The sequence below is a fragment of the Stenotrophomonas maltophilia group sp. Smal17 genome, from assembly GCF_030237045.1.
In the GTDB taxonomy this organism is placed as follows: Bacteria; Pseudomonadota; Gammaproteobacteria; order Xanthomonadales; family Xanthomonadaceae; genus Stenotrophomonas; species Stenotrophomonas forensis.
In genome coordinates this window covers 1-48,564 of sequence record NZ_JASJSU010000031.1, presented here as the reverse complement: position 1 = coordinate 48,564, position 48,564 = coordinate 1, and the positions used below count along the sequence as shown (strand labels likewise).

39 protein-coding genes and 11 tRNA genes are annotated in these 48,564 nt (G+C 66.4%); 14 read left to right on the top strand and 36 right to left on the bottom strand.

Annotated features, from left to right (window positions below; genetic code table 11):
- Positions 1-41 precede the first annotated feature (41 nt).
- From dnaQ to QRO93_RS10515, 3 genes are read right to left on the bottom strand one after another with little or no spacing between them, the layout of a single operon-like run.
- Positions 42-773 carry a DNA polymerase III subunit epsilon gene (dnaQ, locus tag QRO93_RS10525; RefSeq protein WP_053448923.1) on the bottom strand — a complete coding sequence of 244 codons (732 nt, stop codon included), beginning with the start codon at positions 771-773 and terminating at the stop codon, positions 42-44.
- Positions 774-777: 4 nt separating this feature from the next.
- On the bottom strand, positions 778-1,230 hold the full coding sequence (gene rnhA, locus QRO93_RS10520) for a ribonuclease HI (RefSeq protein WP_014036151.1): 453 nt from the start codon (positions 1,228-1,230) through the stop codon (positions 778-780).
- A 12-nt stretch (positions 1,231-1,242) separates the two neighbouring features.
- Positions 1,243-1,887, bottom strand: a complete 645-nt coding sequence (locus QRO93_RS10515; RefSeq protein ID WP_180880821.1) for a hypothetical protein — start codon at positions 1,885-1,887, stop codon at positions 1,243-1,245.
- Between the two features lie 11 nt (positions 1,888-1,898).
- Between QRO93_RS10515 and gloB the strand changes: the two genes are divergently transcribed.
- Positions 1,899-2,663 (top strand): hydroxyacylglutathione hydrolase, encoded by a 765-nt coding sequence (gene gloB, locus QRO93_RS10510; protein WP_180880822.1) that lies wholly within the window; start codon positions 1,899-1,901, stop codon positions 2,661-2,663.
- On the top strand, positions 2,660-3,859 hold the full coding sequence (locus QRO93_RS10505) for a lytic transglycosylase domain-containing protein (RefSeq protein WP_180880823.1): 1,200 nt from the start codon (positions 2,660-2,662) through the stop codon (positions 3,857-3,859). The genes gloB and QRO93_RS10505 overlap by 4 nt, the downstream gene beginning before the upstream one ends.
- A 244-nt stretch (positions 3,860-4,103) precedes the next feature.
- Here the strand turns inward: QRO93_RS10505 and QRO93_RS10500 are convergent, their stop codons facing one another.
- The 18 genes from QRO93_RS10500 to QRO93_RS10415 form a co-directional block, all read right to left on the bottom strand.
- Entirely contained in the window at positions 4,104-6,059 is a 1,956-nt protein-coding gene (locus tag QRO93_RS10500; RefSeq protein ID WP_180880824.1) for a peptidyl-prolyl cis-trans isomerase, read from the bottom strand.
- Positions 6,060-6,206: 147 nt separating this feature from the next.
- Positions 6,207-6,283: transfer RNA gene (locus tag QRO93_RS10495), tRNA-Asp, on the bottom strand.
- A gap of 106 nt (positions 6,284-6,389) precedes the next feature.
- A tRNA-Asp gene (locus tag QRO93_RS10490) sits at positions 6,390-6,466 on the bottom strand.
- Positions 6,467-6,553: 87 nt separating this feature from the next.
- Positions 6,554-6,630, bottom strand: a tRNA-Asp gene (locus QRO93_RS10485).
- A gap of 84 nt (positions 6,631-6,714) precedes the next feature.
- Positions 6,715-6,791: transfer RNA gene (locus QRO93_RS10480), tRNA-Asp, on the bottom strand.
- Positions 6,792-6,817: 26 nt separating this feature from the next.
- Positions 6,818-6,892 (bottom strand) — tRNA-Val (locus tag QRO93_RS10475).
- 11 nt (positions 6,893-6,903) lie between these two features.
- Complete coding sequence (locus QRO93_RS10470; RefSeq protein WP_004146343.1) at positions 6,904-7,176, bottom strand: HU family DNA-binding protein; 273 nt, start codon at positions 7,174-7,176, stop codon at positions 6,904-6,906.
- A gap of 217 nt (positions 7,177-7,393) precedes the next feature.
- Entirely contained in the window at positions 7,394-9,841 is a 2,448-nt protein-coding gene (gene lon / locus QRO93_RS10465) for an endopeptidase La (protein ID WP_053512047.1), read from the bottom strand.
- A 142-nt stretch (positions 9,842-9,983) separates the two neighbouring features.
- On the bottom strand, positions 9,984-11,273 hold the full coding sequence (gene clpX, locus QRO93_RS10460) for an ATP-dependent Clp protease ATP-binding subunit ClpX (protein WP_004154600.1): 1,290 nt from the start codon (positions 11,271-11,273) through the stop codon (positions 9,984-9,986).
- Between the two features lie 126 nt (positions 11,274-11,399).
- Entirely contained in the window at positions 11,400-12,026 is a 627-nt protein-coding gene (gene clpP, locus QRO93_RS10455; RefSeq protein ID WP_004146318.1) for an ATP-dependent Clp endopeptidase proteolytic subunit ClpP, read from the bottom strand.
- 76 nt (positions 12,027-12,102) lie between these two features.
- Positions 12,103-13,398 (bottom strand): trigger factor, encoded by a 1,296-nt coding sequence (tig, locus tag QRO93_RS10450; RefSeq protein WP_008268226.1) that lies wholly within the window; start codon positions 13,396-13,398, stop codon positions 12,103-12,105.
- Positions 13,399-13,587: 189 nt separating this feature from the next.
- A tRNA-Leu gene (locus tag QRO93_RS10445) sits at positions 13,588-13,672 on the bottom strand.
- 110 nt (positions 13,673-13,782) lie between these two features.
- Positions 13,783-14,070: a hypothetical protein gene (locus QRO93_RS10440; protein ID WP_180878958.1), complete on the bottom strand. Its 288-nt coding sequence runs from the start codon at positions 14,068-14,070 to the stop codon at positions 13,783-13,785.
- Positions 14,071-14,290: 220 nt separating this feature from the next.
- A tRNA-Lys gene (locus tag QRO93_RS10435) sits at positions 14,291-14,366 on the bottom strand.
- A 196-nt stretch (positions 14,367-14,562) separates the two neighbouring features.
- Positions 14,563-14,638: transfer RNA gene (locus tag QRO93_RS10430), tRNA-Lys, on the bottom strand.
- A gap of 79 nt (positions 14,639-14,717) precedes the next feature.
- A tRNA-His gene (locus tag QRO93_RS10425) sits at positions 14,718-14,794 on the bottom strand.
- Between the two features lie 173 nt (positions 14,795-14,967).
- A tRNA-Arg gene (locus QRO93_RS10420) sits at positions 14,968-15,044 on the bottom strand.
- Positions 15,045-15,083: 39 nt separating this feature from the next.
- Positions 15,084-15,160: transfer RNA gene (locus QRO93_RS10415), tRNA-Pro, on the bottom strand.
- Positions 15,161-15,341: 181 nt separating this feature from the next.
- On the opposite strand from QRO93_RS10415, the gene QRO93_RS10410 reads away from it, so the two are divergent.
- Entirely contained in the window at positions 15,342-16,100 is a 759-nt protein-coding gene (locus QRO93_RS10410) for a Bax inhibitor-1/YccA family protein (protein ID WP_053448912.1), read from the top strand.
- Positions 16,101-16,159: 59 nt separating this feature from the next.
- Here the strand turns inward: QRO93_RS10410 and QRO93_RS10405 are convergent, their stop codons facing one another.
- From QRO93_RS10405 to grxC, 6 genes are all read right to left on the bottom strand, one after another.
- Positions 16,160-16,909, bottom strand: a complete 750-nt coding sequence (locus tag QRO93_RS10405; protein WP_180878956.1) for a sulfite exporter TauE/SafE family protein — start codon at positions 16,907-16,909, stop codon at positions 16,160-16,162.
- 25 nt (positions 16,910-16,934) lie between these two features.
- Positions 16,935-17,843, bottom strand: coding sequence for a LysR family transcriptional regulator (locus QRO93_RS10400; RefSeq protein WP_180878954.1), 909 nt, complete (start codon positions 17,841-17,843; stop codon positions 16,935-16,937).
- 53 nt (positions 17,844-17,896) lie between these two features.
- On the bottom strand, positions 17,897-18,640 hold the full coding sequence (locus tag QRO93_RS10395) for a cysteine hydrolase family protein (protein WP_053448910.1): 744 nt from the start codon (positions 18,638-18,640) through the stop codon (positions 17,897-17,899).
- A 258-nt stretch (positions 18,641-18,898) separates the two neighbouring features.
- Positions 18,899-19,903, bottom strand: a complete 1,005-nt coding sequence (locus QRO93_RS10390) for an isocitrate dehydrogenase (RefSeq protein WP_014036138.1) — start codon at positions 19,901-19,903, stop codon at positions 18,899-18,901.
- Positions 19,904-20,223: 320 nt separating this feature from the next.
- Positions 20,224-20,616 (bottom strand): carboxymuconolactone decarboxylase family protein, encoded by a 393-nt coding sequence (locus tag QRO93_RS10385; protein WP_180878952.1) that lies wholly within the window; start codon positions 20,614-20,616, stop codon positions 20,224-20,226.
- Positions 20,613-20,903, bottom strand: a complete 291-nt coding sequence (grxC, locus tag QRO93_RS10380) for a glutaredoxin 3 (RefSeq protein WP_180878950.1) — start codon at positions 20,901-20,903, stop codon at positions 20,613-20,615. The genes QRO93_RS10385 and grxC overlap by 4 nt, the downstream gene beginning before the upstream one ends.
- 88 nt (positions 20,904-20,991) lie before the next feature.
- On the opposite strand from grxC, the gene QRO93_RS10375 reads away from it, so the two are divergent.
- From QRO93_RS10375 to lpxH, 9 genes are all read left to right on the top strand, one after another.
- Positions 20,992-22,692, top strand: a complete 1,701-nt coding sequence (locus tag QRO93_RS10375) for a M48 family metalloprotease (protein ID WP_180878948.1) — start codon at positions 20,992-20,994, stop codon at positions 22,690-22,692.
- A gap of 116 nt (positions 22,693-22,808) precedes the next feature.
- The gene (gene phoB / locus QRO93_RS10370) at positions 22,809-23,498 is read left to right on the top strand and encodes a phosphate regulon transcriptional regulator PhoB (RefSeq protein ID WP_005408258.1); all 690 of its coding nucleotides are present in this window, start codon (positions 22,809-22,811) and stop codon (positions 23,496-23,498) included.
- 106 nt (positions 23,499-23,604) lie between these two features.
- On the top strand, positions 23,605-24,936 hold the full coding sequence (gene phoR, locus QRO93_RS10365; RefSeq protein ID WP_008267063.1) for a phosphate regulon sensor histidine kinase PhoR: 1,332 nt from the start codon (positions 23,605-23,607) through the stop codon (positions 24,934-24,936).
- 4 nt (positions 24,937-24,940) lie between these two features.
- Positions 24,941-27,028 (top strand): polyphosphate kinase 1, encoded by a 2,088-nt coding sequence (gene ppk1, locus QRO93_RS10360; RefSeq protein WP_053448907.1) that lies wholly within the window; start codon positions 24,941-24,943, stop codon positions 27,026-27,028.
- 277 nt (positions 27,029-27,305) lie between these two features.
- Positions 27,306-28,832 carry an exopolyphosphatase gene (ppx, locus tag QRO93_RS10355; protein WP_180878946.1) on the top strand — a complete coding sequence of 509 codons (1,527 nt, stop codon included), beginning with the start codon at positions 27,306-27,308 and terminating at the stop codon, positions 28,830-28,832.
- Positions 28,833-29,098: 266 nt separating this feature from the next.
- Complete coding sequence (locus tag QRO93_RS10350) at positions 29,099-32,065, top strand: TonB-dependent receptor domain-containing protein (RefSeq protein ID WP_180878944.1); 2,967 nt, start codon at positions 29,099-29,101, stop codon at positions 32,063-32,065.
- Between the two features lie 157 nt (positions 32,066-32,222).
- Positions 32,223-33,368, top strand: coding sequence for a glycosyltransferase family 1 protein (locus QRO93_RS10345; RefSeq protein WP_180878942.1), 1,146 nt, complete (start codon positions 32,223-32,225; stop codon positions 33,366-33,368).
- A complete protein-coding gene (locus QRO93_RS10340; protein ID WP_004154533.1) occupies positions 33,349-33,888 on the top strand; it encodes a phosphatase PAP2 family protein in 540 nt (179 codons plus the stop codon). Before QRO93_RS10345 ends, QRO93_RS10340 begins: the two co-directional genes overlap by 20 nt.
- Positions 33,889-33,944: 56 nt before the next feature.
- Positions 33,945-34,691, top strand: coding sequence for a UDP-2,3-diacylglucosamine diphosphatase (gene lpxH / locus QRO93_RS10335; protein WP_053448904.1), 747 nt, complete (start codon positions 33,945-33,947; stop codon positions 34,689-34,691).
- Between the two features lie 87 nt (positions 34,692-34,778).
- On the opposite strand, the gene QRO93_RS10330 is transcribed toward lpxH, so the two are convergent.
- On the bottom strand, positions 34,779-36,032 hold the full coding sequence (locus QRO93_RS10330) for a M12 family metallo-peptidase (protein ID WP_053448903.1): 1,254 nt from the start codon (positions 36,030-36,032) through the stop codon (positions 34,779-34,781).
- A gap of 225 nt (positions 36,033-36,257) precedes the next feature.
- Between QRO93_RS10330 and QRO93_RS10325 the strand changes: the two genes are divergently transcribed.
- Positions 36,258-37,715 carry a DUF2235 domain-containing protein gene (locus tag QRO93_RS10325; protein WP_180878940.1) on the top strand — a complete coding sequence of 486 codons (1,458 nt, stop codon included), beginning with the start codon at positions 36,258-36,260 and terminating at the stop codon, positions 37,713-37,715.
- A 67-nt stretch (positions 37,716-37,782) separates the two neighbouring features.
- Here the strand turns inward: QRO93_RS10325 and QRO93_RS10320 are convergent, their stop codons facing one another.
- The 7 genes from QRO93_RS10320 to QRO93_RS10290 form a co-directional block, all read right to left on the bottom strand.
- The gene (locus tag QRO93_RS10320) at positions 37,783-38,604 is read right to left on the bottom strand and encodes a ferritin-like domain-containing protein (RefSeq protein WP_180878960.1); all 822 of its coding nucleotides are present in this window, start codon (positions 38,602-38,604) and stop codon (positions 37,783-37,785) included.
- Positions 38,605-38,616: 12 nt separating this feature from the next.
- Complete coding sequence (gene purF / locus QRO93_RS10315) at positions 38,617-40,083, bottom strand: amidophosphoribosyltransferase (RefSeq protein WP_008265108.1); 1,467 nt, start codon at positions 40,081-40,083, stop codon at positions 38,617-38,619.
- Positions 40,084-40,113: 30 nt separating this feature from the next.
- The gene (locus tag QRO93_RS10310; protein ID WP_053448900.1) at positions 40,114-40,875 is read right to left on the bottom strand and encodes a CvpA family protein; all 762 of its coding nucleotides are present in this window, start codon (positions 40,873-40,875) and stop codon (positions 40,114-40,116) included.
- A gap of 43 nt (positions 40,876-40,918) precedes the next feature.
- Complete coding sequence (locus tag QRO93_RS10305) at positions 40,919-41,974, bottom strand: SPOR domain-containing protein (protein ID WP_180878936.1); 1,056 nt, start codon at positions 41,972-41,974, stop codon at positions 40,919-40,921.
- 81 nt (positions 41,975-42,055) lie between these two features.
- On the bottom strand, positions 42,056-43,327 hold the full coding sequence (gene folC / locus QRO93_RS10300) for a bifunctional tetrahydrofolate synthase/dihydrofolate synthase (protein ID WP_180878934.1): 1,272 nt from the start codon (positions 43,325-43,327) through the stop codon (positions 42,056-42,058).
- A gap of 41 nt (positions 43,328-43,368) precedes the next feature.
- Complete coding sequence (locus QRO93_RS10295; protein WP_008268389.1) at positions 43,369-44,013, bottom strand: histidine phosphatase family protein; 645 nt, start codon at positions 44,011-44,013, stop codon at positions 43,369-43,371.
- Between the two features lie 179 nt (positions 44,014-44,192).
- Positions 44,193-46,358 (bottom strand): S46 family peptidase, encoded by a 2,166-nt coding sequence (locus tag QRO93_RS10290; protein ID WP_053448897.1) that lies wholly within the window; start codon positions 46,356-46,358, stop codon positions 44,193-44,195.
- A 292-nt stretch (positions 46,359-46,650) separates the two neighbouring features.
- Here QRO93_RS10290 and tdh point away from each other — a divergent pair, with 292 nt between their 5' ends.
- Complete coding sequence (gene tdh / locus QRO93_RS10285; protein WP_008267065.1) at positions 46,651-47,673, top strand: L-threonine 3-dehydrogenase; 1,023 nt, start codon at positions 46,651-46,653, stop codon at positions 47,671-47,673.
- A gap of 199 nt (positions 47,674-47,872) precedes the next feature.
- On the opposite strand, the gene QRO93_RS10280 is transcribed toward tdh, so the two are convergent.
- A partial coding sequence (locus QRO93_RS10280; protein ID WP_285304151.1) for a TorF family putative porin occupies positions 47,873-48,564 on the bottom strand: 692 nt, incomplete at its 5' end.

Here is a 48,564-nt window from a genome sequence, read left to right as displayed (position 1 = left end):
TCACGCAGATGCCGGCCAGCGGCCGGCACTACCCAAGTGCATTACGCGCTGGCGGGTTCTTCCAGCTTCGGGCCATCCCACAGCGCGTGGCCGGCCTTCTTGCGCAGCCGCTCCAGCCGCGCAGCGTGCGCCTCCAGTTCCGATGGCGTCGCCATCACCCGCGGCCGCGGCAGCAGTTTGCTGGTATCGAACGCCTGCAGCGCTGCACCTGCGCCACCGCCGTCCTCATCGCCCAGGCCGAAGCCGATCTCTTCCTGGCCCGAGGTCAGCGCAATGTAGACATCGCCCAGGATCTGCGCATCGAGCAGGCCGCCGTGCAATGCACGGTGCGAGTTGTCCACGCCCAGCCGCTTGCACAGTGCATCCAGCGAGTTGCGCTGGCCGGGGAAGCGCTCGCGCGCCATCACCAGGGTATCGATCACCGTGCAGCGGTCGGTGATCTTCCCGTACTGCGGCCCCAGCAGCGACAGCTCGTTGTCGAGGAAGCCCAGGTCGAATGCCGCGTTGTGGATGATCAGCTCGGCGCCATCGATGAAGGCCAGGAACTCGTCGGCGATCTGCGCGAAACCGGGCTTGTCGTCGAGGAACTCCAGGGTCAGCCCGGTGACTTCCTGCGCGCCCTGTTCGAACTCGCAGTCCGGCTTGATGTACTGGTGATAGTTGTTGCCGGTCGGGCGGCGCTTGAACAGCTCCACGCAGCCGATTTCGACGATGCGGTTGCCCTTCTTCCACTCCAGGCCGGTGGTTTCGGTATCGAGGATGATCTGACGCATGGGCTCAGTTTACCGGGCTGGAGTCGCGGATCTGGATGGCCGCGTTGCGCGCCAGGGTATCCACCCGCTCATTGTCCGGATCGCCGGAGTGGCCTTTCACCCAGCGCCAGTCGATCTGGTGCCGCAGCGTGGCCGCATGCAGTCGCTCCCACAGCTCGCGGTTCTTCACCGGGTCGCCGCCAGCGGTCTTCCAGTTCTTGCGGATCCAGCCCGGCATCCACTGGGTCAGGCCCTGCCGCACGTACTGCGAGTCGGTGTAGAGCACGATGTTGCAGGGCTCGGTCAGCGTCTCCAGCCCGGAAATGGCCGCCATCAGCTCCATCCGGTTGTTGGTGGTATGCGCTTCGCCGCCACTCAGTTCGCGCTCATGGCCCTTGTAGCGCAGCAGCGCGGCCCAGCCGCCAGGACCTGGATTGCCGAGGCAGGATCCGTCGGTGTGGATTTCGATGGTTTTCAATACAACTCCAGATCAGGTAGCAACGGTGCCGTGCCAACGCACCGGCAACGGTTTCGGCCCGAGCAGGGCCAGCGTGCGTTTTTCCGCATGGAACAGGCAGGCCGCGCGCAGCGGCGCCCAACCGCCCGGGCGGCGGCTGCCGGCGCCGCGCCAGAGCGGGCCGAGGTAACGCATATCGTCGCATTCCAGCCCATGCCGGCCGAGCAGCAGGCGGATCCGCTGCGGCGTACGCACCACCAGCCCATGCTGGCGCCAGCGCGTGCGGTACGGGCTGAACGGATTGAGGCTGCTCAGCCACAGGTGGCCGCCCGGCATCAGCACGCGCTCGCACTCGTCGAGCAGCAGGTCGGCATCGGCGGCGGTGACATGCTGCAGCACGATCGCATTGACGCTCTCGTTGGCCAGCGGCAGCGGCAACGCGCAGCGGGTATCGCCGGCATAGCCGTGGCCGTGCCGGTGCAGTCGCAGGCCGCGCCCCCCCAGCTGTGCGTCGTCCAGCCAGGCCGCACTCGGCGCGATCCACAACCAGGGCTGGGACGGCAACACCGACAGCTGCGGCAGCAGCAATTGCCGCTCCAGCACGCGCAACGCCGCCGCCGGTTCACTGTCGAACCACGGGGTCTGGCTCGCTTGACGGGTGCTCTGCAGCGCGGGCATGGTCCAATTCTATGCGACTGACTGCCCTGCCCGCATTTGCGGATAACTACATCTGGACGCTGATCGACGACGATGGCGCCGCCGTGGTCGTCGACCCCGGCGATGCTGCGCCGGTACTCGCGCTGGCCGATCAGGGCCTGCGCGTGGACACGATCCTGCTCACCCACCACCACGATGACCACATTGGTGGCGTGCCCGCGCTGCAGGCCCGTTTTCCCGGCGTGCGGGTGATCGCCCCCGTCGAGGAGCGCATCCCCACGGCCACCGAACGGGTCGGCGAAGGTGAACGCGTTCAGGCACTGGGCCGGATGTTCCACGTACTATCCGTGCCCGGGCATACCCGCAGCCACATCGCGTTTCACACTGCTGAACATCTTTTCAGCGGAGATTCGTTGTTCAGCCTGGGCTGTGGACGTCTGTTCGAAGGTACGCCGTCCCAGCTTCTGGCATCGATGCGCAAGCTGGGTGCCTTGCCCGCGCAACTGCTGCTTTGTTGCGCTCATGAGTACACCGTGTCAAATGCCGTCTTCGCGCGGCATGTCGACCCCGCCAACGCTGCCCTGTGGCAGCGCCAAGAGGAGGCTTTGGCCATGCGCCGCGATGACCGTTCCACCCTGCCGGTAACCCTGGCCAACGAATTCGACTGCAATCCTTTCCTGCGTGTGCACACGGCGCCGATTCGTGCGTCGGTATCGGCACACCTGGGCCGTGACGTCGTGGACGACGTCGACGTGATGGCCGGTCTCCGGCATTGGAAAGACGGCTTCCGCGCATGATGCGCCGAAGTCTGCCGCTGGCCCTGGGCCTTGCCCTGGGGCTGGCCGGAACCGCGGGCGCGCAGTCGCTGGGCGCCGGCATCAGCCAGAACCTGACCGCTGCCGCTGCGCTGCCGCTGGATCCGTCCACGCTGCCGGCCGCCTCGGTACGCAATGGCCAGGAGATCTTCACCAGCTTCCGCGACGGCCTGGCCGAACCCAGCTGTGACGCCGAGGCCACCAGCCCGCGCTGGCAGAAGCAGTTCGCCCACGCCCCCTCGCGCCTGGCCAACCAGGATGACGATGCGCTGGTGTTGTTCGGCTACGTGGTCGAAGAGCTGCGCAAGGCCAACCTGCCTACCGAATTCGCGCTGATTCCCTTCGTCGAAAGCGGCTACCGGCCCAATGCCCGCAATGGCAGTGGCCCGACCGGCCTGTGGCAGTTCATCGCCACCACCGCGCGCAACCATCGCGTGCCGATGGCCAACGGCTATGACGGCCGCCTGTCGGCCGTCGATTCGACCCAGGCCGCGGTGCGCTACCTGAAGACCCTGCACGGCATGTTCGGCGGCGACTGGCGCCTGGCCACCATGGCCTACAACGCCGGCGAGTACCGCGTGCTGCAGTCCATGCGCAAGGCCGGCATGAATGCGCAGAACGCCAAGCCCTCGGCATTGCCGGGCCTGTCCCCGGTCACCCATGCCTACGTCGAGAAGCTGCATGCCCTGGCCTGCGTGCTGGAAGACGTGGAAGACCAGCCCGGCGTGATGGCCTCGCTGGACCGCACCGTGCCGGTGCTGAAGGACCACACCCTGCCGGCCGGCACCAGCGTCCAGCAGTGGGCCGCACAGCGCGCCCTGGACCCGGCGAAGATCGCCCGGCTCAACCCCGCGCTGGCATCGGGCGGCCGCGCTTCCGGCACGACCCGCGTGCTGGCTCCTGTCTCGGCCGCCAATGCGACGGCCACGGAGGCGGCGACCGCGCTGGTCGCCAGCGCGGTCCCGGCGGCCACTGCTGTGCCCACGCCGACGGTCGCCAAGACCGTTGCCGCAATCGCCGACCGCCCGCGCAGCCGTCGCCACACCGTGCGTGATGGCGAGTCGGCCTGGACCATCGCCCGCCGCTACGGCATGCCGGTGAAGGCCCTGCTCTCGCTCAACGGCCTGAGCGGCAGCAGCGTGCTGAAGCCCGGTGCGGTGCTGCGCGTCGAAGACTGACGCGCCAGCCAGGCACTGCCCTTGGAGCCGGGCCCATGCTCGGCTTTTTTCTTGCCCTCGAAACATCGCCCGTAGAGTCGAGCTTGCTCGACTGAGCTCCCCGTCGAGCTTGCTCGACTGTTTTTGTGTATCCAGTCGAGCAAGCTCGACTCTACAAAAGGCGGTCGAGCAAGTTCGGCGCCAACCGGCTCCACAAAAAAGGCCCGGCAATGCCGGGCCTTTTCGTTCCTGCTCGCCGCGGGGCTTACAGGTTGGCTTCGGTGGTCTGGACCACGAACTTCTTGCGCATGGCCTCGACGTAGGCCTTGGCTGCCGCCATGCCATCGATCTGGCTCAGCTGGTCCTTCAGCTGCTTCTGCTGCTCGGCGGTCACTTCCTTGATGTCGCCCGGGTTGATCTTGTTCACCGCGAACAGCAGCGCGTGGCCGTTCACGTCAACCTTGCCGTAGCTCGGCTTGCCATTGACCGGCGCCGGCGCACTGAAGATCGCGCGGTGGATGTCCGGGGTCGGCACCGGCTGGCTGCGCGGCAGGCCCGGCATCGGGCTCAGCTGCAGCTTCTCGCTGGCTGCCAGCGACTGCAGGGTGGCGCCGCCCTTCAGCTTGGCCAGCACGGCGTCAGCAGCCTTGTCGCTGGCCTGGCGCTGGCGATCGGCGCGGATCGCGGCGATCACCTGCTCGCGGGCCTTGTCCAGCGGCATCGCCTGCTCCGGCGTATGCGCGGAGACGCGGATGACCACACTGTGGTTGCTGGCGCCGCCCAGGGCGATCGGGTCGCTGGCGGTGCCATCCTGTACCAGCACGTCGGAGAAGGCGGCGCGCAGCACCGCCGGATCAGCGGCGATGCCGCTGGCGGTGGTGCGGGTGATCGGGCCCAGGGTCTGCAGCGGCAGGTTCACTTCCTTGGCTGCAGCCGCCAGATCGCTCGGGCTCTTGTTGATGGCGTCGACCAGGCGGCCAGCCAGCTCGTTGAAGCCGCGCTCACCATCGGCCTTCAGCTGCTCGGCGGCCAGCGTGTCACGCACTTCCTCGAACGACTTGCCCTGGCCACCGCGCACAGCGGCCACCTTGATGATGTGGTAGCCGAAGTCGGTCTTGACCGGGCCGATCACGTCGCCGGCCTTGGCGGCGAACAGGGCGTCTTCGAACGGCTTGACCATCGCACCACGCTCGACCCAACCCAGGTCACCGCCCTGCGCCTTCGAGCCCGGATCTTCCGAGTTGGCCTTGGCCAGCGCCGCGAAGTCGGCGCCGGCGGCCTTGGCTTCGGCGGCAATCTTGTTGGCCTTGGCTTCGGCACCGTCGCCGGTGATCAGGATGTGCGCGGCCTGGCGCTGCTCCGGCGAGGTGAACTTCGCCTTCTCGTCCTCATAGCGCTTGCGCAGGGTCGCTTCGTCGGCCGCGGCCGGTGCCGGCAGGTTGCCGCCGTTGATCTCGACATACTCCAGCGACACGCTCTCGGCCTGGCGGAAATCCTTGCCGTGGCTGTCATACCACTGCTTGATCTGCGCATCGGTGACCGGCGCGGTATCGGCCGGCACTTCCGGCAGCGCGGCCAGCTCGACGTCACGGGTCTCGCCCAGCAGCTTCAGCAGGCGCTCGGTCTCGGACTGGGTGACGAAACCGGAGTTCTGCAGGCCCGACGGAATCACCGACTGCTGCAGGCTCTCACGCACCAGTTCCTGGAACTGGGTCGGGGTACGCGGCGGATTGCCACCGGCCAGCGCCAGGCGATAGTTGTTCTCGTTGAACTTGCCGTTCGAATCGAGGAAGGCCGGGATGGTGGCGATGTACTCGCGCACGGCACCATCGCCGATCACGACACCGGCCTGCTCACCCACCAGGCGCACGACCTGCTCGTCGATCAGCTGGTCGAGCACGGCCAGCTTGTTTTCGGTGCTTTCGAACGCGCGCGGGTCGAAGTTCTCGCCCTGCTGCTGGCGCTCGCGCATGCGTTCCTGCTCGAAACGGGTGCGGAAATCCTGCGCGCTGATCTCGTGGTGCTGCCACAGCATGCGCACCGGCCACCACGACGGCGCCGAACGCCACCAGGTCGGAGGTGCGGAAACCTTGGCCACGTTCTGAGCGCCAACGCCACCAAGGTAGCTGTTGTCGATCACGAACAGGAACGGAATCATCAGCAGCCCCAGGATCACGGTGACGATCCAGCCTGAGGTCTTGTCGCGGAGTTTCTGCAGCATGGTGAGGAATCACAAGGCCTGATTGGCGAGCCCGGCAGTGTAACCCGCTTCGCCGCAGGGACCAAAAGCAGCACCGGCGCGGCCTGCGCGCCCCTTCGCGAGTACACAAAGAAAAAGCCCCCGGCGTGTGCCGAGGGCTTTTAGAGTTGGCGGAGCGGACGGGACTCGAACCCGCGACCTCCGGCGTGACAGGCCAGCATTCTAACCAGCTGAACTACCGCTCCGCGCTGAAACTTTGCAGGTGCCCAGTATATCCGAAGACTCCCTGGAAACCCAGCCCGATGAACACTTTTTTCAAAGTTTTTTCACAGGGACTTAAGAATTCCGCAATGGCGGAGCGGACGGGACTCGAACCCGCGACCTCCGGCGTGACAGGCCAGCATTCTAACCAGCTGAACTACCGCTCCGTTCTTGCAAAAACCTTTTCGCCTTCTTCCCGAACCTTCCGGGGAGAAGACAAGGCCCCCGGCTTCAGACCGGGGGCCTCGATGTAATGGCGGAGCGGACGGGACTCGAACCCGCGACCTCCGGCGTGACAGGCCAGCATTCTAACCAGCTGAACTACCGCTCCGCGTTGTTACCGTTTTTTGTTTTCCGCCGGCCTGGGCCGGGAAGAAAACAAAGCCTCCAGCTTTTGGCCGGAGGCCTCGTTGAATGGCGGAGCGGACGGGACTCGAACCCGCGACCTCCGGCGTGACAGGCCAGCATTCTAACCAGCTGAACTACCGCTCCACACTCAAACTTTTACCGCGGTGCTGTGGTGGGTGCTGAGGGTTTCGAACCCCCGACCCTCTCCGTGTAAAGGAGACGCTCTACCGCTGAGCTAAGCACCCCAGCGAGCCGCTTAGTTTACAGCATCCTTCAGGGCCTTGCCAGCCTTGAACGACGGATTCTTCGAAGCAGCGATCTTGATGGTGTCGCCGGTCTTCGGGTTGCGGCCGGTGCGGGCAGCACGGTCGCGGACCTGGAAGGTACCGAAGCCAACCAGGGTGACCGCATCGCCGTCCTTCAGCGCCTTGGTGACGGCAGCAACGACGGCATCGACAGCGCGGCTGGACTCGGCCTTGGTCAGGTCCGCAGCTTCAGCAACGGCATCGATCAATTCGGTCTTGTTCATTCTCTACAACTCCTTTGGCGGTGGGTTCCGCGGATTCGACAGGGAAGCAACCGCACGCCTTCTGCATGCGGCCGCCATGTGGAAACGGTTCGCCGATTCAGTGATCGCTGACAGCGATCACTCATTCGCGAGTGCTGCTTTTATACCAGCGGCCCTACCCCCACGCAAGCTGGAAAGCCAGTAACGACGCGGGTTTCGGGCCATTGGACAGCGCGCGTCAATGCTTGACGCGCGCGTTTCCACTCGGTTTGGCCTTGCTCCGCACCGTGACACGTTGCGCACTCTTGCGCGCCTTCTTCGGTGCCAACGGACGCTCCAGTGCCAGGTCCAGCACTTCTTCGATGTACTTCACCGGCACGATCTTCAGATCGCGGGTGACGTTGGCCGGGATGTCAGCAAGGTCCTTGCGGTTCTCTTCCGGAATGATGACCGTGCGGATGCCGCCGCGCAGCGCAGCCAGCAGCTTCTCCTTCAGGCCACCAATGGCGGTGACGCGACCGCGCAGGGTGATCTCGCCGGTCATCGCCACGTCGGCACGCACCGGCACCTTGGTCAGCATCGACACCAGCGAGGTGACCATCGCCGCACCGGCACTGGGGCCGTCCTTCGGCGTGGCACCGTCCGGCACGTGCAGGTGCACGTCGTGCTTCTGCAGGAAGTCGCTGTCGATGCCGAAGCCGACCGCGCGCGAGCGCACCACCGACAACGCCGCCGACGCCGATTCCTTCATCACGTTGCCGAGCTGGCCGGTCAGGATCAGCTGGCCCTTGCCCGGCACCAGCGTCGATTCGATCTGCAGCAGATCGCCACCGACTTCGGTCCAGGCCAGGCCGGTGACCAGGCCGATCTCGTTCTCTTCCTCGGCACGGCCGAAGTCGAAGCGACGCACGCCCAGGTACTTGTCCAGGTTCTTGCTGGATACGCTCACCAGCGCCTTCTTCTTGGCACCCTTCTTTGCCTTCACCGGCTGCGGGCCGGCCAGCGCGATCTCCTTCACCACCTTGCGGCAGATCTTGGCGATCTCGCGTTCCAGGTTGCGCACGCCCGATTCGCGCGTGTAGTAGCGCACGATGTCTTGGATGGCATCGCTGCCGATCTCCAGTTCTTCCGGCTGCAGGCCGTTGGCCTTGATCTGCTTAGGCACCAGGTAGCGGGTGGCGATGTTGAGCTTCTCATCCTCGGTATAGCCGGGGATGCGGATCACTTCCATGCGGTCCAGCAGCGGGCCCGGGATGTTCAGCGAGTTCGAGGTGGCCACGAACATCACTTCGGACAGGTCCAGGTCCACTTCCAGGTAGTGGTCGTTGAACGCGTTGTTCTGCTCCGGGTCGAGCACTTCCAGCAGCGCCGAAGACGGGTCGCCGCGGAAATCCATCGACATCTTGTCGATCTCGTCGAGCACGAACAGCGGGTTCTTGCTGCCGACCTTGTTGAGGTTCTGCACGATGCGGCCCGGCATCGAACCCACATAGGTACGGCGATGGCCACGGATCTCGGCTTCGTCGCGGACGCCGCCCAGCGACATGCGCACGAACTTGCGGTTGGTGGCCTTGGCGATGGACTGGCCCAGCGAGGTCTTGCCCACGCCCGGCGGCCCGACCAGGCACAGGATCGGGCCCTTCATCTGCTTCACGCGCGACTGCACCGCCAGGTACTCAAGGATGCGTTCCTTGACCTTCTCCAGGCCGTAGTGATCGGCGTCGAGGGTGTCCTGCGCGGCCTTCAGGTCCTTGCGCACCTTGCTGCGCTTCTTCCACGGCACGCCCAGCAGCCACTCCAGGTAGTTGCGCACGACCGCCGCTTCGGCCGACATCGGCGACATCTGCTTGAGCTTGTTCAGTTCGTTGCGCGCCTTGGCTTCAACGGCCTTCGGCATGCCGGCTTCGGCGATCTTGCGGGCCAGCTCTTCCAGCTCGCCCGGCGCGTCGTCCAGGTCACCCAGTTCCTTCTGGATGGCCTTCATCTGTTCGTTGAGGTAGTACTCGCGCTGGCTCTTCTCCATCTGCGACTTCACACGGCCGCGGATGCGCTTCTCCATCTGCTGCACGTCGATCTCGCCATCGACCAGGCCGACCAGCATCTCCAGGCGATCACCCACGGCCAGCGTTTCCAGCAGGCGCTGCTTGTCGGCCAGGCGCACGCTGATGTGCGCGGCGATGGTGTCGGCCAGGCGCGCCGGCTCATCGATGCCCGACAGCGTCTGCAGCAGTTCCGGCGGTAGCTTGCGGTTGGTCTTCACGTACTGCTCGAACAGCGACATCAGCGAGCGGGCGATCGCCTCGACCTCGCGGGCTTCGCGCTCGTCGGTGGCATCGATCTCCACGGCCTGGCCGTGCAGCGAGCCGTTGCGCTCGTCGACGTGGGTCACCTGCACGCGCGACAGGCCTTCGACCAGCACCTTGATGGTGCCGTCGGGCAGCTTCAGCAGCTGCAGCACCTGCGCCAGCGTGCCGACCTGGTAGAGGTCGGCCGCATGCGGGTCGTCGGTCTCGGCCGACTTCTGCGCCAGCAGCAGGATGCGCTTGTCCGATTCCATTGCCTGTTCAAGCGCGTGCATGGACTTGTCACGGCCGACGAACAGCGGGATGACCATGTGCGGGAACACCACTACGTCGCGCAGCGGCAGGACCGGCAGGTCGAGGGTTTCACTTGGGGAACGGGCCATGGGGGCTCCAGGGAAGGGGAAAACCGCCTCCGGGAGGGCATCTTCCGGAGACAAAAAAAGCCGATGGTCCCGTTATGGGGCCATCGGCTTTCAGATGCAAGGCATTCCTTGAAAATCCTTTCCAATCAACAACCTGGAAGGATCACTCGGCGCCTGCGGCCTTCTGTTCAGGGGCCGCGGGGGTCTGGTAGATCAGGTACGGCTCGGACTTGTGCTCGATCACCGACTCGTCCACCACCACCTTGCTGACGTTTTCCTGCGACGGCAGGTCGTACATGGTGTCCAGCAGGACCGATTCGACGATGGTGCGCAGGCCACGGGCGCCGGTCTTGCGCTTGAGCGCCTTCCTGGCGATGGCCGACAACGCGTCCGGACGGAACTCCAGCTCGACGTTCTCCATCTCGAACAGCTTCTTGAACTGCTTGGTGATGGCGTTCTTCGGCTCGGTCAGGATCTTGATCAGGGCCGGCTCGTCCAGCTCTTCCAGGGTCGCCACCACCGGCAGGCGGCCGACGAACTCGGGAATCAGGCCGAACTTGATCAGGTCTTCCGGCTCGACCTCGGCCAGCACCTTGCCCACTTCCTGCTTGCGCTCGCTGCTCTTGACCTTGGCGCCGAAACCGATGCTGCCGACGTCGGTGGAGCGGGCCTGGATCACCTTGTCCAGCCCGGCGAACGCGCCGCCGCAGATGAACAGGATGTTCTTGGTGTCCACCTGCAGGAATTCCTGCTGCGGATGCTTGCGGCCGCCCTGCGGCGGAACGCTGGCCACGGTGCCTTCGATCAGCTTCAGCAGGGCCTGCTGCACGCCTTCGCCGGACACATCGCGGGTGATCGACGGGTTCTCGCTCTTGCGCGAGATCTTGTCGATCTCATCGATGTAGACGATGCCCTGCTGCGCCTTCTCGACGTCGTAGTCGCACTTCTGCAGCAGCTTCTGGATGATGTTCTCCACGTCCTCGCCCACGTAACCGGCTTCGGTCAGCGTGGTGGCGTCGGCCATGGTGAACGGCACGTTGAGCAGGCGGGCCAGGGTCTCGGCCAGCAGCGTCTTGCCCGAACCGGTCGGGCCGACCAGCAGGATGTTCGACTTCGCCAGTTCGACGTCGTCGTTCTTCTGCCGGCTCTCGATGCGCTTGTAGTGGTTGTACACGGCCACGGCCAGGGTGCGCTTGGCACGGTTCTGGCCGATCACGTACTGGTCGAGAACCTCGAGGATCTCGCGCGGCTTGGGCAGCGAACTGCGCGCCGACTGCGCCTTTTCCTCGAGTTCCTCACGGATGATGTCGTTGCACAGCTCCACGCACTCATCGCAGATGAATACGCTCGGACCCGCAATCAGCTTGCGCACTTCATGCTGGCTCTTGCCGCAGAAAGAGCAGTAGAGGATCTTGCCGGTGTCCGTGGAACGACCTTGGCGGTCTTCGCTCATGCTTCGCTTACCCAGTTACCCCACCCGCTGAACGGGGGTTCGATTCGAGAATAGCACAGGGCCGAGGGGACACCAGTCCCGCCCGACCCTGCAGGAACGGGGCCTGCCGGGCCCCGTGAAGGCCGGTCAACCGGCCTGGATCGACTCATCCGGACGACGCTCCAGGACCTGGTCGACCAGACCGTAGGCCTGCGCTTCGAAAGCGCTCTTGAAGTTGTCGCGCTCGGTGTCACGGGCGATCGTCTCCAGCGACTGGCCGGTGTGCTTGGCCAGCACCTCGTTCAGGCGCGAACGCAGGGTCAGGATCTCACGCGCGTGGATGTCGATGTCGGTGGCCTGGCCCTGGTAGCCGCCCAGCGGCTGGTGGATCATCACGCGCGAATTCGGCAGCGCGTAGCGCTTGCCGGCTTCACCGGCGGCCAGCAGCAGGGCGCCCATCGAGGCCGCCTGGCCGATGCAGGTGGTGCTCACATTCGGCTTGATGTACTGCATGGTGTCGTAGATCGCCATGCCGGCGGTGACCACGCCACCCGGCGAGTTGATGTAGATGTTGATGTCCTTTTCCGGGTTTTCCGATTCCAGGAACAGCAACTGCGCCACCACCACGTTGGCCATGTGATCGTCGATCGGGCCCACGAGGAAGATCAGGCGCTCCTTCAACAGGCGCGAATAGATGTCGTAGGCACGCTCGCCGCGGCTGGTCTGCTCGACCACCATCGGAACCAGGTTCAGGGCTTTGGTTCGGTTGTCCATTACGTGAGGTACCTATCTTGGGGGGAAACAACCCCGCGCCGGCAAAGGCGCGGGGCATTCGGTGATCCGCCCGGGCTTACTGGCGGATCGCGTCCTGGAACGACAGTTTTTCTTCGGTGTGCTGGGCACGCTCGGCGATCCAGTCGATCACCTGCTCTTCCATCACGCGGTTCTGCAGGCCAGACATCAGCTGGGGGTCGTTGCGGTACATCTCAATGACCTGCTCCGGCTCTTCGTAGGTCGAAGCGATCAGGCGCATCGTTTCGTTCAGGCGCTTGGCTTCCAGGCGCAGGTCGTTGGTACGGGCCACTTCACCGACCAGCAGGCCGACCAGCACGCGCTTGGCGGCAGCGTCCTTGAAGCCTTCATGGGCATCGGCCGGGATCTCACCGACGTTCTGGCCGTTGCGGCGGATCTGCTCCACCTGCTGGGCCAGCATGGCGCGGGCTTCGTTCTCGACCAGGCGCGGCGGCATTTCCACCGAAGCGTAGGCGGCGATCAGCTGCTCGCCCACTTCACGACGCAGGCGGTTCATCAGGGCGCCCTTCAGCTCGCGCTCCAGGTTGGCACGGATGTCGCTGCGGAACTGCTCGACGTCGCCGCCCTTCACGCCAAAGCTCTTGATGAAGGCTTCGTCGACCGCCGGCACGACCGGCTCGGACACCTCGGCAACCTTGACGGTGACCTGCACGGTCTTGCCGGCCAGTACCGGCACGCGCCAGTCAGCCGGGAACTCGACGTCCAGGGTCTTCTCTTCACCCTTGGCCAGGCCGACCAGGCCCTTCTCGATGGTGTCGAACATCATGCCCTGGCCGAGCACGATCGAACCCTTCTCGGTGCCCTCGGCCGGCAGGCGCTCTTCGCCGGCCTGCGACCAGGTTTCCACGGCGACCAGGTCGCCGTCCTGCGCGCCACGGCTGACCGGGGCCCAGGTACGACGCTGGTTCTGCAGGTTCTCGATCATCTGGTCGATGTCGGCGTCGGTGATTTCGGCGCTGTGGCGCACCACGGTCAGCTTGCTGACGTCGATGTCGCCGAAGTCCGGCACCACTTCCACGGTGGCCACGAACGAGAACTCACCCTCGTCGCCCTTGTCGATGCGCGGGCTGCCGACGATGCGCAGGTCGTGCTCACGCACGGCGGCATCGAAGGTTTCGCGCAGCAGGCCGTCCAGCGCTTCGCCACGGACCTGCGCGCCGAAGCGCTGCTCGATCACCTTGGCCGGCACCTTGCCCGGACGGAAACCCTTGATGCGGGTGGTGCGGGCGATTTCGCCCAGGCGGCCGACGATGTGGCTCTGCAGACGGTCTTCCGGCAGCGAGAAGCTCAGGCGGCGTTCCAGGTTGCCGGTGGATTCGATCGAAGCTTGCATGTTGACTCCTGCCACCGGTGGCCCAGGCCCCCGGCTCGATGATTGGGATGAAACGGTTGTAAGGACACGGCGTCTGGGACGCGCCTGCTTGCCGCAGCCCTTTAGTTTCGCCCAATTCGGCCTGCACTGCCAGCGCGTGCCGGGTCAAGGGGCGCAGAGGGCCCGATCAGGGCGGGGACAGGCCGGCACTGGTGCGAAAGGGGGGACTCGAACCCCCACGCCTTGCGGCACTGGAACCTAAATCCAGGGCGTCTACCAATTCCGCCACTTTCGCGTGGCCGGCACAGGCGTTCATTGTCGCAGGCAGGGGCGGGAAGCGGAAGTCCTGCACAAAACTGAACATGGCCGTCCCGGCGAGCAACGGCCCTCCGGGACGGCGCTGGTTCAGTGCGGCGGTTCGGTTCGGGCGGGCGCCGTTGCAGCGCCCTGCCCGGCTGCTGGATCCGCTTCGCGGACCTCCACGCCCCCCTCGTCAGCACGGCGCAGCTCCACCACATCAGGGGCGGCGCCACCCTCCGGCGATACCGGCCGTGCCGGAACAGCCTCCACGTTGGCATCGCGCTCGACGGTCTGCGCCGGATCACTGCCGGGCGCGCAGGCCACCAGTGCCACCAGTGCCACCAGCGCGACGGGAACCCTCGCCATCGTGCGCAGTCGATTGATATCGGCCATCAACATCTTCCTTCGTGCATGCGCCATCGGCGCGGAAGATCCATTGGGTTCGATGGAGAACGCGATGCGGTGAGAAGCAGCGCACAGCATTGAAAACACTGATGACGCATATGCCACTGATTTCAGCACCGCTTCAGCAGATCCACGCCATGCGTGGGTGAAGCGCAACCCGGCGTACGGACAAGAAAAAAGCCACTTGGCGAACCAAGTGGCTTTCGTCTGGTGGGCTGTCAAGGATTCGAACCTTGGACCTATTGATTAAGAGTCAACTGCTCTACCAACTGAGCTAACAGCCCGAAATCGGGGCGCGAATTATGACCCGATCCGCTCGGTGGCTGCAAGCGCTTTTTTCAACATCGTTGAAACCAGCACCACATCCAGCTGCCTCTGCAGAACGGCACCAGGCCGGACTCCGCAGGGCGTGATCCATCGCAACGAAGGAGTCACACTAATAAGAAAAAAGCCACCTGGCGTACCAGGTGGCTTCCGTCTTGGTGGGCCGTCAAGGATTCGAACCTTGGACCTATTGATTAAGAGTCAACTGCTCTACCAACTGAGCTAACGGCCCGTGAAACTCAGATGCACATTGTAGCGTGCTTTCTGTTTATTGCAATACCGTTTCGGCTGCGCCGATGCGGTTGAATCAGTGGGGTGGCTGAGGGGATTCGAACCCCCGACCACCGGAATCACAATCCGGTACTCTAACCAACTGAGCTACAGCCACCACTGAAACTTTTGCTCCCTCGCCGATACCACTGACGCTGGAACTCAAACCTTTGCCTGGAGACTGTCACCGAAGTTCCGGTCCGCCGAAGCGAGTCCGATATTCTGGTGGAGTCTGTGGGCTTTTGCAAGCACTTCTTCACATCTGCCGATACGACCCCGGTGCCTCGCCAATGGCGCGCCCGACAGGAATCGAACCTGTAACCGCCGGCTTAGAAGGCCGGTGCTCTATCCAGTTGAGCTACGGGCGCCCGAACCGGAACGATGTCCAATCCGACGTGGCGTGGGATTGGTCGGGGTAGAGGGATTCGAACCCCCGACATCCTGCTCCCAAAGCAGGCGCGCTACCAGACTGCGCTATACCCCGGTCTTGCAATCCCCTCGGGCCAGGCCCGGGGAGTCGTTCATTGTCGCCAAGCGCATCGCGAACTGTCAACGCAGGCGCGACCGATCATTGAACCCGCCACGGCGCCCTGCATGTCCATCGGCTATGCTCGCGGACATCGGCCGGATGGCCGTCCCGACCCTCATTCGCACGGAGAACACGCATGCGCAGCGGCAACCCGGCTCTTTCCGAGTCGACCTTCCTCGACCTCGCCAGCGGCTCGGTGGTGACCAGCCCCGGCCAGGTGATGACCCTCAACGGCACCGCCAACAAGACCGGCATCCTGCTGCTGCTGGCCGTGCTGACCGCAGCCTTTGCCTGGAACCAGTCCGTCAACGAGTACGGCGAGGTCATGGGCGCAGCCAAGCTGTATGCCATGGGCGGCGCGATCGGCGGGCTGGTGCTGGCGCTGATCACCATCTTCAAGAAGGAATGGTCGCCGGTCACCGCACCGATGTACGCGCTGGTCGAGGGCCTGTTCCTGGGCGCCGTCTCGGCGCTGTTCAACATGAAGTACCCGGGCATCGTGTTCCAGGCCGTGCTGCTGACCTTCGGCACGCTGGCCGCGCTGCTGTTCGCGTACCGCAGCGGCGTGATCAAGGCCACCGAGAACTTCAAGATGGGCGTGGTGGCTGCCACCGGCGGCATCGCCCTGCTCTACCTGGCCTCGTTCGTACTGGGCTTCTTCAACATCAACGTCCCGGTGATCCACGACTCCAGCTGGCTGGGCATCGCCTTCAGCCTGTTCGTGGTGGTGGTGGCGGCACTGAACCTGGTGCTGGACTTCGACTTCATCGAGACGGGCGTGGCCCAGCGCGCGCCGAAGTACATGGAGTGGTATGGCGCATTTGGCCTGATGGTGACCCTGGTCTGGCTGTACATCGAATTCCTGCGCCTGCTGTCGAAGATCCAGCAGCGCTGAGCCACGCCATGCCGTAAACGACAAAGGGCGCCCGGGTGGCGTCCTTTTTCTTTGACGCATCAGCGCGCCAGCAGCGCCGGAAGCGACGAGGCCAGCAGCGCGATGCCCGACGCGGTCAGCAGGCTCAGCACGAGCTGGCGGAAGCGCGCCTCGCTGATGCCGATGTAGACCCGCGCGCCGAGCAGGGCCGGCAGCAGCATGGCCGGCGCCACGATGGCGAAATACGGCAGCATCTGCCGGTTCACCAGGCCACTGCCCACATAGGTGGCCATGGTCACCGCCAGCATCGCGAGGTTGAAGTTCTGGATGACCGCGCGCTGCTCATCCTTGCCGAAACCACGCAGCGTGCTCCACAACGTCGGCACGGGCCCGGCGAATCCACCGATGCCGCTGAGCACACCACCGGCCATGCCGGCGATCGCGTCACCCAGGCGGCCGCCCGCGCGGATCGGCGGCAACGACCGCGCCATCAGCATCACCGGGCACCACAGCGCGAGGAAGCCCCCCAGCAGCGCCTTGAACCACTCCATGTCCAGCTGCGGCAGCACCATCACGCCCAGCGGGATGCCCGCCAGACCACCCAGCACGAATGGCAGCAGCAGACGCAGGTTGAATCCGCGGCGCACGGTGAACACCGCGACCAGCTGGCCGACCAGCGCGCCGAATACCGACAGCGTCGCCGCCAGTCGCGGCTCCAGCCCCCACGCCCAGAACGACATCGCCACCATGCCGAACGCGAAACCCGACAGGCCCTGCACGAATCCGGCGACGATCGCGCCGAGCGCGACCAGCAGATAGACCGACTCCATCACCACCTCGGTTGCGGTTGCATGGCTACCCAGCCGCGCCACTCTGCGCAGCGTAGTGCGCTGCGAGATGCTCGACCAGCGCACGCACCTTCGGCGCCAGTGCACGCGCATGCGGATACAGCGCGAAGTAGCGGCGCTGTCCGGCGTGCCAGGCCGGCAGCACCCGGATCAAACGACCGGCGCGCAGGTCCTCCTGCACGGTCAGCGCAGTGAACAGACTGACGCCCATTCCGGCCAGCGTCGCCGCATACAGCGCCGGTGTGGCGTCCACGCGCAGGCGTTGCCCGGCGTCGATGGTCACGGTCGCACCGCGTGGCCCGTGCAGTTGCCAGGGCGGCATCGACGGCGTGGGACTGAAACCCAGCCGCAGGTGCTGCGAGAGATCCGACGCCTGCCGGGGCAGTCCGTGGCGCGCCAGGTAGCCAGGCGCGGCCACCAGGATGCGCGGGCAGCTGGCCAGCTCGCGTGCAACCAGCTGGCTGTCCGGCAATGATGGCGCGATGCGCAGCGCAAGATCGAAACCACCGCCCACCACATCGACCAGCTGATCATCGGCGGAAAGATCCAGCGCCACCTGCGGGTAGCGCTGCAGGAACGTCGGCAGCCAATGCGGCAGCTCCTGGCTGGCCACCACCTGCGGCACGCTGATGCGTACGGTGCCACTGGGTTGAGCCTGTCCGGCACGTGCCTGGTCATCCGCTTCCTGCAGGCGATCGAGCAATGATGCCGCCTGGCGGTAGTAGCCACGTCCGGCTTCGGTCAGTGACAGCCGGCGGCTGTTGCGGTCCAGCAGGCGTACCTGCAGGTGTTCTTCCAGCTGCCGCAGTTGCCGCGACATGGCCGAATGGGTCGTCCCCAATCGCTCGGCGGCAGCGGTGAAGCTGCCCGCATCGACGATGGCACGCAGCGCGCGCAGGGCGGCGAATTGATCCATCAGCGGGCGGCTCCGGTTGGCAGGACCCGCGATGTGCGGGCCCTGCCAGCTTATCAAGCGCCGCCGCCGGCCTTGCGCACCGGCAGCGCCAGGATCGCGTCAGTGGTCATGACATCGCCGAATGTGTCCTCGATCTGGGCCAGCGCGGCCTCGTGCAGCGCGCGATGGCCGATGTGCTGGCCACCGGCCAGGTCCAGGTCGCGGCTGGCCGTTGCATCGGACGACACGATCACCCGGTAGCCACGCGGTGCCGCGGCGGCATCGCGGGCGGCGCCGGCCACGCAGGCATGGGTCTGCAGGCCGGTGACGATCAGGGTGTCGATGCCCGCCTGCTTCAGCACGGTGTCGATCACTGCCGCAGAGCCGCCAGCGAACACGCTGACGTTGTCCTTCTGCACCACGGTCTCGCCGGCCCGCGGCTGCATGTCGCGATGGAAGGCGGCATTGGCACTGCCCTGCGCGAACAGCGGCGCACCTGCTGGCAGCACATGCTGCACGTGGATGACGCGGATGCCATTGGCATCGGCGAAGTCGATCAGGCGGCGGGTCTGGCGCAGCGCGGCCACGCCATCGGGGATGACCATGCGGCCACCGGCAAAGCCAGGCGCGGCCTTGGCATCGAAGTACTCGTTCTGGAAATCGATCACCAGCACGGCGGTCTTGGCCGCATCCAGCGAAGCGGCGACCGGGGCGCCAGCCATGTGGCGGATGGTGGGATGGGCCGGCTCGGCGGCGACGACCGGGGCGGTGGCGGCCATGCCGATCAGGCTGGCCAGGCCAAAGGCGGTGAGGTTCATCGGACGACTCCTGTGCGGTGGAAAGTGGGCACAGGATGCGGAGCGGATGGCGCACGAACCAGCAGTGAAGCAGCACACGATCTGTGCAGATAGCGCACAGACCGATAGTGTAGTGTCGAGCCATGCTCGACTGCTCTTCGCGTGAGCCCCATAAGAAAGCAAAAGCCGTCGGCATGGCTCGATGCTACAGAAGCGCAGAAACGCAACGGGGCGCCCGAAGGCGCCCCGCTGTGGGTCCAACCGAGGCTGGCCGACCGCTTACAGGCGGCTGGCGATGGCCTGGGCGAAGCTCATGGTGGTACCGGTGCCACCCAGGTCGCCGGTCAGCGAGTCCTTGGCTTCCATGGTGGCCACGATCGCCTTGCGCAGGCGCTCGGCATTTTCCGGCTGGCCGACGTGGTCCAGCATCTGCGCGGCTGCCAGCAGCAGCGCGCACGGATTGGCCTTGCCCTGGCCGGCGATGTCCGGTGCAGTACCGTGCACGGCTTCGAAGATCGCCGCGTCCTTGCCGATGTTGGCACCCGGGGCCAGGCCCAGGCCGCCGACCAGGCCCGCGCACAGGTCGGAGATGATGTCGCCGAACAGGTTGGTGGTGACGATCACGTCGAACTGTTCCGGACGCATCACCAGCTGCATGCAGCAGTTGTCGACGATCATTTCCTGGAACTCGATCTCCGGGTACTGCGCGGCCACTTCGCGGGCGACGTTCAGGAACAGGCCCGAGGTCGACTTGATGATGTTGGCCTTGTGCACGGCGGTGACCTTCTTGCGGCCGGTGCTCTTGGCCAGCTCGAAGGCGTAGCGCACGATGCGCTCGGAGCCCTTGCGGGTGATGCGGGTGCCGGAGAAGGCGGTCTCGCCATCGGCCGACACTTCCTGGCCTTCGGCCAGGTACGCACCTTCGGTGTTCTCACGAACGGTGATCAGGTCAACGTTGTCGAAACGCGACTTGGTGTTCGGGAAGGTGTGCGCCGGACGCACGTTGGCGTACAGGTCGAAGTGGCGGCGCAGGCTGACGTTGATCGAGGTGAAGCCACCACCGACCGGGGTGGTCAGCGGGCTCTTCAGCGCCACCTTGTTGCGCGCGATCGATTCCAGGGTCACCGCCGGCATCAGGTCGCCGTGCTTTTCCAGGGCCACCAGGCCGGCGTCGGCGTCCTCGTACTCCAGGCCAGTCTTGAGCTGGTCGAGCACGAACAGGGTGGCGTCCATGATTTCCGGGCCAATGCCGTCGCCGCGGATGACCGTAATTTTCTGCGTCATTGATCGATGTTCCGAACAGGGGGAAAAACGCCGTCCGGACGTGCCCGGAAACGCCGGCGCAAAGGAAGTTTCACCGGCAATTATGCCTGAGCCGGGCCCGGCTACCCAAGTAGACCATGGTCCTGACCCCGGCAAAGGCATAATTGCCCGCGCATTCTTCCTCTACCCCCGCCTGTCGGCGCGCCCCTTCAACAAGAAGGGGCTCCTTGGCTGCTGGATCGCGGGGGAGGCCCCGCGCGCGCTCTCGGTAGTGCCGGCCGCTGGCCGGCAACTTCGGCCATGTCGGGTTCAGGCGATGCCGGCCAGGGCCGGCACTTCCTTCAGTGTTCGTGCGCTGCCGGGGGGGCGGCGCCGCCTTCGAGCTGGTCGAGGAAATCGACCGCGCGGCGCAGGTGCGGGATCACGATCGAGCCGCCGACCACCAGGCCGACCGAGAAGGTCTCGAAGAACTCTTCGCGGGTCACCCCGGCGTCCTTGCACTGGGCCACGTGGTAGCTGATGCAGTCGTCGCAGCGCAGCACCATCGAGGCCACCAGGCCCAGCAGTTCCTTGGTCTTCACGTCCAGCGCGCCGGCCTGGTAGGTCTGCGTATCCAGCGCGAAGAAGCGGCGCACCACCTGGTTCGGTTCGCCCAGGATGCGCTCGTTCATGCGCTTGCGGAAGTCGGTGAACTCGGCGATGCGGTCCTTGCTGCCGTCGTCGGCCGCGCTCATGCCTGGCCCTGCCCGGCCAGCAGCGGCTCGAGCTTGCCTTCACGGTGCAGGGCCATCATGTCGTCGTAGCCGCCGACATGGACATCGCCGACGAAGATCTGCGGCACGCTGGTGCGGCGGGTCAGCACCATCATCTTCTCGCGCTCGGCCGGGTCCAGGTCGATGCGGACCTCGGTCCACTGCTGGCCCTTGCTCTTCAGGAAGTTCTTGGCGGCCACGCAGTACGGGCAGACGGCGGTGGAATAGATGGTGATGGCGGGGGCACCGCCGGCGGTCTGGGCTGTCACGGGAAACTCCACGATGGATCGACGGTCCATATATGGTACCGGTGCGCTGGAATTTCCACGCCACGGCCGCAACACTGTGGATTAACGAATGGTTGCCCCCTGCCCTGCCACGCTGGGCGCGCCCTGCCCGAGGACCTCCTGCTTGCGAGCCCTGCTGCTGACTACCGCCATCACCCTGGCCCTGGCCATGCCGCTGGCCCAGGCCCAGGAGAAGCTGCCCGACATCGGTTCCTCGGCCGGCGAACTGCTGACCCCGGCGCGCCAGGCCGAGTATGGCGCGATGATGCTGCGCGAGCTGCGCAACTACGGTTATCTGCTCGACGATCCGCTGGTCAACGACTGGCTGCAGACCATGGGTACCCGGCTTGGCTCCAACAGCGACCAGCCGCGGCAGCCGTACACGTTCTTCGTGATGAAGGACCGCCAGATCAACGCCTTCGCCACGCTGGGCGGCTACATCGGGGTCAATGCCGGCCTGGTATTGACCGCCGAGCGCGAGGACGAGGTAGCGGCAGTGCTGTCGCATGAAATCGCCCACGTCACCCAGCAGCACGTGCTGCGTGGGGTCGAGCGCGCCCAGCGCGACCAGATCCCGATCCTGCTGGGCATGCTGGCCGCGGTGGTGGCCGCACAGGCCAGCAACAGCACCTCCTCCGGCAACGCGACCATGGCCGCGATCAGCTCGGGCATGGGCCTGATGCAGCAGCGGCAGATCAACTACACCCGGTCCAACGAATCCGAGGCCGACCGCCTTGGCATCCGCACCCTGGCCCGCAGCGGCTACGACGTGGACGCCATGGCCGGCTTCTTCGAGCGGATGGCGGCGGCGATGCGTGGCAACGAAGGCGGCTACAGCGTGCCGGAGTTCCTGCGCACCCACCCGGTCAACATCACCCGCATCAGCGAAGCCAAGGCCCGTGCCGAGCAGATGAAGAAGGACACGGTGCTGCTGACCACCAGCACCCCCAGCGGCGAACGCAGGGAGCGGGTGGACCCGGCTGACCCCAGCCTGGCCGAACCGCTGCTGCGCGGCAACAATCCGCTGCTGCCCAGCAGCGTGCTGCGCATCCCGATCGGCCAGCTCAGCCGCGGTGCCAGCGGCGACTTCGACTGGGCACGCGAGCGCCTGCGGGTGCTCAGCGCCGACTCCACCGCCGAACTGGAGCGCGAATACGCCGACATGGCCAAGCGCCAGAAGGATGGCCTGAACGACGCCCAGCGCTATGGCCAGGCCCTGGCCGTCATGCGCGGCGGCCGCGCCGGTGCCGGGCAGGCCCGGCAGACCCTGGCCACCCTGCTGCAGACCCGCCCGGACAACCTGTGGCTGGCGCTGGGGCTGGGCGAGGCCGAATCGCGCGCCGGCCAGGCCGCCCAGGCCAACAGCCGCTTCGAACAGCTGCTGCGCGAGCACCCCAACAGCCGCCCGGTGGCCCTGACCTATGCCGAGATCCTGAACGAACAGGGCAGCCGCGAGGCCGGCCAGCGCGCGCAGGCCATGCTGCGGCCGCTGTTGTCGCAAAGCGGTAACGATCCGGTCTTCCAGCAGCGATACGCCCGCGCCAGCGAACTGGCCGGCGACAGCGTGCGCGCCAGCGAGGCCTATGCCGAGGCGGCCTTCCTCAGCGGTCGTCCGGAGCAGTCGCTGATCCAGTTGCAGGCGCTCAAGCGCAACCCGGCGCTGGATTATGTCGGCCGGGCACGGGTGGACGCGCGCATCGAAGCGATCACCCCCACCGTGCTGGAACTGCGCCGCCAGGGCGTGCAAGACCCCGACCTCGACCGCCGCTGAGCGCCGCATGACCGACCGATGGCAATCCAGGCCGGTTCCGGCCAGGCAGTCACAAACATGTCATCAAACCGTAGTCTACTGGCACCACTCCAGTAACCGAGCCCTACGGTGTCCTCGTGCAGAAACGCATCCTGATCGTCGATGACGAGCCCGCGATCCGTGAAATGGTCGCCTTCGCCCTGCGCAAGGGCGACTACGAACCTGTCCACGCCGGCGATGCCCGCGAGGCGCAGACCGCGATCGCCGACCGCGTGCCCGACCTGATCCTGCTGGACTGGATGCTGCCAGGCACCAGTGGCCTGGACCTGGCCCGCCGCTGGCGCAAGGAAACGCTGACCCGCGAAGTGCCGATCATCATGCTGACCGCCCGCGGCGAAGAGAACGATCGCGTCGGCGGGCTTGAAGCCGGCGTCGACGACTACGTGGTCAAGCCGTTCTCGGCGCGCGAACTGCTGGCCCGCATCCGTGCGGTGATGCGCCGCGCGCGCGAGGACGACGAGGACGGCAGCGTGGCGGTCGGCCCGATCCGCATCGATGGCGCCGCCCATCGCGTGTTCGCCAACGACCAGCCGGTGCCGATCGGCCCGACCGAATACCGCCTGCTGCACTTCTTCATGACCCACCCCGAGCGCGTCTACACCCGCGCCCAGCTGCTTGACCATGTCTGGGGTGGCAGCGTGTACGTGGAGGAGCGCACCATCGACGTGCATATCCGCCGCCTGCGCAAGACGCTGGAACCGTTCAACGCCGAGAACATGGTGCAGACCGTGCGCGGCGCCGGCTACCGCTTCTCTACTGCAACCTGAGCCTCGTCGTGCCGGCACCGCGCACCCGCGGGTGCCGGTGCCGGCAACTCTGCTATAACCCTCGGTTCATCCCAGTGAACCGCCGCACCTCAACGACGAGATCGCAATGCCCCGCCACATCCGCTCTGCCTGGTTGAAGACCCTGGCCACCGTCGCCGCGGTACTGCTGTTCGCCGGACTGGTGGGGTGGTTCTCGGGCCATCTGTGGCTGTGCATCGCACTGGGCGCGCTGGCTACCCTGGCCTGGCATTACTGGCGCCTGCGCAGCGTGCTGCGCCGCCTGACCGCGCGCCAGCGCTGGGACACCGCCGACGAAGGCACCGGCGTCTGGAACGAACTGGACCGCCTGCTGTACCGCAACCAGGTGGAAATGCGCGTGCGCAAGCGCCGCCTGCTGGACATGCTGCGCAGCTACCGTGCGGCAGCCGCCGCACTGCCCGATGCGGTGGTGGTGCTGGACCGCAACAGCCAGCGCGTGCAGTGGTTCAACGAAGCGGCCACCGCGCTGCTTGGCCTGCACCATCCCGGTGACCTCGGCGAAGCGCTGGTCGAACGGCTGCAGCCGATGCCGCTTGCCCACTGGCTGGCCGGTGGCCGCAATGCCGAACCGATCCTGGACGTGCCCTCGCCGGTTGATCCGGCGATCCGCCTCAACCTGCGCCTGATTCCCTATTCGTCGGACTACTGGCTGCTGATCGCCCGCGACGTCAGCAAGCTGCTGCGCCTGGAACAGGTCCGCCGTGACTTCGTGGCCAACGTTTCGCACGAACTGCGCACGCCGCTCACCGTGGTCCACGGCTACCTGGACATGATGGACCCGGACGATTTCCCCGGCACCGGGCCGATGCTGGAGGAAATGCGCAAGCAGAGCCAGCGCATGGCCCAGCTGGTGGAAGACCTGCTGACCCTGTCGCGGCTGGAATCGCAGGAGCACAGCGAGGACGAGACCGTGGCCATGCAGCCGATGCTGGCCACCCTGCGCCGCGAAGCCGAAGCACACAGCCAGGGCCGCCACCAGATCAGCATCGACGACCTGGCTGGCGTGGACCTGCAGGGCTCGACCAAGGAACTGCACAGCGCGTTTTCCAACCTGGTCACCAATGCGGTGCGCTATACCCCGGCCGGCGGCCGCATCGCCGTCGAGTTCCGCCGCGAAGGCGATGGCGCGGTGTTGGCCGTGCGTGATTCCGGCTACGGCATCCCGGCCACGCATCTGCCGCGCCTGACCGAACGTTTCTACCGCGTCTCCAGCAGCCGTTCCCGCGAAAGCGGCGGCACCGGCCTGGGCCTGTCCATCGTCAAGCACATCCTCGGCCTGCACCACGCGCGGCTGGAGATTGAAAGCGAGGTCGGCAAGGGCTCGGTGTTCTCCTGCCATTTCGATGCCGACCACGTGCGCCCGCGCGAGTCCGCCCCCCTGACTTCCATCGAAGAATGACGCCATGAGCAGCCTCGGATCCCTCCCCCTCCCCGTGAGCCCGGACAATGATCCGCTGCGTGATCCGGCGCTCTACATCAACCGCGAACTGTCGCAGCTGGATTTCAACTTCCGCGTGCTGGCGCAGGCCATGGACCCGCAGGTACCGCTGCTGGAGCGCCTGCGCTTCATGTGCATCTCCTGCACCAACCTTGATGAATTCTTCGAGATCCGCGCCGCCGCCGTGCGCCACGCGCAGGAGTTCGGCCTGCCACCGGCGCCGGACGGCATGAGCCCGCAGACCATCCTCACCGCCATCCATGACCGCGCCGCCGAGCTGGTGGACCAGCAGTACCGCTGCTGGAACGAGACCCTGCGCCCGGCGCTGGCGGAGGCCGGCATCGGCGTGCTCGGCCGCCAGTCCTGGAACCACCGCCAGAAGCGCTGGCTGCGCGCGTACTTCCGCAACGAGATCATGCCGGTACTGTCGCCGCTGGGCCTGGACCCGGTGCATCCGTTCCCGAAGATCCTCAACAAATCGCTGAACATCGTGGTGGTGCTGAAGGGCACCGATGCGTTCGGCCGCGCCGGCCACCTGGCCATCGTGCGCGCGCCACGCTCGCTGCCGCGCATCATCCAGCTGCCCGAAAAGCTTGGCGGCCCGCAGAACTTCGTGTTCCTGTCTTCGGTGCTGTCGACCTTCGTCGATGAACTGTTCCCGGGCATGGAAGTCCTGGGCGCCTACCAGTTCCGCGTCACCCGCAATTCCGAGCTGGTGGTGGACGAGGAAGAAGTGGAGAACCTGGCGCTGGCACTGCGTGACGAGCTGGTCGATCGCGGCTACCGGCCGGCGGTGCGCCTGGAGATCGCCCATGACATGCCGCGCGACATCGTGCGCACCCTGCTGCAGAATTTCGGCCTGACCGAGAACGCGGTGTACCGCATCGACGGCCCGGTCAATCTCAACCGCATCATCCAGCTGTACGACCTGATCGCACAGCCGGACCTGAAGTACCCGCCGATGACCCCGCGCACGCTGCGCGACAGCGATGGCATCTTCGAGACCGTTGCGCGACATGACCTGCTGCTGCATCACCCCTTCGATGCCTTCACCGCAGTGCTGGACCTGATCCGGCAGGCGGCGGTTGATCCGAACGTGCTGGCGATCAAGCAGACCCTGTACCGCACCGGCAAGGATTCGCTGATCGTCGACGCATTGATCCAGGCCGCGCGCAACGGCAAGGATGTGACCGTGGTGGTCGAGCTGCGTGCGCGCTTCGACGAAGAGGCCAACCTGGGCCTGGCCGATCGCCTGCAGGAAGCCGGCGTGCAGGTGGTGTACGGCGTGGTCGGCTACAAGACCCACGCCAAGATGCTGCTGATCGTTCGCCGCGAGGGCCGCAAGCTGCGCCGCTATGTGCACCTGGGCACCGGCAACTACCACAGCGGCACCGCCCGTGCTTACACCGACATCAGCCTGATCACCGCCGATGCGGACATCGGCAACGATGTGCACCTGCTGTTCCAGCAGCTGTCCGGCCTGGCGTCGAAGATGAAGCTCAAACGCCTGCTGCAGTCGCCCTTCACCCTGCACACCGGCATCCTCGGCCGCATCGAGCGCGAAACCCGCATCGCCGCCACGGGCCGTCCGGCGCGGATCATCGCCAAGATGAACGCACTGAACGAACCGCAGGTGGTGCGCGCGCTGTATGCCGCCTCGCAGGCCGGCGTGCAGATCGACCTGATCATCCGTGGCGCCTGCACCCTGCGCCCGGGCGTGCCGGGTATCTCGGACAACATCCGGGTGCGCTCGATCGTCGGTCGATTCCTCGAGCACAGCCGCGTCTACTGGTTCGGCAACGATGGTGCGCCGGAAATGTACTGCGCCAGCGCCGACTGGCTTGAGCGCAACCTGCTGCGCCGGGTCGAGACCTGCTTCCCGATCCTCGATCCGGAACTGGTCAAGCGGGTGTACCGCGAGGTCCTGCAGAACTACCTGGATGACAACCTCAATGCCTGGGAACTGGACGCCGAGGGCATCTACCACAAACGTGCCCCGGCCCACGACGAAGCCCCGCATTCTGCGCAGATGGCATTGATGCAGGGGCTGTAACCCGGTGTGTCGACCCAGGTCGACACCCACCAACAGCCGCGCGGAACGCCGTCCCGGCAGATCGCAGAAATCTGTCGAAGGCGGGGTGGGGGGGCTACATGGACGTACTTGCGCCGTCCCCCGCAGCCGGACCCACCCCGCCATCCCACGGATAGCCCGCTTTTGCCGTTGCCGTTGATTCGGCAGGTGCAGGGCGCAGCCCTGCCGCACTCTCCTCTTCCAAAATGTGAAGGCCGCGCGGTGACGAGCACACCGCTCCTTCGGCTAACATTCGTCCATGCCGCATACCACCACGACTCCGCCCGCATTGCAGGATGGCGACCTGCTGGCCGCCATCGACCTTGGCTCCAATAGTTTCCACATGGTCATCGCGCGCTACACGCTCGGCCAGCTGCGGGTGATCGACCGCCTGCGCGAGACGGTGCGGATGGCCGACGGGCTGGATGGCAAGGGCGGACTCTCCGCGGCGGCCCGCCAACGCGCGCTGGAGTGCCTGGCCCGCTTCGGCCAGCGCATCCGCAACGTGCCACCGCACCGGGTGCGCGCACTGGCCACCAACACCGTGCGCCAGCTGCGCTCGCCGCAGTCGTTCCTGGTCCCGGCCGAGACCGCTTTGGGGCACGCCATCGAAGTGGTCAGCGGTCGCGAAGAAGCGCGCCTGATCTACCTCGGTGTCGCCCATGCACAACCGCCCAAGCCCGGCCAGCGCCGGCTGGTGATCGACATCGGCGGCGGCTCCACCGAATTCATCATCGGCATGGGCATGCAGACCCTCGAGCGCGAAAGCCTGCAGGCCGGCTGCATCGCCAGCACCCGCCGATTCTTCCCGGGCGGCAAGCTGAGCAAGAAGCGCTGGAAGGACGCGCTGGCCGAGATCGGCCGCGAGTTCCAGCCCTTCGCCAGCAAGTACCGTGCGCTGGGCTGGCAGGAAGCACTGGGTTCTTCGGGCACGCACAAGGCGATCAGCGAGATCTGCGCGACGATGAAGCTGAGCAAGGGCGCGATCACCGCCGAAGCCCTGCCACAGCTGCGCGACGAACTGCTGAAAGCCAAGAAGATCGACGACATCCAGTTGCCGGGCCTGTCCAGCGACCGACGTCCGATCATCGCCGGCGGCATCCTGGTGCTGGAAGCGGCCTTCCAGGCTCTGGGCCTGCAGAAGCTGCTGGTCAGCAAGGCGGCGATGCGCGAAGGCATCCTGTATGACATCGTCGGCCGTGCCGGCGAGAACGATCTGCGTGACGAATCGGTGGCCGCGCTCAGCCAGCGCTATGGCATCGACATGACGCAGGCCGACCGCGTGCAGGAGACCGCACTGTCACTGCTGGAGCAGGTGCAGGAAAACTGGAAACTGGATGCCGACGATGCCCGCATGCTGGGTTGGGCTGCACGCCTGCACGAGCTGGGCCTGATGATCGCGCACAGCGGCTACCACGTGCACGGCAGCTACGTGCTGGAACACTCGGACATCGCTGGTTTCTCGCGGCAGGAACAGCAGATGCTGGCCGCGCTCGTGCGCAGCCACCGCCGCAGCATCACCAAGACCGCCTTCGATGCCCTGCCCGAGCGCCTGCTGCTGACCGCACGTCGGCTGGCCGCCCTGTTGCGCCTGGCGGTGCTGCTCAACCGCGCGCACGAGGACGCCCCGCTGCCAGCGCTGGAACTGACCGCCGACGACAACCGGCTGTCGCTGATCGTGCCGCAGGCATTCATCGATGCCCGCCCGTTGCTGCGCGCCGACCTGATCGGCGAGACCGACGGCATCGCCGGGCTGGGCATCCAGTTCCGTCCGTTCGTGGCCTGATCCTGCCGGGACGACGCCCGTCCCACGCGCCAATTTGCGCTGCGCCGCAACATCGCGGCCTTGGTGGCGACGGGCACTTGCGTCGCAAGTTCTGGTTTTTCCTCACATATTCATCACACCGATGACATGCAAGGAAATCTTTCGACATAAGTTCTTTACAACCTCTTAACTACCGAGACTAGTATCGGAGCACCGGCGCAGTTCGGCTGGGCCATTGGATGCCTTCCTTGGGCATCTCCGTACGTCTTTGAGAGAGAGAGAACGTAATGACTTCACGTACCGTGTTGGGCAAGGCGATTGCCCACGCCCTGGTGACGACCACCGCCCTGGCCGCCGTGCCGGCGTTCGCCCAGGATGCTGGCAGCGCCTCGCCGACCAATCTGGATCGCATCGAGATCACCGGTTCGCGCATCCGCCAGGTCGATGTGGAAACCTCCCAGCCGGTGCTGGCGCTGTCCCGCGTCGAGATCGAGCGCCAGGGCTTCAGCTCGGTGGCCGACATCCTGCAGAACGTCACCGCGATGGGCAGCCCGGCCATCAGCCGCGCCAACGCGCTGAGCGCGGGCGAGAACACCGGCGGCACCTACATCGACATGCGCAACCTGGGCGCACAGCGCACGCTGGTGCTGGTCAACGGCAAGCGCCTGGGCATCAGCACCTCCGGCTACCAGGACGTGTCGTCGCTGCCGGTGTCGGCAGTGGAGCGCATCGAAGTGCTGAAGGATGGCGCTTCGGCCATCTACGGTTCCGACGCGATGGCCGGCGTGATCAACATCATCACCCGTTCCAACGTCAACGGCGTGACCGCCAACGTCTACCACGGCCAGTACAGCGAAGGCGATGGCGCCCGTGACCGCTTCGACGTGGTCGGCGGCTGGAGCAATGACCGCGTGTCGCTGACCCTGGCACTGGAACACTCCGAGGAAAAGAGCGTCTGGGCCAAGGACCGCTGGTTCAGCAAGTACGGCGTGAGCGACCGCCACCCGAACGATCCCTCCAACTGGACCACGCTGAGCCAGTGGGGCCAGTTCACCGGCCTGAAGGGTGGCCCGGGCTGCACCAACACCAGCCAGGGTTGCGGCTACTCGCTCAACCGCGGCGCTGACCCGACCAACCCGGCCAATTACCATCTGACCGACGCGACGCCGTTCACTGGCGACGTCAGCAACGCCAACGAGCAGATGCACGTGATGTATCCGCTCAAGCGTGATTCGGTGTACTTCGACGGCCGCTTCAAGATCACCGACCAGGTCAACCTGCGCACCGAATTCGGCTACAACAAGCGTTCGGCCGAGCGCCAGATCGCAGGCTACCCCCTGCAGTCCAGCTCGGTGTCGATCTCGGGTGACCCGACCGCCACCGGCCTGATGTCCAAGGACAGCTACTTCAATCCGTTCGGCAGCCAGCACGGCTATGCCAAGCCAACCGACGTGGCCTGGAACCGCCGCACCTGGGAAATCCCGCGTGTAAGCACCAGCGAACTGAAGACCTACCGCGCGGTCGTGTCGCTGGATGGCACCTTCGAGATCGGCCAGCGCTACTTCGACTGGGATGTGGGCTACCAGTACAACCGCAACGAGCTGACCGCCACCGCCACCGGCAACCTGCACAAGAAGCGCGTGCGCGACGCCGTGGGTCCGTCGTTCCTGGATCCGGCCACCGGCAAGGTGATGTGCGGCCGCCCGGGTGCGGTGATCGACGGATGCAAGCCGTGGAATCCGCTGGTGCCCTACGGCAGGAACGATCCGAACGGCCTGACCGGCAATGAAGAACTGATGGCCTGGCTGTTCCCGGCCGAGCGGACCACCGGCCGGACCACCACCAAGAACGCGTTCGCCAACCTGTCCGGCAGCATCATGGCCCTGCCGGCCGGCGACCTGGGCTTCGCCTTCGGCGTGGAAAGCCGCAAGGAAGACGGGCGCTACACCCCCGATGCCCTGGCCCAGACCGGCGCCACCACCAACCTGGCCGCCGGCCCGACCGGTGGCAGCTACAACGTGAAGGAAGCCTACCTGGAGCTCAACGTGCCGGTGCTGGCCGACCTGCCCGGCGCGCGCGAACTGAGCTTCAATGCCGCCACCCGCTTCTCCAAGTACAACACCTTCGGCAACACGCTCAACAGCAAGTTCGGCTTCAAGTGGAAGCCGATCGACCAGCTGCTGGTCCGTGGTACCTGGGCCGAAGGCTTCCGCGCCCCGACCATCAACGACCTGTACGGTGGCGGTTCGGAAACCTTCGCGCAGTTCAGCGATCCGTGCGACACGCAGTTCGGCTCGTCCAAGAGCAGTGCCGAAGTCCGCGCCCGCTGTGCACGTGATATCGCTGATGCCGCCAACTTCCGCCAGCTGAAGCAGGGCAATGTCCCGGTGACCACGGCGCAGGATGCAACCCCGACGCCGTTCGTGTCCGGTTCCAATCCGCTGCTGGTTCCGGAAACCTCCACCAGCAAGACGCTGGGCGTGGTGTGGAGCCCGACCTTCATCAGCAACTTCAACGTCGCGCTGGACTGGTGGAAGATCCGCATCGACAACACCATCGTCGGTGACAGCCCGAACCAGATCCTGAAGGATTGCTACGAGCAGGGCATCGAAGCACGCTGCAGCCGCTTCAGCCGCGACCCGTCCACCGGCATCGTCACCGGCCTGAAGTTCGGCAACCGCAACGCCGGCTTCGCCGAGACCGAAGGTTACGACCTGGATGTCAGCTACCGCGTCGACACCAGCTACGGCAAGCTGAGCGCAGGCTGGACCAGTACCTATGTGAGCAAGAACGTCTATCGCTCCACCAACGATGTCCGCGATGCGATCACGCCAATCAACGGCGTTGCCAACACCATCGGCACCGCCACCAGCCTCGCGTTCCGCGTGCGCTCGAACCTGGTGCTGGGCTGGGATGTGGGCGACTTCGGCGTCAGCTGGACAGCGCGCTACTACTCCGGCGTGAAGGAGCGTTGCGCCAATGCCAGCCTGTATCCGGACGAGTGCTCCGATCCGACCTTCCTGGCGCCGTGGCTGAAGGCGCCGACCGCCTACAACGAGCGCGGTGCAGTGACCTTCCACGACGTGCAGTTCCGCTACAACCTGCCGTGGGACGCCACCGTGTCGGTGGGCGCCAACAATGTGTTCGGCAAGGAAGCCCCGGTGATGTACAGCAAGCCGAACTCGTCGTTCTCCTACTACGGTGGCTACGACATCGGACGCTTCATGTACATGAAGTACCAGCAGCGCTTCTGATCCATCGCGCTGTCATCTGCAACAGGAACCACGGCCCCTCGGGGCCGTGGTTTTTTCTTGCCCACGGTGGCCGGCACCTGCGTCATCTGGCGGTCGCAAAGCCGTCATGTCCACTACATCGCCATAGCCGAGCATGCCGGAAACCCGGAGGCCCGCCATGCGCTATGCCATCGTCACCGAGACCTATCCGCCGGAAGTGAACGGCGTTGCCCTCACCGTGCAGGGCCTGGAGCAGGGACTGCGTGATTCCGGCCATGAAGTCGACCTGGTCCGACCGCGCCAGGCCAGCGAAGCACTGGACTCGGCACCGGGCACGCTGCTGGTTCCCGGCGCCGCGCTGCCCCGCTACCCCGGCCTGCGCTTCGGCCTGCCGGCGCCGATCCGGCTGGGCCGCCATTGGCAGCAACAGCGTCCAGACGCCGTCTACGTCGCTACCGAAGGCCCGCTGGGCTGGTCCGCACTGCGTACCGCACGCCGTCTCGGCATCCCGGTCGCCAGTGGCTTCCACACCCGCTTCGACGAGTACCTGCCCGACTACGGCGTGGCCTGGCTGCAGGCTGCCGCGATGCGCTGGATGCGTCGTTTCCACAACCAGGCCGATGCCACCCTGGTGCCGACCCACGAGCTGCAGCAGTTCCTTGGCGAACAGGGTTTCGAGCGTGTGCGCCTGCTGGCACGCGCGGTCGACAGCCAGCAGTTCGATCCGGGCAGGCGCGACCCGGCACTGCGCGAGGAATGGGGCGTGGACGGCAACGGCCTGGTAGCGATCTACGTTGGCCGCATCGCCGCGGAAAAGAACCTTGGCCTGGCTGTAAAGGCGTTCCGCAAGCTGCAGCAGATCCGCCCGAAGGCACGCTTCGTGTGGGTGGGCGATGGTCCTGCACGCGAAAAGCTGGCGCACGAGAATCCTGACTTCATCTTCTGCGGCATCCAGCGCGGCGAAGCGCTTGCACGGCATTTCGCCAGCGGTGACCTGTTCCTGTTCCCCAGCCGCAGCGAGACCTTCGGCAACGTGACTCTGGAAAGCATGGCCAGCGGTGTAGCCACCGTCGCCTTCGATTATGGCGCCGCGCGCGAGTACCTGCGCAACGGCGAGAATGGCGCAGCAGTGGACAATGATGAGCAGTTCGTCGAGGCCGCCGTGCGGCTGGCTGCCGATGATGCGCAACGCCACCTGCTGGGCAGCAACGCCGCGCGCGCGATGAAGCGCCTGCATCCACAGCAGGTGGTCGCCGAATTCGATGCCCTGCTGGCCGAGCTGGCCCACTCGCGGAGGAGCGGCCATGCGCACCACGCGGCTTGAATTGCTGGCCGACCGCGAAGCGCGCCTGTGCAGGCGCGCCAACCACTACTGCCGGCGTCGCCGCGTGCGTCGCCTGTTCTCGGTCATCAGCCGGCTCGGCGATGGCGTGTTCTGGTACGTGCTGATGGGCGCGCTGGTGCTGCTGGATGGCTTCGACGGCCTGCGCGCCTCGGTGCACATGGCGGCCACCGGCCTGGCCGCACTGCTGCTGTACAAGGGCCTCAAGCGCTGGACCCGGCGCCCGCGCCCGTACGCGGCCGACCTGCGCATCCGCGCCTGGGTGGCACCGCTGGACGAGTTCAGCTTCCCCTCCGGCCACACCCTGCACGCGGTGTCGTTCACCATTGTCGCGCTGGCCTACTACCCGTGGCTGGCGCCGCTGCTGGTGCCGTTCACCGCTGGCGTTGCGCTGTCGCGGGTGGTGCTCGGCCTGCATTACCCCAGCGACGTGCTGGCCGCGACCGGCATCGCGGTGCTGCTGGCCTCGGCCAGCCTGGCCTGGTTGCCGCTGCCGGTGTGACGGCCGCCGGGCATGGCCCGGCGCTACCGTCATCGTGGATGGCCTAGAATGCAGGCATGACCACGCTGTTCATTTCCGACCTGCATCTGGACCCCAGCCGTCCGGAAATCACCGACCTGTTCCTGCGCTTCCTGCGCGAGCAGGCGCCCGGCGCTGATGCCCTGTACATCCTCGGCGACCTGTTCGAAGCCTGGATCGGCGACGACACGCCCTCGCCTGCCGCCGACGCGGTGGCCAATGCGCTGAAGGTGCTGTCCGACAGCGGCGTGCCGGTGTACTTCATCCGCGGCAACCGCGACTTCCTGCTCGGCGAGGACTACGCACGCCGTGCCGGCCTGCGCATCCTGCCCGACCCGTGCATGATCGAGCTGTACGGCCGCCCGGTGCTGCTGCAGCACGGTGACCTGCTGTGCACCGATGACATCCCCTACCAGCAGTTCCGTGCGCAGACGCGCGACCCGGCGTTCCAGGCGCAGTTCCTGTCACAGCCGCTGGCGGCACGCATCGCTTTCGCACAGAAGGCCCGCGACGCCAGCCAGGCGCGCCAGTCCGAGATGAAGCAGGAAGACCGTGCGCAGTTCGAGTCGGTGACCGACGTGGCCCCTGCCGAAGTCGAGGCCACCTTCGTCCGCCACGGGGTGGACACCATGATCCATGGCCATACCCACCGCCCGGCAATCCACTCGCTGCAGGCCGGTGGACGCGGCTGTACCCGCATTGTTCTGGGTGACTGGTACGAACAGGGTTCGGTGCTGCGCGTGGATGCCAGCGGCTGGTCGCTGGATACGCTGGCCCGCGAATGATCGATCGCAGGTTGCCAACCAAGGTTGGCATCTACCGGAGCAGGTAAACGCGCCCGGGTAGACGCCGACCTTGGTCGGCGCCTGGACTCAGCGGAAGGCCGCGATGGTGGCCTTGGTGTTGACCAGCACGCGCTGGTTGTCGGCGGTGCTGGCATTGCCCATCGGGATACCGTTGTAACTGATGTTGGGGTTGGACCAGTAGTTCAGGCGCGGGCAGCTGCGGGTGCAGTTGTAGGCCATGATCGTGCGCCAGCCGGTGCCCGTCGACGGCTCATAGCGATAGCCATGGCCATAGGCATAGGGCGAGGTGCTCGAGTCGGTGGCGATGTCATGCCGCGCGCTCTGCAGGTGACCGATCTCGTGCGCGAACGAGTAGTAGCCGGTCGCGCAATCCCAGTACACCGCCGCGAACGCGGTCGATGCCGTCGAGCCGATACCCGAGGCCAGGCCGCAGTAGGCGGTGTTGTTGATCAGCAGTACGCCCACATCGGCGGCGGTGGTGTTGCGACTGGTATGGATGCTGTCCATGTAGCCATCGCTGGTGCCACGGAAGCGCGCCAGGTCGGTATCGAAGCTGCCCGACTCGGTGTAGCTGGTGGTCTCGTAACCGGCCAGCTGCATGGTGATGCCGACGTTGCTGTTGACGTAGCCCTGGTTGGACTCGGCCACCGCCAGCTGCACCAGCGACTGCATGTTGCCGCCGTAGGCCGCCACCGCGGCATTGGTCGCCACCACCAGCACACGGATGGTCGCGGGGGTGCCGGACGAGGCCTGTGCGATGCCGATGCGATCGTTGTCGCCCATCGGGATCTTCGGCAGCTGGTTGTAATCGGCCGGATGGTCGGCCGGCATCCGCGACTCATCCACCTCCACCAGCACATGGCGGTTGCCCAGCGGGCGCAGCCGGTACAGCTTGCCGTCCTTGCGGATGGAACCGGTGATGGTGTTGCCCGAGCGCACCAGGATCAGCGAGTTGCCGGGATCGTCCTGTCCGTTGGAGGTTGCCGCGGTCAGCTTGTCCGAAGGCGAGCGGAACTGGCCGTACCAGATGCTGCCACCCTCGGGCAGCGCCTCGAGTTTGCTGCGCACTGCCTGCACGCGCTGGCCAAGCAGCTCGAACTCCAGTTGTGGCTGCGCAGTGGCCGCTGCGTCGACCCGGACTTCCTGCACCGTCGCAGTAGACGGGGTGGCCAGCAGCTTGCCCAGCGCGGGCTCACTGTTTGCCGATGCCCGGCTGATGACCGTCACCGGCTCGAACAACGGTGCCGCATGCGCGGCCGCTGCCACCGACAAACCCAACACCAGGCCACCTGCCGCTTTGCCAATCGATCTGGACAACATTGCGTCGCTCCTTGAATGATGTGAACAGCGTTGATGCAGCACGCCCGGGTTTGCCGGGTCTGGCCATATGGCCTGCGCGGGTCGTGTGAATTCAATAGTTGATGCGAATGAAAATCAGGAATTGTGATCAACCGCATCTGCGTTCAGTCAGGTCAAAAGCGTCACTACACATCGCAGATACACATTTTTCGCGCTACTTTGACGCGGCCACGACGAGGAATGCACATGGCACGATCGCAGGACACGGACGAAGATGTCGGCTTGCTGCGGATCGGCCTGTTCTTCGATGGCACCCGCAACAACGCCCACAACCTGGCCCGCGGTCGCCCGCAGCAGCCGCATCCACGCCCGGTGCAGCTGCGCGCGGATGATGACTCGACCTACCAGAGCCGGCTGACCAGCAGCTACGACAACGGTGAGACCAACATCGCCCGGCTGCAGCAGCTGTATCCGGACAGCCGCCGCGATGCCGTGGCCACGCCTTCGCTGTCGATCTATGTGGAAGGGGTCGGCACCCGCGATGATGCCGACGACGATCTGATCGGACTGGCCTTCGGCATCGGTGCCAGCGGCGTCCGTGCGAAGGTGCAGCGCGCGCTGCAGGTTCTGCTGCCGGCTGCACTGGCCGGGCTGGCCGCGCGCTGGCGACAGCCGCTGCGCCGCGTGCAGCTGGATCTGTTCGGCTTTTCACGAGGCGCCGCCGCGGCGCGTGATATCGCCAACCAGCTGCAGGGCTGGGACGGTTCACGCTGGCGCCAGCTGCTGCAGGGGGCGGGCCTGGCCTGTGCCGCCGACTTCGCCCCCGCGGTGCCGGTCGTGCGCTTCATCGGCCTGTTCGACACCGTGGTCGCGGTCAGTGGCGGCCGCGCCGATGAACAGCCACGTCTCGCTCTGCGCAGTGACATCGCCGCGCACGTCGTGCAGCTCACCGCGCGCGACGAACATCGCCAGCACTACCCGCTGACCAGCGTGGCACCGCCGTTCACCGAGATCGCCCTGCCCGGGGTGCATGCCAACATCGGGGGCGGTTACAACCAGCTCGAGGAAGGCCCCAAGCTGCTCAGCCGGCCACGGCGGCAGCAGCTGCGTCGCCCCGCCGTTGCTGACTACCAGATACCGCCGCTGGCGATGCTGCAGGCCACCATCGCCTACGCTGAAACGCAGGCCGATGCGGAGCGCTGGCGGCAGCAGCTGGGCGTCGGCGACAAGGAAATCTGGGTGGATGTCTGGCACCAATGGCAGCAGCAGCGCCGGGCCGGCAGCCGCAGCGTGCTGTTGTCACCCGTGCTGTACGTCACCGCCGCAGTCGTGCTGCGCAGGCGCATCGACTGGCGCTACCAGCTGATCGCCCTGCAGGTGATGCAGCAGCATGCGATCGATGCCGGCGTGCAATGGCGTGCGCAGGCCGCCGGGATCCAGGGCTGGGAACTTCCATCCGCCCTGCAGCCGATCGCGCGTCGCCTGGTCGCCGGGCAGGCACTGACCCAGACCCAGGAAGCGCTGCTGCGCCGTCGCTACCTGATGCAGTCGGCACACTGGAATTTCGATGCCCTGGGCGATACCGCACTGACCTACGCCGCCGACGCCGGCGTCAGCGAGCTGCCGTATCGACCGGGCCCCGGACTGTTCTACATCAACCGGCCGACCGTGGATGGCAAGCGCGTGGTGCTGCCGAACGCATGAAAAAGGGGACGGAGGGAATCAAGTCGTTTGTGCCATAAGCGACTTAATTACCTCCGTCCCCTTTTTCTCAGCCGGCCTGCTCGACCAGGTTGGCGAGCTCGTCGGCATCGAAGCCGGCCAGCAGGCGCGCTTCGATGTTGAACGGCCCATGCAGGTAGCCGCCGGCGTACTCCAGCAGCAGCTCCTTGAAACGCGCGCGCGGCTCGACACCGGCGCGGTCGCAGTACCAGCGGTACCAGCGCGATCCGGCCGCGACATGCGCGACTTCCTCGCGCAGGATCACTTCCAGCACATCGGCGGTATCGCCATCGCCGACATTACGCAGCTTCTCGATCATGCCCGGGGTCACGTCCAGGCCACGCGCTTCCAGCACGCGCGGCACCAGCGCCATGCGTGCCAGGCCGTCATGCGCGGTCTTCTCGCACATTTCCCACAGGCCGTTGTGCGCAGGGAAATCAGCGTAATCGTGACCGTGCACCTGCAGGCGCTCGCGCAGCAGCATGAAGTGCCGCGATTCGTCGTCGGCACAGCTGACCCAGTCGGCGTGGAACGCCGGCGGCAGGCCGCGGAAGCGGTACACCGCATCCCAGGCCAGGTCGATCGCGTTGAGTTCGATGTGGGCAATGGCGTGGATGAAGGCGGCACGCCCCTCCACGCCGCCCAGTCCGCGCCGCGGCACTTCACGCGGATGCACCAGCCGCAGCTGCGCTGGCCGGCCCGGCATGCGGATCGGCTCCGGCGGCGGTGCATCAGCGGCCACCTTCAGGCGGCCGGCACGGAACGCGGCGGCGCAGGCCTGGGTCAGCGCGACCTTGCGCAGCGGATCGGCTTCGGCCAGGCACCGCTGCGCGGCGCGCAGCAGGTCGCCTCCAACCTCGGGCACGTCCATCACGCCTGGGCCTCAGGCGCGGCGCTTGTGCTTGGCGTCGTCCGAACGCAGCTGCTGGATGCGCTCGAAATAGCCCGGTTCGATGCCGGTCGGGTAATGGCCGTTGAAGCAGGACGAATCGAAGTTGCGCAGTGCCGGGTTGCCTTCGCTCACCGCCGCTTCCATGTCTTCCAGATCCTGGTAGATCAGCCAGTCGCAGCCCAGGTGGGCTTCGATCTCTTCCACCGTGCGGTTGTGCGCCACCAGTTCTTCGGCGGCCGGCATGTCGATGCCGTAGATGTTCGGGAAGCGCACCGGCGGCGCCGCGCTGGCCAGGTAGACCTTGCGTGCACCCGCATCGCGGGCCATCTGCACGATCTGCTGGCTGGTGGTGCCGCGCACGATCGAGTCGTCCACCAGCAGCACTACGCGGTTGCGGAACTCCAGGTGGATCGGGTTGAGTTTGCGACGCACCGACTTCACCCGCTCGCCCTGCCCCGGCATGATGAAGGTACGGCCGATGTAGCGGTTCTTGATGAAGCCTTCGCGGTACTTCACCCCGAGCACGTTGGAGATCTCCAGCGCCGCATCGCGCGAGGTATCCGGGATCGGGATGATGGTGTCGATGTCGTGGTCCGGGCGCAGGCGCAGGATCTTCTCGCCCAGCTTGATGCCCATGCGCATGCGCGCCTTGTGCACCGAGACGTTGTCGATCATCGAATCCGGACGCGCGAAATACACGTATTCGAAGATGCACGGGGTGTGCTCGGCCGGCTCGGCACAGATCTCCGAGAACAGCTCGCCGCGCGCGGTGATCACCAGCGCTTCGCCCGGCTGCACGTCACGCACGCGCTGGAAGCCCAGCACGTCCAGCGCCGCCGACTCGGAGGCGACGATGTACTCATCGCCCTCGGCGTGGCTGCGCTTGCCCAGCACCAGCGGGCGGATGCCATGCGGGTCACGGAAGGCGACCAGGCCCAGGCCGAGCACCACGCTGACCACCGCGTAGCCGCCCTTGCAGCGGCGGTGCACGCCGGCGACCGCGCGGATCGCGGCTTCCGGGCTGAGCTGGCGCTGTGCGTCCAATTCGAACGCAAACACGTTCAGCAGCACTTCGCTGTCCGAATCGGTGTTGACGTTGCGGCGGTCCTGCTCGAACACCTGCTGGCGCAGCGCCTCGGTATTGATCAGGTTGCCGTTGTGGGCCAGCGCAATGCCGTAGGGCGAATTGACGTAGAACGGCTGTGCCTCGTCCATGCCTTCCGAACCAGCGGTGGGATAACGCACATGGGCGATGCCGACACTGCCTTCCAGGGTCGACATGGTGCGCGCATCGAATACATCGCGGACCAGGCCGGTGGCCTTCTGCACGCGCAGGCGGCTGCCGCTGGCGGTGGCGATACCCGCCGCGTCCTGGCCACGGTGCTGGAGGACGGTCAAGCCGTCATACAACTGCCCGGCGACGTTCTGGTTGCCGACGATTCCGACGATGCCACACATGGTGCGAGGTCTCCGCTGGGCTGTGCCCAGTTACAGGGAAGGTGGCCGTACCTGGCCTGGGGGGGCGCCCGCAGCAGGCGCGGGCCGCGCCGGACGCGCAGGCGCCGGCTCGATGTTGCTGGGCAGTGTGGGGGCCGGCCGGGGCTCCCGCTCCACGTCCACGGGCTGCGGCCATCCGCCACCCGCCACTACCGCGTTGAGGACACCATTATCGCCTGTCGCCGTCGGCTTGCCCAACACCTGCGGTGTAGATGGGGCATTCTCGGCCAGGGGCAAGGGCAGCTGCACAGGCAACAGGCCGTCCAGTGGCAGGGCCTGCGGCAACAGTTCGTCCAGTTGCGGCAGCTGGGCCTGCATCCAGGCCACGGCCGGCTGCAGCACGGGCCGCAGCTGCGACTGCTGCCAGGCCGGTTCGCCCGGCAGCGCCGTGAAACCGGCCAGCAGCAACAGGACACTGGACAGGAACAGCCCGCGGACCAGGCCCAGGGTACCGCCGAGCAGGCGGTCGACGCCGCCGAGCAGGGTCAGCTTGATGGCGGCCTTCAGCAGCAGGCCGATCAGCCCCACCACCACCACGGTCACAACGAACACGCCCAGGTATCCGGCCAGATAGTGGCCGGTACCCGGTGCCTGGGGGGCCGCCCACCAGTGCGAGGCTTGATTGCCGAAGGTGAAGGCCATCCAGCCGGCCAGCAACCATGACACCAGCGCGACCACCGTGCCGACAAAGCCGCGGATGAAACCGAACAGTACGGAGGCGCCGATCAGCACGCCCAGCACGATATCGATCACGCCGCCCGCTCCTGCCGGTGGCTGCAGCGGGCGACGCGCGCGGTCACGGGTGCGGTCGGACCATGCCGGCCACGCCGACCTTGGCGGCGACCTGGGCCTTGAGCTGCTCCGCATCGGCGCGGTTGGCCACCGGCCCGACGCGGACGCGGTGCAGGGTGCCCTTTTCGGTGCGCACCTGCTCGACGAAGGCACTGAAGCCGGCGGCGCGGACCTTGTCACGCAGCGCGTTGGCATCGTTGGCCTGGCCGAACGCGCCCAGCTGCACGGCAAAGCCGACGCCGTTGGCGGCCGGTGCCGCCGGCGTCGCCGGGGCCGTCGCCGGCTTGCTGGCCGTCGCATCGGGCTTCGGCTCGGGTTTGGCTTCCGGCTTCGCCGCCTCGGGCTTCGGCGCCGGCTTCGGCGGTTCCGGCCTGGTTGCCGGAGTGGTGGTGGCCGTCGGCGTGCTCGGCGGCAGGCTTTCGCTGCGCACCGGATTGCCACTGGCCGACGGTGCAGTGGCTGCAGCCGGTGTGCTGGCGCTGGATGCAGCCGGGGCCGTAGTCGCGGCAACGGCGGCACTGTTGGCCGCAGGCGCATCCAGGGCAATGACTTCGGCCTTCACGTCGGCGCGGATCTTCACCGCCTGCAGGCGCGCGGCCTCGGCCTGGGCGCGGTCCGCATACGGCCCGACGCGCACGCGCCACGCCTGGCGACCGTTGATGGTGGCCGTCTCGGCGAAGCCCGGCAGCTGCGAGCGCTTCAGGTAGGCAATCACCGCATCGGCGTCGGCCTTGCTGCCGTAAGCGCCGAAGGTGACCGCATAGTTGCCGGCGGCAACCGCCGGCGAGGTGTCCACGGTCGGCGGTGAGGCAGGCGTTGCAGCCTCCTGCACCGGCCTGGCCTGGCCGGTCTGCAGCCCGGTGGCGCCGCCTGCCGGCGCGACCAGCGGCAGCTCGCGGGTTTCGAACTGGCCATCGGCCGGCGCATTGGGTGCGGCGATCGGCACATTGGCGACACCACTGTCAGGTGCCGGCCCCTTGACCAGCATCGGCAGGAAAATCACGGCCAGCGCCACCAGCACGATGGCACCAATCAGACGCTGTTTCAGGGGCGTATCCACGTGAGGCAGGCAACTGTCCGGAGGTTGCCATCGATTATACGGGTGCCGGACCGGACGGCGTCGGCGTTGGCTGAACGCAGATCAGGCTTCGCCGCTCAACCAGTGCAGGGCGGCCGCAGCGGTATGGAACGAGCCGAACACCAGCACGCGGTCGCCGCGCCCGGCCTGCGCCAGCACCTGTGCCAGCGCCTGCTCGACGCTGCCGGCCAGTGCTGCCGAGGCGGCCACGGTACCGGCCAGGCGTGCCTGCAGCTGGGTAGCATCCTGCCCACGCGGGCCATCGAGCCCGGCCAGGGTCCACTCGCCCACCACGTCCTGCAGGGCCTGCACCACGCCCACTGCGTCCTTGTCCTGCAGCGCGGCGTATACCGCCAGGGTGCGCCCGGGCACCACTTCGGCCTTCAATGCGCGCGCCAGCTGGCCCGCGGCCTGCGGGTTGTGGCCGACATCGACCCGGATCTGCACGCCATTCCGCTCGAAGGCCTGCATCCGGCCCGCGATGCGCGCCGCAGCGATACCTGCTGCCCAGGCGGCACGCGGCACCGGCTTGTCCAGCGCGCGCAGCGCGGCGATGGCGGCGCCGGCGTTGGCCAGCTGGATCGGGCCGGCCAGGGCCGGGGTCGGCAGTTCCATGCGCATGCCGACATCACGCCAGCGCCAGCGCTGGGCATCGATCGGCTCGTAGAAGTAGTCGCTGCCGCCGCGGATTGCATTGGCACCGACCAGATAGGCACGTGCGAGCACGCTCGACGGCGGGTCGGTCTCGCCCAGGATCACCGGCTTCCAACCGCGGATGATGCCGGCCTTCTCGGTGCCGATCGCTTCGCGATCCTCGCCCAGCCACTCGGCATGGTCGATGTCGACGGTGGTGATCACCGCGACATCGGCATCGACGATGTTGACCGCATCGAGACGGCCACCCAGGCCCACTTCCAGCACCGCCAGATCCAGTCCGGCATCGGCGAACAGCCGCAGTGCGGCCAGCGTGCCGTACTCGAAATAGGTCAGCGTCATGTCGCCGCGCGCCGCTTCAATGGCGTTGAACGCGGCGACCAGCGCCGCATCGTCCACGTCCTGGCCGTCGATGCGCACGCGCTCGTTGTAGCGCAGCAGGTGCGGCGAGGTGTACGCGCCGACCTTCCAGCCGGCGGCACGCGCGATGGCTTCGATGAAGGCCACGGTGGAACCCTTGCCATTGGTGCCACCGACCACGATGGTGCGCTTGGCCGGCACGTCCAGTCCCATTGCCGTGGCCACGGCGCGCACGCGCTCCAGGCCCATGTCGATGGTCGCCGGGTGCTGGCGTTCAATGTAGTCCAGCCAGTCGGCCAGGGTGGTCGGGGTGTTCGTCACGGCAGCGGTTCCAGCAGAAGCAGTTGATGCGAAGGGATGGATCAGAGGGCGCGGTGCTTGGCTTCACCGAAGAACGGCGTGTGGTGGGCGCAGTCGTTCAGGCGCACCACTTCCAGGCTGTCCAGGTCGGCGCCTTCAAGCAGGTTGAGCGTGGTCGGGGCCTGGCGGAAGGTCCACAGGCGGGAGATCGGCAGGCCCAGCACCTTGCACAGGATCACCCGGTTGACTGCGTCATGGGCGACCACCAGCAGGGTGTCGTGCTCACCGAGACCTTCGGTGGCACGCGCCAGGCCACGCCAGCTGCGTTCCAGCACCAGCCGCAGCGATTCGCCGCCGGGCATCAGCACGGTGTCCGGCTCCTCGCGCCAGGCCTGCAGGCGCGACGGGTCCTTCTCGTGGATCTCGCTGGCCAGCAGCCCTTCCCATTCGCCGTGGGCGATTTCCTGCAGCTCCGGCTCGGTCAGCAGCATGTCGGCGCGGGCAGCGCCAAGCGCCAGCTGCGCGGTGCGCTGCGCGCGCGACAGCGGCGAGGCGACGGCACGGGTAATGTCCACCGAGGCCAGGCGGGCACCCAGTGCCTGGGCCTGGGCTTCACCGATCGGCGAAAGCGGGATGTCGATCTGGCCCTGGTAGCGGCCTTCGGCGTTCCACGGCGTTTCGCCGTGGCGGGCAAGCAGGATGCGCATGCGTGCAAGGGGTCCTGGGGGGAGGAGGTTCCGCGTTTCGTTCACATCCTGTGAAGTACGCGGAACACGGATGATACCCGTTCGGCGCACCGGGCCGGGCCGGGCATGAAAAAACCCCGCGACGTGGGTCGCGGGGCTTTGGGATTTGCCGGCCAGCGGCCGGCACTACCGCAACCGGCTTACTTCGCCAGGTTCAGTTCCTTCAGCAGCTCCGGTGCCGGCGCCACTTCCTGCATGATCCACTGCATGTAGCGGCTGTCGACCGCGATCATGCGGGTCATCACCGGATCGAACACCCAGTTGGAGCTGACCGATTCCCAGTTGCCGTCGAAGGCCAGGCCGACCAGCTTGCCATTCGCATCCAGCACCGGCGAGCCGGAGTTGCCGCCGGTGATGTCCAGGTTGGACAGGAAGTTCACCGGCACCGAGCCGACGCGCTTGTCTTCCAGGCCGCCGTAGCGCTTGGCCTTGACCGCGTCGAGCAGGGCCTTGGGCGCATCAAACGGATCCACGCCGGTGTCCTTGGCGACGATGCCCTCCAGCGTGGTGAACGGGGTGTAGGCCACGCCGTCCTTGGGCTCATAGCCCATCACGTTGCCGAAGGTGATGCGCAGCGACAGGTTGGCATCCGGGTACACGAACTCGCCCTGGCTCTTCTTGTAGTCGGCCAGTGCCTGCAGGTACAGCGGGCGCGCGGTCAACGACTCGCCTTCGCGGATCTTCTTCTGCTCTTCCTGCTTCAGCAGCGACGGCATGATCGCCACCGCGTACTGGATGGCCGGATCGGTGCTGGCTTCAAACGCGGCGCGGTCGGCCTTGAACCACTTCAGGCGCGCGTCCAGGCTGCCCAGCTCGGTGCCCGACAGCTTGCCCACCAGCGCCTTGACTGCGTTGGCATCGCTGCCGCCCAGCCAGGTGTTCAGCACATCGTTGTTGCGCTGCGCGGCCGGCAGGGCGACGTACTGGTCCAGCCAGTAGGTCTGCAGCTGCTGGTCCATCTTCGCCACATAGCGGCGATCCATCTGCTTCAGGCCACCTTCCAGGGTCGGCAGGTCGCGCTGCTGGTAGCCGACTTCACGCTCGGCATCCGGCTTGGTGCGCTCGATCGACAGGCGGTACAGGCCGATGGCGGCGCTGACCGCCGAGGTGTTGTTGAACTGGCCGACGAACAGGTCACGCTCGCGGGTCGCCTTGCTGGCGTCCAGGTGCTTGATCAGCTGCGCGTGTGCGGCCAGGGCCGGCTTGCCGGCGGCGCCCTGCTTCTTCAGCCAGGCCAGCACAGCGGCTTCTTCAGCCTGCTTCTGGCCAGCGGCGTCGATGCGCTTGAAGCCTTCCAGCTGGCCGGCATAGTTCTTGGCCACGTTGTTCATGCTGGCCGCGGTGGCGGCGTACTTCACCTTGACGTCGGCGTCGGCCTTGCCGGCCTCGTCGATCATCTTCAGCACCGCGTTGTAGTGCCTGGCGATGGTCGGGTAGGTCCAGCTGGCGGTTTCGTTGAATTCACCGGCCAGCGCGTAGCGGTTGGTGCGGCCCGGATAGCCGGCCACCATCACGAAGTCGCCGGCGCCCAGCGGCTGGTCGGTGAACTTCAGGAAGTGCTTGGGCTGGTACGGCACGTTGTCGGCCGAGAACGCCGCCGGCTTGCCGTCCTTGCCGACGTAGGCGCGGTAGAACGAGAAGTCGCCGGTGTGGCGCGGCCACATCCAGTTGTCGACGTCGCCGCCGTACTTGCCGACGCTGCCCGGGGGCGCGTAGACCAGGCGCACGTCCTTGATTTCCATGTTGCGGAACAGGCGGTAGGTGTTGCCGCCGGAGAAGGTGTACAGGCGGCAGCGGAAGCCTTCCTCGGCTTCACAGGCGGCGACCTGGGCCTTGTCGAAGGCGTCCAGCGCGCGGCTGCGGGCCAGCGGATCGTTGCCGGCAGCGGCAATGGCGGCCTTCGCCTGGGCGGTGACGTCGGTGATCTGGTCGAGCACGTAGACACGGGCGTTCGGGCCGGCACTCAGCTCATCGCTGTGCTTCGGGGCGTTGAAGCCGTCCTTGATCAGGTTCTTCTCGGCGGTCGAATTCAGCTGGATCGCGCCGTAGGCACAGTGGTGGTTGGTGACCACCAGGCCCTGCGGCGAAACGAAGCTGGCGGTGCAGCCGCCAAGCGCGACCACGGCGCCCATCGGGTCGCCGGTGAGGTTGGACAGCTGCTCCGGGGACAGCTTCAGACCGGCTTTCTGCAGCGGGCCGGCGATTTCCGGCAGCTGCTGCGGTACCCACATGCCTTCAGCGGCATGGGCGACCTGGACCAGCCCAAGGCTGGCGACGATGGAGAATGCAAGCAGGTTCGAGCGCATGGAGCGGCCCCTGGTAGTGGAACCCTTGATTGTAGCCCGCCACCCTGCCCCGCCCCGAACCCCGGAAGTCATGGCCCGGGCGCACCGACGCCCCGGTAGCAGCCAACCTTGGTCGGCACTCACGCATCCGCCGGGCCATGCCCGCCGAGCACAGCGTCCATGTTCGAAATGCCCCCCGGCGCACGCCTTTCGTTCCGCCACTGCACCCGCAGCGCAACATAGGAAATCCGCGCGGCGCCCTATAATCCGCGCTTTCCCCCTGACGAGTTCCACCCCGATGGCGCAGCAAACGATGAAGGCCCTGGTCAAGCGCGAAGCGGCCAAGGGCATCTGGCTGGAAGAGGTTCCGGTGCCGACCCCGGGCCCGAACGAGGTCCTGATCAAGCTGGAGAAGACCGCGATCTGCGGTACCGACCTGCACATCTACCTGTGGGACGAGTGGAGCCAGCGCACCATCAAGCCGGGCCTGACCATCGGCCACGAGTTCGTCGGCCGCATCGCCGCGCTCGGCTCGGCGGTGACCGGCTATGAGATCGGCCAGCGCGTCTCGGCCGAAGGCCACATCGTCTGCGGCCACTGCCGCAACTGCCGTGGCGGCCGTCCGCACCTGTGCCCGAACACCGTCGGCATCGGCGTCAACGTCAACGGCGCCTTCGCCGAATACATGGTGATGCCGGCCAGCAACCTGTGGCCGATCCCCGACCAGATCCCGTCGGAACTGGCCGCGTTCTTCGACCCTTACGGCAACGCCGCGCACTGCGCACTGGAATTCAACGTGATCGGCGAGGACGTGCTGATCACCGGCGCAGGCCCGATCGGCATCATCGCCGCCGGCATCTGCAAGCACATCGGTGCACGCAACGTGGTGGTGACCGACGTCAATGACTTCCGCCTGAAGCTGGCCGCCGACATGGGCGCGACGCGCGTGGTCAACGTCGCCAACCAGTCGCTGAAGGACGTGATGAAGGAGCTGCACATGGAGGGCTTCGACGTGGGCCTGGAAATGAGCGGCAATCCGCGTGCGTTCAACGACATGCTCGACTGCATGTACCACGGCGGCAAGATCGCCATGCTCGGCATCATGCCCAAGGGCGCCGGCTGCGACTGGGACAAGATCATCTTCAAGGGCCTGACCGTGCAGGGCATCTACGGCCGCAAGATGTACGAGACCTGGTACAAGATGACCCAGCTTGTGCTGTCCGGCTTCCCGCTCGGCAAGGTGATGACCCACCAGCTGCCGATCGATGACTTCCAGAAGGGCTTCGACCTGATGGAACAAGGCAAGGCCGGCAAGGTCGTGCTCAGCTGGAACTGATCCATCGTGCCTTCGGCACGTTGAATCAGTCCGCGCATGTTTCCTTATCCCCGCGCCGTTGGCGCGCCCCCTTGAACAACAAGGGGGCTCCCCCCCAGCCGGGATCAGGAACACTGCGGAATTGAAAAAGGCGCCCGATGGGCGCCTTTTTCGCAAAGCGTGCCAGGCAAGCCTGGCACCTGCCGTAACGCCTGCGGCGTTACTTGCCGATGGCCACGGTCAGCAGCACGCGGCTGTGTGCGAGCTTGCCGGAGTTGTCGCGTCCATTGCCGTCGGTGCCGTAGTAGCCCAGGCCGACATCGAACAGGCCGAACTTGCGGCTGACGCCGACGTTCCAGTCGGTGTAGTCCTTGGCCAGGCCCTTCTCGAAGCTGCTGCGGCCCACATTGGCGTTCAGCGTGAAGTCCTGCGGCAGGCCCCACTGACCGCCGACGCCGTAGTACCAGCCGTCGGTACCGCTGTTCCACTGGTCGTTGGTGTAGGCCACGATCAGCTTGTAGGTCTCGTCCAGCGTGGTGGTGGTGACCAGCTCGTTGTAGTTCTGGCTGCTGGCGCCGAGGTAGGTGTAGCGGTTCAGCAGCACGTCGAAGTTGACGCGCGGGGTGACGTCCACGCCGTAGCCGATCTGGTAGTCGATCTCGGTGTTCGGGTCGCCCGGTCCGAAGTCCACGCCCGAGCCCCAGACACCGGCGTACAGGCCGACCGGCGAGGTGTAGGTGAAGCCCGCCTGCAGGGTCGGCTTTTCGTCGGTCTGCGACACGCCGCGGAACAGGTAGTCCGACACCGCAGTGACATTCCAGCTGTAGGGCGATTCGTTGTCCTGGGCGCTGGCGGCGAACGGCGCGAGGGTCAGGGCGGCGGCAATGGCGAGGCAGGCACGGGCGTGCTTCA

What these genes read in the sequence shown, in the direction of transcription:
- QRO93_RS10400 (WP_180878954.1), bottom strand. Translation starts at nt 17,843, where the DNA reads ATGGATCAATTCGCCGCCCTGCGCGCGCTGCGTGCCATCGTCGATGCG.
- tdh (WP_008267065.1), top strand. Translation starts at nt 46,651, where the DNA reads ATGAAGGCCCTGGTCAAGCGCGAAGCGGCCAAGGGCATCTGGCTGGAA.
- QRO93_RS10470 (WP_004146343.1), bottom strand. Translation starts at nt 7,176, where the DNA reads ATGAACAAGACCGAATTGATCGATGCCGTTGCTGAAGCTGCGGACCTG.
- QRO93_RS10320 (WP_180878960.1), bottom strand. Translation starts at nt 38,604, where the DNA reads ATGGACGTGCCCGAGGTTGGAGGCGACCTGCTGCGCGCCGCGCAGCGG.
- QRO93_RS10325 (WP_180878940.1), top strand. Translation starts at nt 36,258, where the DNA reads ATGGCACGATCGCAGGACACGGACGAAGATGTCGGCTTGCTGCGGATC.
- ppk1 (WP_053448907.1), top strand. Translation starts at nt 24,941, where the DNA reads ATGAGCAGCCTCGGATCCCTCCCCCTCCCCGTGAGCCCGGACAATGAT.
- QRO93_RS10350 (WP_180878944.1), top strand. Translation starts at nt 29,099, where the DNA reads ATGACTTCACGTACCGTGTTGGGCAAGGCGATTGCCCACGCCCTGGTG.
- QRO93_RS10410 (WP_053448912.1), top strand. Translation starts at nt 15,342, where the DNA reads ATGCGCAGCGGCAACCCGGCTCTTTCCGAGTCGACCTTCCTCGACCTC.
- phoR (WP_008267063.1), top strand. Translation starts at nt 23,605, where the DNA reads ATGCCCCGCCACATCCGCTCTGCCTGGTTGAAGACCCTGGCCACCGTC.
- clpX (WP_004154600.1), bottom strand. Translation starts at nt 11,273, where the DNA reads ATGAGCGAAGACCGCCAAGGTCGTTCCACGGACACCGGCAAGATCCTC.
- QRO93_RS10375 (WP_180878948.1), top strand. Translation starts at nt 20,992, where the DNA reads ATGGTTGCCCCCTGCCCTGCCACGCTGGGCGCGCCCTGCCCGAGGACC.
- QRO93_RS10390 (WP_014036138.1), bottom strand. Translation starts at nt 19,903, where the DNA reads ATGACGCAGAAAATTACGGTCATCCGCGGCGACGGCATTGGCCCGGAA.
- QRO93_RS10505 (WP_180880823.1), top strand. Translation starts at nt 2,660, where the DNA reads ATGATGCGCCGAAGTCTGCCGCTGGCCCTGGGCCTTGCCCTGGGGCTG.
- QRO93_RS10295 (WP_008268389.1), bottom strand. Translation starts at nt 44,013, where the DNA reads ATGCGCATCCTGCTTGCCCGCCACGGCGAAACGCCGTGGAACGCCGAA.
- QRO93_RS10515 (WP_180880821.1), bottom strand. Translation starts at nt 1,887, where the DNA reads ATGCCCGCGCTGCAGAGCACCCGTCAAGCGAGCCAGACCCCGTGGTTC.
- QRO93_RS10500 (WP_180880824.1), bottom strand. Translation starts at nt 6,059, where the DNA reads ATGCTGCAGAAACTCCGCGACAAGACCTCAGGCTGGATCGTCACCGTG.
- purF (WP_008265108.1), bottom strand. Translation starts at nt 40,083, where the DNA reads ATGTGTGGCATCGTCGGAATCGTCGGCAACCAGAACGTCGCCGGGCAG.
- clpP (WP_004146318.1), bottom strand. Translation starts at nt 12,026, where the DNA reads ATGGACAACCGAACCAAAGCCCTGAACCTGGTTCCGATGGTGGTCGAG.
- QRO93_RS10440 (WP_180878958.1), bottom strand. Translation starts at nt 14,070, where the DNA reads ATGGCCGATATCAATCGACTGCGCACGATGGCGAGGGTTCCCGTCGCG.
- gloB (WP_180880822.1), top strand. Translation starts at nt 1,899, where the DNA reads ATGCGACTGACTGCCCTGCCCGCATTTGCGGATAACTACATCTGGACG.
- lpxH (WP_053448904.1), top strand. Translation starts at nt 33,945, where the DNA reads ATGACCACGCTGTTCATTTCCGACCTGCATCTGGACCCCAGCCGTCCG.
- QRO93_RS10340 (WP_004154533.1), top strand. Translation starts at nt 33,349, where the DNA reads ATGCGCACCACGCGGCTTGAATTGCTGGCCGACCGCGAAGCGCGCCTG.
- QRO93_RS10395 (WP_053448910.1), bottom strand. Translation starts at nt 18,640, where the DNA reads ATGAACCTCACCGCCTTTGGCCTGGCCAGCCTGATCGGCATGGCCGCC.
- QRO93_RS10385 (WP_180878952.1), bottom strand. Translation starts at nt 20,616, where the DNA reads ATGAGCGCGGCCGACGACGGCAGCAAGGACCGCATCGCCGAGTTCACC.
- tig (WP_008268226.1), bottom strand. Translation starts at nt 13,398, where the DNA reads ATGCAAGCTTCGATCGAATCCACCGGCAACCTGGAACGCCGCCTGAGC.
- QRO93_RS10405 (WP_180878956.1), bottom strand. Translation starts at nt 16,909, where the DNA reads ATGGAGTCGGTCTATCTGCTGGTCGCGCTCGGCGCGATCGTCGCCGGA.
- QRO93_RS10290 (WP_053448897.1), bottom strand. Translation starts at nt 46,358, where the DNA reads ATGCGCTCGAACCTGCTTGCATTCTCCATCGTCGCCAGCCTTGGGCTG.
- lon (WP_053512047.1), bottom strand. Translation starts at nt 9,841, where the DNA reads ATGGCCCGTTCCCCAAGTGAAACCCTCGACCTGCCGGTCCTGCCGCTG.
- ppx (WP_180878946.1), top strand. Translation starts at nt 27,306, where the DNA reads ATGCCGCATACCACCACGACTCCGCCCGCATTGCAGGATGGCGACCTG.
- QRO93_RS10330 (WP_053448903.1), bottom strand. Translation starts at nt 36,032, where the DNA reads ATGTTGTCCAGATCGATTGGCAAAGCGGCAGGTGGCCTGGTGTTGGGT.
- QRO93_RS10345 (WP_180878942.1), top strand. Translation starts at nt 32,223, where the DNA reads ATGCGCTATGCCATCGTCACCGAGACCTATCCGCCGGAAGTGAACGGC.
- dnaQ (WP_053448923.1), bottom strand. Translation starts at nt 773, where the DNA reads ATGCGTCAGATCATCCTCGATACCGAAACCACCGGCCTGGAGTGGAAG.